The 57,671-nt window shown below is 59.0% G+C and carries 47 protein-coding genes and 1 pseudogene (1 of these 48 cut by a window edge); 13 read left to right on the plus strand and 35 right to left on the minus strand.

Annotation, left to right across the window (positions count from 1 at the left end; all coding sequences use genetic code 11):
- The first annotated feature begins 88 nt into the window (after positions 1–88).
- The 6 genes from HMPREF9166_RS04930 (at position 89) to HMPREF9166_RS04955 (ending at position 6,660) form a co-directional block, all read left to right on the plus strand.
- The gene (locus HMPREF9166_RS04930; RefSeq protein WP_009442957.1) at positions 89–1,360 is read left to right on the plus strand and encodes a hypothetical protein; all 1,272 of its coding nucleotides are present in this window, start codon (positions 89–91) and stop codon (positions 1,358–1,360) included.
- A 49-nt stretch (positions 1,361–1,409) separates the two neighbouring features.
- Positions 1,410–2,165, plus strand: a complete 756-nt coding sequence (locus tag HMPREF9166_RS04935; protein WP_009442958.1) for a glucosaminidase domain-containing protein — start codon at positions 1,410–1,412, stop codon at positions 2,163–2,165.
- A 17-nt stretch (positions 2,166–2,182) separates the two neighbouring features.
- Entirely contained in the window at positions 2,183–3,808 is a 1,626-nt protein-coding gene (locus HMPREF9166_RS04940) for an ABC-F family ATP-binding cassette domain-containing protein (protein WP_009442960.1), read from the plus strand.
- 69 nt (positions 3,809–3,877) lie between these two features.
- The gene (locus tag HMPREF9166_RS04945) at positions 3,878–5,473 is read left to right on the plus strand and encodes an AarF/ABC1/UbiB kinase family protein (RefSeq protein ID WP_039981046.1); all 1,596 of its coding nucleotides are present in this window, start codon (positions 3,878–3,880) and stop codon (positions 5,471–5,473) included.
- A 4-nt stretch (positions 5,474–5,477) separates the two neighbouring features.
- Entirely contained in the window at positions 5,478–5,837 is a 360-nt protein-coding gene (gene aroH, locus HMPREF9166_RS04950) for a chorismate mutase (RefSeq protein ID WP_009442963.1), read from the plus strand.
- 22 nt (positions 5,838–5,859) lie between these two features.
- Positions 5,860–6,660 (plus strand): PD-(D/E)XK nuclease family transposase, encoded by an 801-nt coding sequence (locus HMPREF9166_RS04955; protein WP_009442964.1) that lies wholly within the window; start codon positions 5,860–5,862, stop codon positions 6,658–6,660.
- A gap of 150 nt (positions 6,661–6,810) precedes the next feature.
- Here the strand turns inward: HMPREF9166_RS04955 and araA are convergent, their stop codons facing one another.
- The 9 genes from araA to HMPREF9166_RS05000 form a co-directional block, all read right to left on the minus strand.
- Positions 6,811–8,235 carry an L-arabinose isomerase gene (gene araA, locus HMPREF9166_RS04960; protein WP_009442965.1) on the minus strand — a complete coding sequence of 475 codons (1,425 nt, stop codon included), beginning with the start codon at positions 8,233–8,235 and terminating at the stop codon, positions 6,811–6,813.
- 33 nt (positions 8,236–8,268) lie between these two features.
- Entirely contained in the window at positions 8,269–8,967 is a 699-nt protein-coding gene (locus HMPREF9166_RS04965; protein WP_009442966.1) for an L-ribulose-5-phosphate 4-epimerase, read from the minus strand.
- Positions 8,968–8,982: 15 nt separating this feature from the next.
- Positions 8,983–10,584 (minus strand): xylulokinase, encoded by a 1,602-nt coding sequence (locus tag HMPREF9166_RS04970; RefSeq protein ID WP_009442967.1) that lies wholly within the window; start codon positions 10,582–10,584, stop codon positions 8,983–8,985.
- Between the two features lie 231 nt (positions 10,585–10,815).
- Positions 10,816–11,247, minus strand: coding sequence for a hypothetical protein (locus tag HMPREF9166_RS12905; RefSeq protein WP_009442968.1), 432 nt, complete (start codon positions 11,245–11,247; stop codon positions 10,816–10,818).
- Between the two features lie 296 nt (positions 11,248–11,543).
- On the minus strand, positions 11,544–11,867 hold the full coding sequence (locus tag HMPREF9166_RS04980; RefSeq protein ID WP_009442969.1) for a PTS lactose/cellobiose transporter subunit IIA: 324 nt from the start codon (positions 11,865–11,867) through the stop codon (positions 11,544–11,546).
- 10 nt (positions 11,868–11,877) lie between these two features.
- Positions 11,878–13,086, minus strand: a complete 1,209-nt coding sequence (gene mmsB, locus HMPREF9166_RS04985; RefSeq protein WP_009442970.1) for a multiple monosaccharide ABC transporter permease — start codon at positions 13,084–13,086, stop codon at positions 11,878–11,880.
- Position 13,087: 1 nt separating this feature from the next.
- The gene (locus HMPREF9166_RS04990; RefSeq protein WP_009442971.1) at positions 13,088–14,641 is read right to left on the minus strand and encodes an ATP-binding cassette domain-containing protein; all 1,554 of its coding nucleotides are present in this window, start codon (positions 14,639–14,641) and stop codon (positions 13,088–13,090) included.
- Positions 14,642–14,826: 185 nt separating this feature from the next.
- The gene (gene chvE / locus HMPREF9166_RS04995; protein ID WP_009442972.1) at positions 14,827–15,930 is read right to left on the minus strand and encodes a multiple monosaccharide ABC transporter substrate-binding protein; all 1,104 of its coding nucleotides are present in this window, start codon (positions 15,928–15,930) and stop codon (positions 14,827–14,829) included.
- A gap of 97 nt (positions 15,931–16,027) precedes the next feature.
- Positions 16,028–16,360, minus strand: a complete 333-nt coding sequence (locus HMPREF9166_RS05000; protein WP_009442973.1) for a hypothetical protein — start codon at positions 16,358–16,360, stop codon at positions 16,028–16,030.
- Between the two features lie 230 nt (positions 16,361–16,590).
- Here HMPREF9166_RS05000 and HMPREF9166_RS05005 point away from each other — a divergent pair, with 230 nt between their 5' ends.
- Positions 16,591–17,613: a LacI family DNA-binding transcriptional regulator gene (locus HMPREF9166_RS05005; RefSeq protein WP_009442974.1), complete on the plus strand. Its 1,023-nt coding sequence runs from the start codon at positions 16,591–16,593 to the stop codon at positions 17,611–17,613.
- Between the two features lie 182 nt (positions 17,614–17,795).
- On the opposite strand, the gene ftsZ is transcribed toward HMPREF9166_RS05005, so the two are convergent.
- The 17 genes from ftsZ to pckA all read right to left on the minus strand — a co-directional run bounded on the left by ftsZ (position 17,796) and on the right by pckA (position 37,429).
- Positions 17,796–19,049 (minus strand): cell division protein FtsZ, encoded by a 1,254-nt coding sequence (gene ftsZ / locus HMPREF9166_RS05010; protein WP_009442975.1) that lies wholly within the window; start codon positions 19,047–19,049, stop codon positions 17,796–17,798.
- A gap of 122 nt (positions 19,050–19,171) precedes the next feature.
- Positions 19,172–19,543 carry a small basic family protein gene (locus tag HMPREF9166_RS05015; RefSeq protein WP_009442976.1) on the minus strand — a complete coding sequence of 124 codons (372 nt, stop codon included), beginning with the start codon at positions 19,541–19,543 and terminating at the stop codon, positions 19,172–19,174.
- Positions 19,540–20,241 (minus strand): DUF881 domain-containing protein, encoded by a 702-nt coding sequence (locus HMPREF9166_RS05020; RefSeq protein WP_009442977.1) that lies wholly within the window; start codon positions 20,239–20,241, stop codon positions 19,540–19,542. The genes HMPREF9166_RS05015 and HMPREF9166_RS05020 overlap by 4 nt, the downstream gene beginning before the upstream one ends.
- Positions 20,242–20,970 (minus strand): cell division protein FtsQ/DivIB, encoded by a 729-nt coding sequence (locus tag HMPREF9166_RS05025; RefSeq protein ID WP_009442978.1) that lies wholly within the window; start codon positions 20,968–20,970, stop codon positions 20,242–20,244. It abuts the gene before it with no gap.
- The gene (gene murC, locus HMPREF9166_RS05030) at positions 20,967–23,315 is read right to left on the minus strand and encodes a UDP-N-acetylmuramate--L-alanine ligase (protein ID WP_039981052.1); all 2,349 of its coding nucleotides are present in this window, start codon (positions 23,313–23,315) and stop codon (positions 20,967–20,969) included. The genes HMPREF9166_RS05025 and murC overlap by 4 nt, the downstream gene beginning before the upstream one ends.
- A 5-nt stretch (positions 23,316–23,320) precedes the next feature.
- Complete coding sequence (gene murG, locus HMPREF9166_RS05035) at positions 23,321–24,436, minus strand: undecaprenyldiphospho-muramoylpentapeptide beta-N-acetylglucosaminyltransferase (RefSeq protein WP_009442980.1); 1,116 nt, start codon at positions 24,434–24,436, stop codon at positions 23,321–23,323.
- The gene (murD, locus tag HMPREF9166_RS05040) at positions 24,433–25,815 is read right to left on the minus strand and encodes a UDP-N-acetylmuramoyl-L-alanine--D-glutamate ligase (protein WP_039981054.1); all 1,383 of its coding nucleotides are present in this window, start codon (positions 25,813–25,815) and stop codon (positions 24,433–24,435) included. Before murD ends, murG begins: the two co-directional genes overlap by 4 nt.
- A 52-nt stretch (positions 25,816–25,867) precedes the next feature.
- Positions 25,868–26,854 (minus strand): phospho-N-acetylmuramoyl-pentapeptide-transferase, encoded by a 987-nt coding sequence (mraY, locus tag HMPREF9166_RS05045; protein ID WP_009442982.1) that lies wholly within the window; start codon positions 26,852–26,854, stop codon positions 25,868–25,870.
- A complete protein-coding gene (murF, locus tag HMPREF9166_RS05050; RefSeq protein ID WP_009442983.1) occupies positions 26,854–28,260 on the minus strand; it encodes a UDP-N-acetylmuramoyl-tripeptide--D-alanyl-D-alanine ligase in 1,407 nt (468 codons plus the stop codon). The genes mraY and murF overlap by 1 nt, the downstream gene beginning before the upstream one ends.
- Positions 28,257–29,747, minus strand: coding sequence for a UDP-N-acetylmuramoyl-L-alanyl-D-glutamate--2,6-diaminopimelate ligase (locus tag HMPREF9166_RS05055; RefSeq protein ID WP_009442984.1), 1,491 nt, complete (start codon positions 29,745–29,747; stop codon positions 28,257–28,259). Before HMPREF9166_RS05055 ends, murF begins: the two co-directional genes overlap by 4 nt.
- Positions 29,748–29,753: 6 nt before the next feature.
- Positions 29,754–30,122, minus strand: a complete 369-nt coding sequence (locus tag HMPREF9166_RS05060; protein ID WP_009442985.1) for a cell division protein FtsL — start codon at positions 30,120–30,122, stop codon at positions 29,754–29,756.
- Between the two features lie 12 nt (positions 30,123–30,134).
- Positions 30,135–31,076, minus strand: a complete 942-nt coding sequence (rsmH, locus tag HMPREF9166_RS05065) for a 16S rRNA (cytosine(1402)-N(4))-methyltransferase RsmH (RefSeq protein ID WP_009442986.1) — start codon at positions 31,074–31,076, stop codon at positions 30,135–30,137.
- The gene (mraZ, locus tag HMPREF9166_RS05070; protein WP_009442987.1) at positions 31,073–31,516 is read right to left on the minus strand and encodes a division/cell wall cluster transcriptional repressor MraZ; all 444 of its coding nucleotides are present in this window, start codon (positions 31,514–31,516) and stop codon (positions 31,073–31,075) included. Before mraZ ends, rsmH begins: the two co-directional genes overlap by 4 nt.
- A gap of 254 nt (positions 31,517–31,770) precedes the next feature.
- On the minus strand, positions 31,771–32,802 hold the full coding sequence (locus HMPREF9166_RS05075) for an aspartate-semialdehyde dehydrogenase (protein WP_009442988.1): 1,032 nt from the start codon (positions 32,800–32,802) through the stop codon (positions 31,771–31,773).
- Between the two features lie 10 nt (positions 32,803–32,812).
- The gene (dapB, locus tag HMPREF9166_RS05080; protein ID WP_009442989.1) at positions 32,813–33,601 is read right to left on the minus strand and encodes a 4-hydroxy-tetrahydrodipicolinate reductase; all 789 of its coding nucleotides are present in this window, start codon (positions 33,599–33,601) and stop codon (positions 32,813–32,815) included.
- A gap of 70 nt (positions 33,602–33,671) precedes the next feature.
- Entirely contained in the window at positions 33,672–35,792 is a 2,121-nt protein-coding gene (gene recG, locus HMPREF9166_RS05085; protein ID WP_009442990.1) for an ATP-dependent DNA helicase RecG, read from the minus strand.
- Positions 35,793–35,809: 17 nt separating this feature from the next.
- Positions 35,810–37,429: a phosphoenolpyruvate carboxykinase (ATP) gene (gene pckA / locus HMPREF9166_RS05090; RefSeq protein ID WP_039981059.1), complete on the minus strand. Its 1,620-nt coding sequence runs from the start codon at positions 37,427–37,429 to the stop codon at positions 35,810–35,812.
- A gap of 162 nt (positions 37,430–37,591) precedes the next feature.
- On the opposite strand from pckA, the pseudogene HMPREF9166_RS12910 reads away from it, so the two are divergent.
- Positions 37,592–37,723, plus strand: a pseudogene (locus HMPREF9166_RS12910) (secretion protein HlyD); the annotation flags it as partial.
- Here HMPREF9166_RS12910 and thrC read toward each other — a convergent pair.
- Both thrC and ybaK read right to left on the minus strand, forming a co-directional pair.
- Positions 37,723–39,216, minus strand: coding sequence for a threonine synthase (gene thrC / locus HMPREF9166_RS05095; protein ID WP_009442992.1), 1,494 nt, complete (start codon positions 39,214–39,216; stop codon positions 37,723–37,725). The pseudogene HMPREF9166_RS12910 and the gene thrC sit on opposite strands and share 1 nt — an antisense overlap.
- 234 nt (positions 39,217–39,450) lie before the next feature.
- A complete protein-coding gene (ybaK, locus tag HMPREF9166_RS05100) occupies positions 39,451–39,936 on the minus strand; it encodes a Cys-tRNA(Pro) deacylase (RefSeq protein ID WP_039981064.1) in 486 nt (161 codons plus the stop codon).
- Between the two features lie 65 nt (positions 39,937–40,001).
- Here ybaK and nadE point away from each other — a divergent pair, with 65 nt between their 5' ends.
- The 5 genes from nadE (at position 40,002) to HMPREF9166_RS05125 (ending at position 45,699) form a co-directional block, all read left to right on the plus strand.
- On the plus strand, positions 40,002–41,669 hold the full coding sequence (nadE, locus tag HMPREF9166_RS05105) for an NAD(+) synthase (RefSeq protein ID WP_009442995.1): 1,668 nt from the start codon (positions 40,002–40,004) through the stop codon (positions 41,667–41,669).
- Between the two features lie 137 nt (positions 41,670–41,806).
- Positions 41,807–42,757 carry a metal ABC transporter solute-binding protein, Zn/Mn family gene (locus HMPREF9166_RS05110; RefSeq protein ID WP_009442996.1) on the plus strand — a complete coding sequence of 317 codons (951 nt, stop codon included), beginning with the start codon at positions 41,807–41,809 and terminating at the stop codon, positions 42,755–42,757.
- A gap of 247 nt (positions 42,758–43,004) precedes the next feature.
- Positions 43,005–43,727: a metal ABC transporter ATP-binding protein gene (locus tag HMPREF9166_RS05115; RefSeq protein WP_009442997.1), complete on the plus strand. Its 723-nt coding sequence runs from the start codon at positions 43,005–43,007 to the stop codon at positions 43,725–43,727.
- Between the two features lie 3 nt (positions 43,728–43,730).
- Positions 43,731–44,606 (plus strand): metal ABC transporter permease, encoded by an 876-nt coding sequence (locus HMPREF9166_RS05120; protein WP_009442998.1) that lies wholly within the window; start codon positions 43,731–43,733, stop codon positions 44,604–44,606.
- Positions 44,599–45,699 (plus strand): metal ABC transporter permease, encoded by a 1,101-nt coding sequence (locus HMPREF9166_RS05125; RefSeq protein WP_009442999.1) that lies wholly within the window; start codon positions 44,599–44,601, stop codon positions 45,697–45,699. Before HMPREF9166_RS05120 ends, HMPREF9166_RS05125 begins: the two co-directional genes overlap by 8 nt.
- Positions 45,700–46,144: 445 nt before the next feature.
- Here the strand turns inward: HMPREF9166_RS05125 and HMPREF9166_RS05130 are convergent, their stop codons facing one another.
- The 7 genes from HMPREF9166_RS05130 to HMPREF9166_RS05160 form a co-directional block, all read right to left on the minus strand.
- On the minus strand, positions 46,145–49,933 hold the full coding sequence (locus HMPREF9166_RS05130) for a phosphoribosylformylglycinamidine synthase (protein WP_009443000.1): 3,789 nt from the start codon (positions 49,931–49,933) through the stop codon (positions 46,145–46,147).
- Between the two features lie 147 nt (positions 49,934–50,080).
- Positions 50,081–52,306 carry an alpha-galactosidase gene (locus HMPREF9166_RS05135; protein ID WP_009443001.1) on the minus strand — a complete coding sequence of 742 codons (2,226 nt, stop codon included), beginning with the start codon at positions 52,304–52,306 and terminating at the stop codon, positions 50,081–50,083.
- Between the two features lie 33 nt (positions 52,307–52,339).
- Entirely contained in the window at positions 52,340–53,389 is a 1,050-nt protein-coding gene (locus HMPREF9166_RS05140; protein ID WP_039981066.1) for a LacI family DNA-binding transcriptional regulator, read from the minus strand.
- 196 nt (positions 53,390–53,585) lie between these two features.
- Positions 53,586–55,094, minus strand: a complete 1,509-nt coding sequence (locus tag HMPREF9166_RS05145) for a UDP-glucose--hexose-1-phosphate uridylyltransferase (protein WP_009443004.1) — start codon at positions 55,092–55,094, stop codon at positions 53,586–53,588.
- 12 nt (positions 55,095–55,106) lie between these two features.
- The gene (gene galE, locus HMPREF9166_RS05150; RefSeq protein WP_009443006.1) at positions 55,107–56,096 is read right to left on the minus strand and encodes a UDP-glucose 4-epimerase GalE; all 990 of its coding nucleotides are present in this window, start codon (positions 56,094–56,096) and stop codon (positions 55,107–55,109) included.
- 18 nt (positions 56,097–56,114) lie between these two features.
- The gene (locus tag HMPREF9166_RS05155; RefSeq protein WP_039981067.1) at positions 56,115–57,284 is read right to left on the minus strand and encodes a galactokinase; all 1,170 of its coding nucleotides are present in this window, start codon (positions 57,282–57,284) and stop codon (positions 56,115–56,117) included.
- A 39-nt stretch (positions 57,285–57,323) separates the two neighbouring features.
- On the minus strand, positions 57,324–57,671 hold the 3' end of the coding sequence (locus HMPREF9166_RS05160; RefSeq protein ID WP_009443008.1) for a glycoside hydrolase family 2 TIM barrel-domain containing protein. 2,784 nt of this gene lie beyond the right edge of the window; only the last 348 of its 3,132 coding nucleotides appear in the window; its start codon lies beyond the right edge, outside the window; it ends in the stop codon at positions 57,324–57,326.

The following is a 57,671-nucleotide window of genomic DNA, read 5'->3' on the forward strand; positions in this document are numbered from 1 at the left end:
CCCAGGCGACCATATTCACAGCGGACTATGGCACGACGTTTATTTTTGTGTTAAAATAGAAGTGTTTTGAGTAATGTAGGAGAGTGACATGAACGAACGGTACGGGTGGATTGGTGCGGCACTTTGTCGTGCGTTCGTCCTCGTCTGTGCCGCCGTGCTCGTGCTCACTGCGACTGCAGCACTGCTCACGCGTGCGGGGATGCCCTTTGCGGGCGCATATACGGGCGGCGTGCTCGCAGCTGCGGTCGGGACGCTCATCGTCTCACGCAATAGTGCACCGCGCGTTCTCCTCCCCTCCCCTGCCATCACGGCATGGCTGGTCTACGAGGAGATCATCGCACGCGGCATTGCATGGCAGGATGTACTCATTGTCTCTGCCGTCACATCACTCATTGGTGTACTGCTGATGCGCGCCGCATCCATGGGGCGCATGATCGACGCACTCCCGCCCGTGATTCGCACGGGCCTCCTGCTGTCACTCGCGCTCGGGATGCTGACGCAGGCGGCGCAGGCGGCACGCATTCTCCTGCCGTCGCCGTGGGCACTCACGATGGGCGGTATGCTCTCCGACCCGCTGACGTACTTCACGCTCGTCGGCGTTCTCCTCATACTCCTGCTCTATGTGCGGCAAAAAGAGCTGGCTCTGCCCATCGGTATTGGCATCGTTCTGCTGCTCACATGGGCGGAGGGGTTCTGGGAAATCCCTGCTGCGCCGTTTTTGCAGCCAGAACTTGCTCTGCCGCTCATGGCAGGAGGACAGGACACACTCAATGTTCCCGCCGCCATCGGGCTCGGCATAACACTCCTCATCGCACTCACGGTGGAGAGTGCTGCTGTTCTCTCGGCAGAGGGAGAGCGCCCCCCCGCCAAACCCGACGTGCCGCTCGCACGGCTCTTTGCCATCAGCGGCATCGGCAGTCTCCTCGGCGCATTCCCGCTCAGTATCGCTCCGATCTCTGCGGCACTGCCCGCTGCGGAGGAGCGGCGCATCGGCGGCATCCCGGCCACAGCAATGGGGACGGCTCTGCTGCTTTTCCTGCTGCTCCCCTGTGCGCCGCTGCTCGCGGCACTGGCGGAGTTTCCCGCCGCACCGGCGCTTGCTCTTGCCATGCTGGGGCTCATCCTTCTGCAGCGTGCGCTCGTGCAGCTGCAGAGCGCAAAACGTCTCACGCTATGCGATGCCGCCGTCCTCGCCGTCTTCGTCCTCGCGTCCTACGACCTGCGGACGGGGCTGACGCTTGCCCTCTTGACATGGGTGCTGCTCATGGCAGCGGGCGGGGCACATCATGCCATACACCGCAGCACGATCGTGCTGACGGTCATTCTTATTCTGTCGCAGCTCTTTCCATGGCTGCCGTAAAGGCACGCAGAGGCTCTCCGCGTGCCCGCAATATGGGAGGTACATTTTCTTGCGTAAGGATATTCTTCTGCGCGGCTCACTCGCCGCAGCCCTTGGTCTTTTCATTCTGACAGCAAACAGCGCCGACGCACGCCGCGTCTATGACCCAAATACGGCGACAAAGGTGCACACGGAGCGCGGCACGGACACGTCGACGGACGATTTCCGCGCACGGATCAGCAATCTCATGCGACAAGCAGAGGAGGCAGAGGAAGCAGAACAACATCCGCCCCTCAGCGTCCCCAAGACGCTCTCAGAGTACGATACGGCGATCATCGGAACACCGCTCGCGAGCCAGCAGCAGTGCGTGGACTATCTCCTCAGCGTGAATCCCTATCCCGCCATCTCGGTCTCACCGAAGGAGCTCGTCTCCTACTACTATGAGGAGGGGGAGCGCGAGGGCATCCGCCCCGATGTCGCATTCGCACAGGCACTCAAGGAAACGGGCTTTTTCCGCTACGGCGGTACGGTCACGCCCGACCAGAACAATTACTGCGGACTGGGAACGACGAGCTCGGAGGTCAAGGGCGCGTATTTTGCCACCTCGCAGCTCGGTGTCCGCGCCCACATTCAGCATCTGCTCGCCTACGCCTCCACGCGTCAGCCGGCATTCCCCGTCGTTGACCCGCGCTACAGCCTCGTGCGCAGCGTCTACGGCACGAGTACGCTCGGCAACTGGCAGGATCTGAACGGCCGCTGGGCTGTCCCCGGCGACTCGTACGGTCAGAGCATTCTCTCGATGTTCCGCGCCATCCTTCGCAAATAGAAAAGGAGTACGGATAGATGATTACCGTCAACAATCTCAGCCTGCAGTTCGGCAAGCGTGTCCTCTACAAGGATGTCAATCTGAAGTTCACCCCCGGGAATTGCTACGGCATCATCGGCGCGAACGGCGCGGGGAAATCGACCTTCCTCAAGCTGCTCTCAGGCGACATCGAGCCGACGAGTGGCATCGTGGAGATCACGCCCGGGGAGCGTCTCGCCGTCCTGCAGCAGGATCACTATGCCTACGACGAGGTCGAGGTCTTGCGTACGGTCATCATGGGACACGCGCGTCTCGTGGAGATCATGGACGAAAAGGATGCACTTTACGAGAAGCCCGATTTCTCCGACGAGGACGGGATGCGCGCCTCGGAGCTCGAGGCAGAGTTCGCCGTGCTCGACGGCTGGAACGCAGAGACGGAGGCGGCACAGCTGCTGAACGGTCTCGGCGTCTCGGACGACAAGCATCATCTCAAGATGAACGAACTCACCCCATCGGAAAAGGTACGCGTCCTGCTCGCACAGGCACTCTTCGGCTCGCCCGACATTCTCCTGCTCGATGAGCCGACAAACCACCTCGACGTTGCCTCGATCAACTGGCTCGAGAACTTCCTCGCGGACTTCCCGAACACGGTCATCGTCGTCTCGCATGACCGCCACTTCCTCAATCAGGTCTGCACCTACATCTGCGACGTGGACTTTGGCAAGATCTCGCTCTACGCCGGTAACTATGACTTCTGGTATCAGTCCAGTCAGCTTGCGCTCCAGATGGCAAAGGATGCGAACAAGAAGAAGGAAGAGAAGATCAAGGAACTCCAGACCTTCATCCAACGCTTTGCCGCAAATGCCGCAAAGTCCCGTCAGGCGACCTCGCGCAAGAAGCTGCTTGAGCGCATCACACTCGACGACATCAAGCCGTCGGCACGCCGCTATCCGTACATTGCCTTTACCCCCGACCGCGAGGCGGGCGATCAGCTGCTCACCGTCGAGGGGCTTTCCAAAGAGCTGGACGGCCGTCAGCTGCTAAAAAATGTCAGCTTCACCCTCAAGAAGGGTGACAAGGTCGCCTTCGTCGGGCCAAACGGCGCGGCAAAGACAATGCTGTTTAAGATCCTCATGGGCGAGGAGGAAGCGGACGAGGGCACGTTCAAATGGGGCGTCACAACGACGCAGACCTACCTTCCCTCAGATAACTCTGACTACTTTGACGGCGTAAAGCTCAACCTCGTGGACTGGCTGCGCCAGTACTCCAAGGATCCGGACGAGACATTCGTGCGTGGCTTCCTCGGACGGATGCTCTTCTCGGGTGAGGAGAGCCAGAAGCGTGCCGAGGTGCTCTCGGGCGGCGAGCGCGTCCGCTGCATGCTCTCGCGCATGATGCTCTCGGGCGCGAATGTGCTCATCTTCGACGAGCCGACCGACCATCTCGACCTCGAGTCGATCACCGCCCTCAACAACGGTCTGATCTCCTTCTCGGGCACGATTCTCTTTGCCTCGCGCGACCATGAGTTCACGCAGACGGTCGCGAACCGCATCATCGAGATCACGCCCGTCGGCGTCGTGGACCGCATCTCGACCTACGACGAGTACTTGAGCAACGAGACGGTAAAGCAGCAGCTCGCGGAGAAGTACAAAGCGGCAAAGTAAGTGACGAGATGCTGGATCATGCGGGCATGATCGTCAGGTATATGAACCCATACGGGGGGAGGTGAGATGATGCTCGGCGCACTGCTGCAAGGCACCGAAAACAAAAACGCCGCACTGCGGCTGCGTGAAATGGTAACGGTACTGCGCCGTCACGACATCGTCCACGGCCTTACACCGGAGAAATTGCGCGCCATCTTCGAGGATCTCGGCCCCACATTTGTCAAGTTTGGCCAGATCATGAGCATGCGCCCTGACTTTCTGCCGACGGAGTACTGCGATGAGCTGATGAAGCTCCAGACGGCAGCACGTCCTCTTGCCTTCCCCATCATCCTCTCCATCGTCGAGCAGGAGTACAATCGCGACTGGAACAAGGTCTTTCGCACGATCGACAGCACGCCGCTCGGCTCTGCCAGCATCGCGCAGGCACACCGCGCCACACTCGCCTCGGGCGAGGAGGTCGTCATCAAGGTGCAGCGTCCCGGCATCCACGAGATCATGCGTACTGACCTCACGCTCATGAAGCGTGCCGCCACTCTCATCCGTCTCATCAGCAGCGACGATGTCGTAGACTTTCGCACGCTGATGGACGAGATGTGGAATATCGCCAAGCAGGAGATGGACTTTCTCATCGAGGCGAGCCATATCGAGGAATTTACGCATCTCAACCGCGATAATCCCTTCGTCTCATGCCCGCGCGTCCTGCGCGATCTCTCAACGCAGCACATCCTCGTCATGGAGTATATTGACGGCATCCCGCTCGACCAGACGGATGCTCTCCACGCCGCAGGAGTCAACGTCACTCAGGTCGGGCGGCGGCTCGGCGAGAACTACGCCAAACAGATCATCGAGGATGGATTTTTCCACGGAGATCCGCATCCCGGCAACATCCGCATCCGCAACGGCAACATCGTCTGGCTCGACCTCGGCATGATGGGGCGTCTCAGCAACCGTGACCGCACGGCTCTGCGGCGCGCGATCATGGCACTCGCCACGCACGATACCTTCGAGATGAAGGCAGCCATCCTCGCCCTCGGGATCGTCAAGGGACGCATCGACCACGCGCAGCTTTATCAGGACATCGATGTCATGATGGAGCAGTACGGCTCGCTCGACTTTACCGACGTACACATGGGCGTTCTGACGAATCAGATTCTCGGCATCCTGCGGATGCATCACATCGGCTGTCCGAGCGGACTTGCTATGTTTGCACGCGGTGTCATGACCGTTGAGATTGTCATGCGCCGCTGCGCGCCTGAGGTCAGCTTCCTTGAGATCTTTGCGCGCAGCCTTTCCCTTGGGATCGTGCAGGGCATGACGTGGCGCGAGGGGCTCTCAAAGGCACGGCAGGAGGGCATCATGCTCCTGCGCAAATCCGTGCAGATCCCGGAGCAGCTCGCCGACCTCCTCAAGATGACCATGGGTGGGCAGACGAAGCTCAACATCGACCTCACGGGGTCAGAGGAGCCTGTACAGCGTCTCGATAAGATGATCAACAAACTCATCATCTCGCTCCTCTGTGCGGCACTCCTCATCGCATCGAGCACGATCTGCACCACGAATATGCAGCCGCAGATCGGCGGCATCCCCCTCCTCGGCATTCTCGGCTATCTCATCGCATTCATCCTGAGCCTGCGGCTCATCTGGGACATTCACAAGGGAGTGTAGAGCTATGCGCGGCATACGCGGCGCCATTACCGTTGGGCGCAACGAAAAGGAAGAAATCTGGCAGGCGGCGCAGGAACTCGTCACGGAGATTCTGCGCACGAACAATATCACCCCCGCTGACATCGGTGCTGCCATCTTCAGCGTCACCGAGGATCTCACGGCGGCATTCCCCACGGCGGGCGTGCGCCGCATCCGAGGATTCGACCTCGTTCCCCTCTTTGACGCGCGCCAGTGCGCCATCGAGGGCAGCCTCCCACGCTGCATCCGCGTCCTTCTCCTCGTCAACACGGATCTGCCGCAGAGCGACATCCATCATATCTATCTGCGTGCAGCGGCAGAGCTGCGGCCGGATTTGGAGAGTTAGGCAGATCATTTGATCCGAGGTAATGCGCATGGATATGGAACAAAAGAAACGTCGATACCTTGAGAAAATCAAACAGCTTCGGTTGAGGGATGACACGTTCTTTAACACCTGCTTTGATGGAAATATCCCCTGCATGGAGGTCGTACTCCGTGCTATCATGGGAAATGATCGTCTACGCGTGACAGAAGTTATTACCCAGCAGAGTGTGCCAAATCTCTATGGACGTGCCGTACGATTCGACGCACTTGCGACCGATGGCGAGACCATTTACGATGTGGAGATACAACGCAGCGACGAGGGGGCAATTCCACGTCGAGCGAGGTTCAACAGCAGCATGATTGATTCGCGTGAGGTCAGCAAGGGAACACTCTTCCCCGATCTGCCGGAAACCTACGTCATCTTTATCACCGAACATGACGTATGGAAACGTAGCAAACCGCTCTACAAGGTGCGTCGAACCTTCGAAGATACTGAGGAGATATTCGACGACGGTGCTCATATTCTCTATGTCAATGGAGAATGCCGGAGTGAAAGCTTGCTGGGGCGTCTCATGCATGACTTCTTTTGCAGTGATCCAAATGATATGTACAGCGATGTACTCGCCGAGCGCGTACGCTTTTTCAAAGAAGACGAAAAGGGGGTTGCAGCTATGTGTAAGATAATGGAAGAAATACGAAAAGACGGAGAAGTTCAGGGGGCAGAAACGGAGCGCCTAAAGAACATCAAAAGTCTCATTCAGCGAATGGGGGTTACTGCCGAGGTCGCAATGGATGCACTAAATATTGCAAAGGACGATCAACCAAAGTATCTGGCCCTCCTCTAATGAGGAAGTCTGCGTCATTTGTTGCATACACATATTTTATGCCAGGAGCCGGTGTTTGAAGACACTGGCTTCTGTACTTTTTGCACAAAATTGAGGCTGCTGCACGTTTGTTTCGTGCAACAGCCTCTTTTTATAAACCACACAACAACATCAGCATATCTCGACGAGATCGATGCCGAACATGACGGCAAGGTCGTGGATCTGCTCCTCCGTAATGCGGAAGGAAAGTACGGTGTGATGTCCGCCGCCCGCCTTGATCCACGCAATCGAGCCCTTTTTCAGCCCGACCTTCGGTGTCCAGAGCTGCTTCGCCACGGGCAGATGCGGGGTTTCCGCCTCTGCCTTGCGGCAGTCCACGGGGTAGCTGATAAGACGGAAGCCGTCACGGAAATCCGCAATCGTCACGTTGATGCCCTCGCCATCCGATCCGGTGAATACGAGCCGTGCGGGATCGTCCTTGCCGCCGATGTCGAGTGGGTGTACCTCGACACGCGGCTTGTCACTCGCAATCGTCGGATCGACCTCGAGCATATGCGCGCCGAGGATTGCCTCATGCCCCCTGCGCAGGTCGAGCGTATAGTCCTCCATAAATACCGTACGGTCGTTGTGCGCCATAATCTTGAGAAGGCGCGAAAGTGCCGCGTGCTTCCAGTCTCCCTCCGCACCGAACCCATACCCATCCTTCATAAGCAGCTGAACAGCGAGTCCCGGCAGCTGCTTCAGTCCCTTCAGATCTTGGAAATTCGTACAGAATGCGTTGTAACCCTTGTCCTCGAGGAATGCCTTCAGACCGAGGTAACAGCGCAGCTGATAGCGGACGGATTCCTCAAACTTCTCAGCTGTATTGTTTTGAGGCGCGAGCGTATAGTCTTCCTTCAGTTTTGCATACGCTGCATCAATCGCCGTTTCATCGATCGCATCGATGACCTCGACCAGCTCGCCGATCGGCCAATAGTCCACCGTCCAGCCAAGACGGATCTGCGCCTCCACCTTGTCCCCCTCCGTAACGGCGACATCGCGCATTGTGTCACCGAAGCGGCAGACGCGAATGTGGAAGCTCTCGTTGTAGGCAACCGCAACATCCTGCCAGTCCGCAATCTCCTTCTGCACGTCGACATCGCCCCACCAACCATAGACGATCTTGTTGTCGATGCCGAGGCGCGCATTCAGATACCCATACTCACGGTCGCCATGCGCACTCTGGTTCAGATTCATGTAGTCGAAGTCAATCGTCGCATACGGAATCTCGTTGAGATACTGCGTCGCGAGATGGAGGAGCGGCTTCTGCAGCAGAACCGTGCCGCGAATCCAGTTCTTTGCCGGCGAGAACGTGTGCATCCACGTAATGACACCCGCAACCTCATCGTGATAGTTCACGTCCTTCATAAACTGCGTGATGCCGTCCGGCGTCGTCATAACCCCCTTGCAGACAACCTTGTACGGCAGCTTTCCGCTCGCGTTGAGCTTGTCGACGACATCCTGCGCATTGCGTGCCACGTTTGCAAGCTGCTCCTCACCATAGAGGAACTGACTGCCCGCAACAAACCAAAACTCATAATTCTTTACCTGCAGCATGATATTCTCTCCTTTTCCTGTATCCGCCTGCGATCAGGCTTTCTGCCCATAGTATGCGTTTGCGCCGTGCTTCCTGAGATAGTGCTTATCCAAGAGATACTGCGGGACGCGCGTATCCGCGTGCGTGAGCATCATCGCATGATAGTTCATCTCGGCAACGAGATCGAGCACCTTTGCATTCTCGACCGCCTTCTTCGTTGTCGCCCCCCATGTAAAAGGGCCGTGCTGCTTGACGAGCACTGCGGGCACCGCCACGGGATCGATTCCACGTTCACGGAAGGTACGAACAATAATCCACCCCGTGTTCTCCTCATACCCGCTCTCGATCTCCTCACGCGTCAGCGCCTCTGTCACGGGTATCGTGCCGTAGAAATTATCCGCGTGGGTCGTCCCCATCGCATCGATCTCCACCCCCGCCTGCGCAAAGGAGACCGCCCACGATGAATGCGTATGAACAACGGCATTGATTCCCGAAAACTCCCGATAGAGCACCATATGTGTAAGTGTGTCGCTCGATGGGTTCATCGCGCCCTCGACGACCTTGCCGTCCAGATCAACGACGACCATATCCTCGGGACGGAGCCTCTCATATTCCACGCCCGAAGGCTTGATAACGAAAAGCCCCTTGTCACGATCCAGTCCCGAAACATTCCCCCATGTAAATGTGACGATGCTGAGCTTCGGCAGCATCATATTCGCCTCGTAGACCTCCTGCTTGAGTTCTTCCAGCATGAAATGTCCCCCCCCTTATTCGTCCGTCAAAACGCCTGCCGCCTGCTCGACAGAGAGTGCCATCTTGTAGCGTGCGATAAATTTCTCACAGCCCTCTGCCCCCGACGGTTCAGGCATCAGCGTTGTGCTCTCAGACCGCCGGAACACCTGCTCATCAAGAAAATCCGCGAGTGACAGCTTCTCCTCACGAAGAGCGAAGGACGCAAGAACAGCCATACCCCACGCACCGCCCTCGCTCGCCGTATTCATCAGCGTGATCGGCATATTGAGTGCATTCGCCAAAACCTGCTGGGCGATGATCGGCGTCTTGAAGAGTCCGCCGTGCGCGATCATGACCTCTGTACGGATGCCCTCCTCACGCACGAGGATGTCCATTCCAATCTTCAGCGGGGCAAATGCCGAATAGAGCTGAGCAAGCATGAAATTCGGCAGATTCATGCGGCTGTGCGGCGTCCGCAGAAAGAGCGGGCGTCCACGCTCCACCGCCGTAATGTTCTCACCGGAAAGGCAGTTGTAAGTCACGAGTCCCCCCGCATCCGGCTCTGCCTTCGCCGTGTGGACAAAAAGCAGATGGTAGAGCTGATCCGGTGTCACCTGCTGTCCGAGATACTGAGCGAAATCGCGGAATAGTCCAATCCATGCGTTGATGTCTGACGAACAGTTATTCGTGTGTACCATCGCAACGGGAGCCCCTTCGGGCGTTGTCACAATGTCAATGTCGCGATGTACATTCTGCAAGGGTTCTTCCAGCACGTTCATCGAGAATGCAGACGTCCCAACCGAGATATTGCCCGTCCGCTTGCGCACGGCATTCGTGCTCACCATTCCCGTTTCGGCATCCCCCTCCGGTGGTGCCATCAGCGCTCCTGCCGAGAGCCTGCCGCTCGGATCGAGAAGGTTGGCGCCTTCGTTTGTGAGATGTCCTGCCGCTTCTCCTGCACGCAGGACACGCGGCAGGATTCCCTCAATGTTCCACGGACACGCCTTGACCTCGGGAAGGTCAGAGAATATGGCGAGCATATCCGCATCATACGTCCCCGTTTCCTCATCGACGGGAAACATCCCCGAGGCGTCGCCGATGCCGAGCACCTGCTCGCCCGAGAGCCGCCAGTGCACATAGCCTGCGAGCGTCGTGATAAAGTTGATCTTCTCTGTATGTTCCTCCCCGTTCAGGAGTGCCTGATAGAGGTGGGCAAGGCTCCAACGCTGCGGGATGTTGAACTGCAGCTTTTCCGTGAGGATGTCCGCCGCCGCGCCCGTCATATTGTTCCGCCATGTACGGAACTCTGCAAGCTGCTTCCCATCCCCATCAAACGGAAGATAGCCGTGCATCATCGCGCTGATCCCGATCGCGCCAATCTTCGTGAGCGGCACATGATAGCGCGTCTGCACATCGGCAGCAAGCTGCGCGTAACAGGTCTGCACGCCCGTCCAGACCGTGGCAAGCGCGTACGTCCAGATCCCGTCCTTCAGCTCGTTTTCCCACGTATAGCTGCCGGAGGCAATCGTCTCAAAGTCCGTGTTGATGAGGACTGCCTTGATTCGCGTTGAGCCAAGCTCGATGCCCAAGATACTCGCACCGCTCTCGATCGCAGCAGCATTCTGTTTGAAATCCATATCCGAAACCTCCTCATCGGCATGGTTTCCGACGGCATAATGCAGCCGAACCCCTCTTTACTCCAATTATGTGCTCGAGCACATCTTATGTATAAGCTATCATATTTCATATTTTTTGTCAATCATAAACACATATCTTTTACAAATTATGTGCTCGTGCCATTTATGATATACTCCCTATAAAAAGACAGTCCATGTCTGCCCCCCAACAGACAAGGACTGCCAACAGTTTTACTTGCGATACAGCCAAACGAGCATCTCGTTCTCGCCGCGATTGCCCCAGCAGTAGTAAGGAATGAGGCGCAGCGACAGAGCCTTCATCATCTCCGGCTGATACCTGCGATAGAGCGTGCTCATCTCATCCATCACGCGTTCGCCCGCCGTCTCAAGTACACCGACGCCGCCGAGGGCATCCTTGACGAAGCGATAGGAGATAGGTGCCTCAGGGTTGACACGCAGACGCTGCAGCTCCGCCCCGTTATCGACGCTCTCCGCGCGGTAGACCAGAGACCCGCGCATGACGGCGGCAAGACTCTTGTCCTCGAGGAAATACTGGCAGTAGAGGATGGTGGTCTGACGGATCGTCAGGCCGATCCAGACTGGCTCACGCGAGAGGTTCGGCAGGATCGAGGTAATGGCAGTCTGTATACCTGTGTAGAACACACCTGCGAGGATGTACGTGCCAGCGGCGTAGGCGATCTTTGCCGTGCCGCTCAGATCGGGTGTCGAGTAGAGCAGATAAGATCCGATAATACAGTAGAGAAGATTCCCGCACCCGTCTGTCAGCGAGTAGCTGAGACGGCTGCGCAGCGAACTCTGCTACACTTCCTTTTGTTCTTCCCGAACGTCCTCCTTTGTTGTTCTTCTAAATGTGCTCGAACAAATATATAGCCTTTCTCTTTTGCAACAAAAGACCTCCCGACTCCGGTGGATACCGGTAACGGGAGGCTCTAGAAAAGTCATTTGTCTGCGAGTATTTGATAGATATGCCCCGCTTCGACCGCCAGCGCTTTGTACGTTTCGGCGCTGATGAGCTGATCTTCCGCGTGCAGGATGAGCAGGCTGACATGATCCAGCGTGCCGCCCGCCTCCATCTGCAGAAGCTGGACGTGCATGGCATGGGCGACAGCGTATTGCTCATCGCCGCGTGCGAGGAGATCGGCAGCGGCACCCATTTCCTGAGCCCGCGCCGCCTGCATGGATTTTAGATAGCAGATACGTGCTTCATTTGTGGAAGATACCATACGCACGCACAGCTCCTCCAGTGCTTTTTGATTTGCCATAACGCTCTCCTCAGCTGTTTTTCTTGTTCTTGAAATAGAGATCAATGGCGACCGCCGCAAGCAGGACCAAGCCCTTGACGACGCGCTGGATATCGACCGACCATCCGAGCAGCGACATACCGTTGTTCAAAACGCCCATGATGAGCGCACCAACGACTGCACCAGTGACAGTTCCAGCACCGCCCGCGACTGCCGTTCCACCGATGTAGCAGGCAGCAATGGCATCCAGCTCGAACATATCGCCCGCCTTCGGTGTAGCGGACGCATTGCGCGCCGTGAGAATGAGACCCGCAAGACCTGCAAGCAGCCCCATGTTCACATAGATCCAGAACATGACACGGTCAACCTTGATGCCGGAGAGGGCGGCAGCCTTCTTGTTGCCGCCGACGGCGTAAATCTGCCGTCCGGGCACGGTGCGCTGCGTGATGAAGGTGTAGAGAATGACAAGCAGGAGAACGACCAGAAGAACCATCGGAAGCCCCATATACATGGAGAGCTTTACCGTGAAGAAATTGACGATAGCGACGGAAAGAATAACCTTGAATGCACTGGTGGCGATTGACGGAACGATGAAGCCGTTCTTCGCCTTGTTGCGGCGGGAGCGGATCTCCATAAGGACGAGAAAGACAGAGAGCGCAATGCCCGCAACGAGCGCAAGAAGTTCGATCTTCGTGCCGCCGATTGTCGTAAAGATTTGCGGCAGGTAGCCTGCGCCAATCTGTGTGAACTCAGGCGGCATCGGTCCCTTGGTTTGACCGTTCAGAACAACGAGGGCAAGCCCGCGAAATACGAGCATGTTCGCAAGTGATACAATGAATGGTGAAACCCCTAGAAGTGATATAAATATGCCTTGCCAGACGCCGACAAGCAGACCGATCGCGAGTGCGGCAAGAAACGCCAGAGGAATTGCCACTTGGTAATCCACGACTAAGATTGCTGCGATTGCCCCCGCAAAGGCGACGACAGAACCTACTGAAAGATCGACATTGCCCGTAAGGCAGCAAAGCAACATGCCGAGTGCCAGAACAATGACGTAGGAGTTCTGCATGATGAGGTTGTTGACGTTCATCGGCGAGATGTTCTTGAAGTCCGTCAGGAAGGCAAATATCGCATAGATGACGACAAGCGCGATAATCATGCCGTACTGTTTCAGGTTTTTGATGTGTTCCTTCATCTCCCGCTCATCGGAGATTTTTGCTTTTGCAGCGTCTGTCCCCATGTCAGGCACGCCCCCTTTTTGCTGTATGATCCATAACGATTTTCATGATGGCCTCCTGTGACATTTCCTCTTTCTGCAGCTCGCCTGCAACCTCTCCTTCGTTCAGGACGTAAGTGCGGTCACAAAGACCGAGCAGCTCCGGCATTTCAGAGGAAATGACAATGATCGCCTTTCCGTTTTCCGCCAGCTGATTGATGATGGTGTAGATCTCGTACTTTGCACCGACGTCAATACCGCGCGTCGGCTCATCGAGAATGAGCACATCGGGGTCGGAAAGCATCCATTTTGCCAAGACGACCTTTTGCTGATTGCCGCCGGAGAGGGATTCCACCGGCTGCGTGATGGAGTTTGTCTTGATGTTGATCCGACTGCGGTAGTCCTCTGCCGCGCGGATCTCATCATCCTGCTTGAGCACGCTACGCTCCGAGAATCTGCTGCCGAGACTCGCGAGAGTCATGTTCCATTTGATGTCATTGATGAGAACAAGCCCATACGTCTTTCGGTCTTCCGGCACGTATGCGATCTTTTGGTCAATCGCACTCTGTACCGTCGGAATGGTGATCTCTTTTCCCTGCTTAAAGATTTTCCCCGAAGAATTGACTCCGTAAGAGTGCCCGAACAGGCTCATTGCCAACTCGGTGCGACCTGCGCCCATGAGTCCCGAGAATCCGACAACCTCACCTGCCCTGACGTTGAACGAGATATTTTTGAGGCGCTTGCGCGTCGGTTCGTTCTCGTCGTATACCGTCCAGTCCTTTACCTCCAGTACAGTATCACCGATCGTTGCATGCCGCTCGGGGTAAAGATTCGTCAGCTCGCGCCCGACCATGCCCTTGATGATGCGATTCTCGTCGATGGGGGCGTCCTGCTCACGCTGAATCGTCTCAATGGTCTTGCCGTCGCGAATAACGGTGATGTTGTCCGCAACGCGCGAGACTTCGTTGAGCTTGTGTGAAATCATAATGCACGTAATGCCCTTGCTCTTGAGCTTCAGCATGAGTTCGAGGAGTGTGTTGCTCTCCTCCTCATTGAGTGCGGAGGTCGGCTCATCGAGAATGAGCAGCTCCACATTCTTCGCGAGTGCCTTGGCAATCTCGATCATCTGCTGCTGTCCCATTCCGAGATCGCCGACAAGGCTGTTGACGTTGAGGTTCATGCCAATGCTCTTCAGGACTTCCATCGACTTTCGCTGTGTTTCATTCCAATCAATGACGCTACCGAAGCGTATGTTTTCGTTTCCGATAAAGATATTTTCTGCGATGGTGAGGAGAGGGATGAGCGCCAGCTCCTGATGGATGATGACAATGCCCTTCTTCTCACTCTCGCGAATATCTTTGAACTTGCACACCTCGCCTTTGTAGACAATGTCGCCGGAATAAGATCCGTAAGGATAGACGCCGGACAGGACATTCATCAGCGTGGACTTTCCCGCACCATTTTCGCCACAAAGCGCGTGAATCTCGCCCTTTTTCACAACGAGATTGACATCGCTGAGCGCCTTGACGCCGGAGAACTCCTTGACGATATGGCGCATTTCCAAAATGTTCTCTGCCATACAATGCTCCTGTTCTCACCCGATCACTTTGTGCTCGAGCACATATCGTAGGAAAGAAAGAACCGCTGCACCGCCGCTTTTTACAGCACGCCGTCATTCGTGAGGCACTCCCGCAAAGAGCGTGGAGGATGCAACGGTTCCAACCTTTTCGCTATATGTGTGATTTCAGAACCAGATGCCCGGAATCAAAGCCCGACATCCGATGCCTTGTAGTAGTCCGTGTCGATGAGTGCGCTCTTCACATTCGCCTTGTCGACAGCAACCGGCGTGCAGAGATACGAGGGCACAATCAGCTTGTGGTTGTCATAGGACTTGGTGTCGTTGATTTCCGGCTGCTTTCCTTCGAGAACTGCCTGAACCATCGTGACACACTTGTCGGCGAGGATGCGCGTATCCTTGAACACGGTCATGGTCTGCTTGCCCGAAAGGATGTTCTTCGTCGCCATGAGCTCTGCATCCTGTCCAGTGATGAGCGGCCAGTTCGTACCGACCTTGTAGCCTGCACCCTCGAGTGCAGCCGCAATGCCATAGCTGATGCCATCAAAGGGGGAGATGACAGCATCGAGTTTCTTTCCGTCCGTGTAGTATCCCGAAATGATATCTTCCATGCGCTTCTGCGCGGTTTCCTGCGACCAACGGAGCGTGCAGATCGTATCGAAGTCCGTCTGCCCCGACGGAACAACAAGCTGTCCCTTATCAATGTAGGGCTTCAGGACTTCAAACACGCCATCGTTGAGGAAGTGTGCGTTGTTGTCGTCCGGCGATCCCGCAAAGAACTCAACGTTGTAGGGCCCCTTCCCCTCCTTGAGCCCGAGTTTCTCCTCGACATACTTGCCGATGAGCGTGCCGACCGCCTTGTTGTCGAACGTCGCATAGTAGGAAACGCTGTCCGTATCCATAAGGAGGCGGTCGTAGGCAATGACAGGGACATTGTGTGCCTTCGCCTGTGCCAGCGCATTGACGAGTGCACTCGAGTCAATGGACGCAACGACGAGGCAGTTGGCGCCGTTGGTAATCATATTCTCGATCTGGGAAACCTGTGCCTGGACATCGTCCTCCGCATACTGCAGATCAACCTCGTAGCCGAGCGCCTCCAGTTTCTGCTTCATGTTGGCGCCATCCTGAATCCAGCGTTGGGATGACTGGGTCGGCATCGCAACGCCGACGCGCTTTCCGTTGGACGGTGCTTTCGTCCCGGAGTCTGCGGCATTGTCTCCGCCGCACCCTGCTGCCGCAATCATCATGAGACAGGCGGTCAGCAGCGCCAAGATTCTTTTGATGTTCTTCATGGAATAGTCCCTCCTAAATTGATATTGAACATGCTTGCAGGTTGCCCTGCGATATAAAGCGACACCAGCATCTTCTCTCCTATGGGCTGCTGTCGCCTCAATCTATGTAATTCTTTGCCATCTTTTTGGCTTGTTGTGTGGCCATAATGTGAAAAAGCAGACATATGGCAAGCCCCGCGTTGAAGTACATACTCTCCGGCCAGTAAAACGAGAGAAGCGCACAGGCGACGGTGAATGTCTGCACAATCTTCATCTGCTTCTCGTAGCCTTCTCTATCCTCATTTTCTGAAAGATCACGTACGAGGAAATACGCTCTCGACGAAAAGGCGAACAAGACAAGAATTAAGAGTCCCTGCTCAAGCCCTGCCTGTGTAAGCGCCGCAATCGAAACAGCAAGCATAGCCACAAGCACCACTTGCATTCCCTTCATCGTAGGCGTTCCTCCCTTGTTTCACTTTCGTCTTCCATATCTCCCGTTATGTGCTCGAGCACATCTTTGTTTATAAAATATCACCTAAATCCTGGTTTGTCAATAGTAAAATAATCTTTTTTTATCCATGAATAAATGTGCTCGAACAACCTTTTTGAGGTCTTTCTCGATAAATTGTTTGTAAAAAGTTAGAAAATCGGTATAATAGGTATGTAGAGAGGGGCAATATCATGATTACCATCAAACAGATTGCAGAGATTTGCGGTGTATCACGCGGTACCGTCGATCGTGTCATCAATGGGCGCGGCAAAGTCAAGGAGGAGAAGCGAGCTCTCATCCTCCAAACGATGGAGAAATTTGGCTATCAGCCGAATCCGGCGGCCCGCGCCCTCGTTTCCCAGAGACAGAGCCCCATCGTCGGTGTCATCATCTCTGCCAGTGAGATTCAGTTCTTTGCGCCCGTCATTCGCGCTCTACGCAAAGCGGCTTCCTACTACGAACGCTTTGGTCTCCGGGCGGAATGGCATCTTCTCACGGGGTACAATGCGGCTGAACAGTGCGCAGCCATTTCCGCCCTACAAGCAGAGGGCGCTGCGGCAATCATCATTAACCCCATGAGCGAGCCGGAGATCATACAGACACTTGAAGAGTGCATTCAGAGCGATATCTTTGTCATCGCACTCAACAACGACTTTGAAACCACGGCTCCCCACGTCTACGTCGGCAGTGACTATACGGCAGGCGGTGCAACGGCGGCGGCGCTCCTGCGCAAGCTCCGCACGGGTTCCATTCACGCGGGCGTAATCTACAGCGGTGTGCGAATGCTCGGTCACATGAACCGCATTGAGGGTTTCCGTGAGCGCCTTACGGCAGAGGAGGGCTGCACACTCTCCGCCATGGCGACGAGTTTTGATGACGACATAAAGGCGTATGAGAGCACCCTCGGGATGCTTGAGGAACATCCCGAGATCAATGCCTTCTTCATTGCCACCTCCGGCGGTGCGCACGGTGTCTGTCAGGCACTTGTCAAAAAGGGACGTGCCGAGGACATCACTGTCGTCACATTCGACACCATCCCCGCCATTCGCACGGCGATGCAGAGCGGCATCATTGACGCTTCTATCTATCAGCACCCACGCCGTCAGGGACAAGTCGCCATGCAGATCGCTTATGACCGTCTTATCAGCTGCATCGAGCCGACGCACAGCAAATATATGATGGCTAACGAGATTCGTATTCTCGAGAATCTATAGCGACGCTCTCTATTGCTGGCTTCTTGTCGAGTCATGAGTCATAAAAAGGGGACTGTTGCATGCCCGTTATTTTCTCTTCTCCCCCTTCCTCGTTACAACGAGGAAGAAAAAAAAAGACTGCTGTACGAAGTTTATCGCTTCGTACAACAGTCTTTTTCGCTATATCTCACTCAATCAATCCATCACCGCTTGCGCATCCACGCGGGAATGTCGATGATGTCCGTGCCGCCTGCACCGCTGTTCGGTTCAACGACGTTCATGCGGCTCTGCTGTCCGCCGGAGGGCGGAACGATCGCAGCGGCGGGACGCGCCTGTGCCTGCGGCTGTGCGGGACGCGCGGGCTCCTTTGGCGTACTCGATGCACTGCCGAGCCCCGGCATGCGGATCCAGTCCTCGGAGATGCCTGTCGTCGTCTCTTCCTGTGCCGCAGCGGTACCGGGTGCGCTCCCCGCGCTCGCGCCGAAGCCCGTCGCGACAACGGTGACGCGGACGCTGTCCTCCAAGCTGTCATCGACACCGATACCCCAGATGATGTTCGCCTGACGGCCGTTTGCCGCATTCGTAATCATGCTGTTGAGCCACTCAGATGCCTCGTTGACCTCGAACATGCTGAGGTTCTTCGATCCCGTAAAGTTGAGGATGACAGAGGTCGCGCCTTCGATGCTGGTCTCAAGGAGCGGCGACTCGATCGCCGCCTTTGCTGCCGCAACGGATGCACCCTCGCCGCGCGCCTCGCCGATGCCCATGATCGCAGCACCGCCGTTTGCCATGGTCGTATGCACGTCGGCAAAGTCGAGGTTGACGACGCCCTGATTCGTAATGAGGTCGGTGATGCCCTTGACGCCCTGCCAGAGGACGTTATCCACCTTGCTGAATGCCTCGGTGACGGGCGTGCTCTTGTCGATGATCTTCATCAGGCGGTCGTTCGGGATGGTGATGATGGTATCAACGTGCTGCTGCAGGTTCTCGATGCCCGAGTCTGCGTTGCGCGCACGCGTCATTCCCTCATAAGAGAAGGGACGCGTCACAACGGCGACGGTCAGTGCGCCGAGTTCACGCGCGCACTCCGCCACGACGGGAGCTGCGCCCGTTCCCGTGCCGCCGCCCATACCAGCCGTGATAAAGACCATATCCGCACCGCGCAGTGCCTCTAGTATCTGCTCGCGGCTTTCTGTCGCCGCCGCCTCGCCGATCTCCGGGCGCGCACCTGCACCGAGTCCGCGCGTACGCTTCTCGCCGATCTGGATACGGACAGCCGCCTTGGATTGGAGCAGTGCCTGCGAATCCGTATTGATCGCCACAAACTCAACGCCCTGCAGACCGGAGTCGATCATGTTGTTGACGGCGTTTCCGCCGCCGCCGCCGACGCCGATGACGATGATCTTTGCGAGCTCTTCAAAGTTATCATCCATTTCGAACACAGTCTCAGCCTCCATGTAGGATTTATCACAGAATCTATCAATAGACAGTATTTTTCCTCGTATATTTTACCATGAAATCCGCTACATTTCTATAGTGTAGAAAAAATTTTACAAACCGATGTGAATGCGCTCTGCGTTCAGGGATTGCGCAGCATGGACTTGTGTCCACCGCCGCGATAGTCGCGCAGGAGATAGCGGCGCAGCATGGCGAGGTTCTTGAACATACGGAAACCGAACGCAAGCAAGGCGACGTAGTACAGGTCGATGCCGAGGCGGTCGCCGATAAAGACGAGCGCCGCCGCGAGCAGGGTGTTCGAGAAGAATCCCGTCACAAAGACGCGCTTGTCGAACCGCTCGGAGACAACGGCGCGCAGCCCGCCGAAGGCGGCGTCGAGGGCGGCGACGAGGGCGACGGAGAAGATCTTCGAATACGCAACGGGAATGACGAGCGGGCTGCTGTAACCGATCACGAGCCCGAGGAGAACGCTGACGATGACGATGTAGATCATTTGCTTTCCTCCTCACGCTCTGTCGTCTCACGGGCATAGGACTGCCGTATACTGCCGCGATACGGCGGAATATAGACATCGTTGCTCGCCTTAATGTCGAGCTGGATGCCCCAGACACCGAGCGTCTCCGCCACGCCGCCGCGCATGCGCAGAGCATTTTCGAGAGACTTCTTATCGCCGATGGCGCGAATCTCAAACGGTGCGGACGAGCGCACGTTGTTCACGGAGAGGGTCGGCCCCGCACAGCGAATTTCGGATGTCCCCGTCAGGCGCTGTCCATTGATGGCGATGGCCTCTGCGCCTGCAGCGCGCAGCTCGTTGACGACACGCAGGAGGTCGTCGTCATGGATGACATAGAGATTCGGGTTCTCCCCCGCCTTGACGGGCTTCGTGCTGTCGTCCATGCGCACGACCACGCCCTCGCCCTCAAGTGGCACAAGTGCCGCGCGATAGCGCAGGAGATCCTTATCCTGCTGATTGTCCGTACTCACCGCCGCCGTCTGCATTTTGTGCAGTTCCTCACTCAGCTCGTCGCGCTCGTGCTCGGTCTGGAGCAGGCGGTCGGAGATCTCCTCGATGCGCTGCTGAGAGAGGCTCCCCTTCGCGTCCTGTGCCGTACGAAACTGTACGGCGACCATAAATCCAATCAATACACAGACGAGGGCGATGAGCCACCCGCCGCGCCGGAATTGTTCCATTTATTTTCCCTCTGCTGTTTTGTCTGCCAGCTTGATGAACGGCGCATCATAGCTGAAATCCACATACTCAACGGTATGCCGTGTGGTTTTCTGGTCGCGCAGAAAGTCCTGTGTCAGTGCCGCCTTGTCCGGGATCCCCGTCAGCTGCCCGAGGCGGATGGGGAGCGCCGTCTTGGTATAGGCGACGACGGCGTCCGGATTTCTGAGGCTGACCTCCGAGATCTCGCCGATGTCTGCGGGGTCGATGCGCGCGAGGAAGCTGATCGCCTGTGCGACCTGCGGGTCGTTGTTGTCGTCGCCGATGTAGAGGTCGCGCAGCTTGACACCTGTGATGATTGGGATGTCCGCGCCCTTGAGCGAGCGATAGCTCGCAATCACCTTGCCCTGTCGGTCAAAGTCGAGATAGCCGTAGTCACAGGCGACCGTCGCGACGGGAATGCGCTCGACGATGTCCATCTCGATCTTGTGCGGCAGCTGGCGGCGGACGACGGCGGACTCGATGCGCAGGTCGCGCAGGAGGTTTGTCGTCATCTCGTCGGTCTTTAGCTCAAAGAGCCGCTGCCCGTAGTGGATCCGTGCGATCTCACAGAGTTCATTCTCATCGAGATGCACGTTTCCATGGACGACGAGCTGCTGAAAGGTGAAGAGCGGCGAGTACACGAGGACGGCAATGATGCCGCTCGCACACAGGAGGTAGAACGCCCCGCGCAGGATGCGACGAGAGCTCATCGCCGATACCCCGCCAACGCGAGGATCCTTTCGCACAGCTCGGGGAACTCGATGCCGAGCGCACGCGCCGCATCCGGGACAAGCGAGGTCTCTGTCATGCCCGGTACGGCGTTCAGCTCAATGACGTAGGGACGATTCTCTGCGCTCAGCAGGAGATCAACGCGCGCGAGACCGCTGCAGCCACAGGCGGCGTACGCACGGCGTGCCAGTTGCTCGACTTCGCTGCGGCACGCATCGGAGAGCGGTGCCGGGACGATATGTGTCGATGCCCCCGGGGTATACTTACTGTCGTAGTCATAGCGTCCCGAAACAGACCGGATCTCGATGACGGGCATGACCTCTGCCGCGGCTGGAGTACCCCAGACAGCGACGGTCAGCTCTCGCCCCTCGATGAACTCCTCGATGAGCACCTCATCCCCGTAGGAGAACGCCGCATCGAGCGCTGGCGAGAGCTCCTCGTCCCGCGTGACGATGTAGACGCCGATGCTCGACCCCTGCTCCGGTGCCTTGACGACGAGCGGCAGGGAGAATGCAGTCCGTATCTCACGCGGCGTATCCGCCGTGCGCTCGCTCGCATAGAAGCTCATGCAGCGCGGCGTCGGGATGTCCTCGGCGGCCAGTACGCGCTTTGCCATGATTTTATCCATGGTCAGCGCAGCGGCGCGCACACCAGAGCCCGTATACGGAATGCCGAGCATGTCGAGCGTGCCCTGCAGGATGCCGTCCTCGCCATATTTCCCATGGAGGGCGTTGAACACAATCGCAGGATGGAGTGCCTGAATCTCCTCGGCAAAGGTTGCGGGGTTCAGCTCCATGCCGACGGCGGGATAGCCCTTGGCGCAGAGTGCCCGCAGGATGGCAGCACCCGAGCGGCGCGAGACCTCTGCCTCGGAGGAGGGACCGCCCATGACGACGACGATCGGATACGCATCCGACTCCGCGATACCTGCCGTCCCCGCTGTTCCTGCGCGCAGCTGCGCGACGAGTGTCTCACCGACCTCGAGGATGTTGCCCGCCCCCATCGTGATGACGAGGTCGCCCGCACGCACCTGCTGGGCGAGATAGCGTTCGAGATCCGCACGGTCCGGCAGGTAGACAACGTCCTGTCCCGTCTGACGCACGACTTCCTCCATCACGGTCTCACCGCTGATGCCCGGAATCGGTGTCTCTCCCGCCGCATAGACATCCGTGATCAGAAGCAGGTCGGCATCCGCAAAGCATTTTCCAAACTCCGCGCGCAGGAGCTGTGTCCGCGAGTAGCGATGCGGCTGAAAGACGCAGATGAGCCGCTCGGGGTTCGTCTGCCGTGCTGCCGCAAGGGTGACGGCGATCTCCGTCGGATGATGCGCATAGTCGTCCACGACCCAGACGCCGCGCTCCTTTCCCTTCGTCTGGAAGCGACGCTTCGCACCGTGGAACTGGGCGAGTGCGTCACAAATCGCAGGGAACTCCACACCCGCGAGGCGCGCAACGGCGATACAGGCGAGCGCGTTGAGGACGTTGTGGCGCCCCGGAATATTGAGCAGCACGCGCCCCATCTCCGTCCCGCGCTCATGAACGCTAAACGAGATCACAGAGCCGCGCGTCTCGATGTTCGATGCGCGGTAATCCGCCTCATGGTCGATGGCGTAGGAAACGACCTTATGCGCTGTCTCGCGTGCGATATTGCGCAGGATTTCGTTTTCAAAGCAGAGCACTGCCGTCCCGTCCGTATCCACCTGCTCGATGAACTGACGGAATGCCGCGATGATCTTCTCCATCGTTCCGTAGTGATCCATGTGGTCGTCCTCGACGTTGGTCACCACAGCGATATGCGGGCGCAGCTTGAGGAAGGAGCCGTCGCTCTCGTCCGCCTCCGAGACGAGGTAGCGGCTCGTGCCGAGCTTCGCATTCGTCCCGAGGTCGGGCACCTCACCGCCGACGATGATGGTCGGCGATACGCCGACGCGGTCAAGAGTCACGCCGATCATCGAGGTCGTCGTCGTCTTGCCGTGCGAGCCCGCGACAGCGATGCCGTCGTACTCGTTGACGAGTGCCGCGTTGATGTCCGAACGATGGAGCTTTGGGATGCGCAGATCCCACGCCGCAATCACCTCGGGGTTATCGTACGGGATCGCCGTGGAGACGACGATGGCATCTGCGCCGCGCACGTGCTCCGCATGCTGACCATCCGTCCACACATGCGCACCAAGACGGGCAAGCTCGCCGATGAGCGGAGAGTTGCCCGTGTCCGAGCCGGATACCGTGTAGCCGAGCTGGAGGAGGATCTTGGCCAAGGGGCTCATCCCCGCCCCGCCGATTCCGACAAAATGAATCTTCTGAATCCCCTTCAATTCCTTGAGCAACGTATTCACCCTTCTCTTTTTCCGATACGCAGCGCGAGTGCTGCAATTTCCTCTGCTGCCTCGGGTTTTCCGAGGCGTTTCATCGCCGCCGCCATCGCATCCCTGCGCGCGTCGTCTGCCAGCAGGCGGTCAAGTGCCGCTGCAAGCACCGTGCCGTCGAGGCTGCGGTTGAGGATCACCTCAGCTGCGCCCGCCGCCTCCATGGCGCGTGCATTCTTCTCCTGATGATTCTCCGCCGCATACGGATACGGGATGAGGATCGCGGGCACCCCCCGTGCCGCAAGTTCCGCCAGCCCTGTCGCCCCCGCGCGAAAGACGGCAACATCCGCCATCGCCATCGCCTGCGGCATATTGTAGAGATACGGCACAACGCGCAGATGCGGATACTGCGATACATCGACACCCGCATCGCGGATGCGCGTGCACGTGTCCTCGTACTCCTCCGCGCCCGTGACGTGGAGGTACTGCACCTCTGTCTGCTGCGCCGCGAGGCAGATTACCTCGACCATGGCACGGTTGATCGTACGTGCCCCACGGCTGCCGCCCGAGACGAGCACCGTCTTTTTCGACGGATCAAAGTCAAACGCCGCCGCACCCTCCGCCCGCGTTGCTGTGAGCACCTCGGGACGGATGGGGTTGCCCGTGACGTAGGTCTTTTCCGCGGGAAAGACGCGCCGCGCATCCTCCATCCCGACGGCGATCGCCGTCGCAAAACGGGAGAGGATACGGTTCGTCACCCCCGCCACGGCGTTCTGCTCCTGCACGAGCGTCGGGACGCCCGCGAGACTCGCCGCGAGGAGAATCGGCCCCGCAACGTAGCCGCCCGTCCCGATGGCGATATCGGGATGAAAGCCATGCACGATGCCGCGCGCCCGCGCAACGGCACGCACAGCACGCCATGCCCGCAGTACATTCTCGAACGAGAGATGCCGCTCGAAGCCCGCGAGATCGACGGCGATGAAGTTCAGCCCCTCGCGCGGCACGATGTCCGCCTCCAATCCGTGCGGCGTACCGACGTAGAGGATGCGTGCCGCCGGCTCACGCCGCTGGATCGCGCGGATAATCGTGAGTGCAGGGTAGATGTGACCGCCCGTGCCGCCGCCCGATACGATGATGTTCATAGTTCGTTCACAAGCCTCTTGAAATCGCGCCCGCGCTCCTCGTAGCCGCCATACATATCAAAGCTCGCACAGGCAGGCGAGAGGAGGACGATCTGCCCCTCCACTGCGAGCTCGCGCGCCAAATGCACGGCCTTTTCCATGTGGTAGCCGACGCGGTGGATCTGTTCCTCCGGAATGCCCGCATCCCGTGCCGCCGCCGCAAACCGCTCTGCCGCATCACCGACGAGGATCAGCTCATCGACGCGCGCGTGCACAAGCTCCATAAACTCCCCCAGATCGGTCAGCTTGTCGTCGCCGCCCGCGATGAGGATGATGTGTCCGTCGAACGCCTCAAGTGCCTTGATCGCGGAGTCCGTATTCGTCGCCTTCGAGTCGTTGTAGTAGCTGACCCCCGCGAGTGCGCGCACAAACTCGATGCGGTGCTCAACGCCCTTGAAGGCGCGCAGAACGGGGCGCATTTCCGCGGGCGTCACTCCGGCAAAGAGCGCCATCGCCGACGCCGCGAGTACGTTTTCCACGTTATGCGCACCGGGGATGCCCAGTTCATCGGCGGGAATCAGGACGTGCTCCGCACCGTCCCAGCGAATGACGATCATGCCGTCCGCACGGACGCACGCCCCCTCCGCCAGTTCCTCCCTGCGGCTGAACAGGCAGACGCGCCCCGCCGCGCGCTCTGCCATGCCGCGCGTGTGCGGATCATCGGCGTTCAGTACGAGATAGTCCTCCGCCGTCTGCGCGGCGAAGAGCTTTTCCTTCATCGCCTGATAGACCTCCATCGAGCCATGGCGCACGATGTGATCCGGCGTGATGTTCAGCTCCGCGACAATGTGTGCATGAAAATGCGTGGTCGCTTCCATCTGATAGCTTGAGATCTCAGCGGCAATCGCTCCCTCGGCTGGCGTCTCCCGTGCCACGTCGATGAGTGGAACGCCGATGTTGCCGCCCACGCCGACCACAGGAAAATGCGCGTGCAGAAGCTCGCCGAGCAGGGTCGTCGTCGTCGTCTTGCCGTTCGTCCCCGTGATGGCGCAGATCGGCGCACGGGCGATCTCGCCCGCCAGCTCCACCTCGGTCGTGACGCGGATGCCGCGCGCGCGTGCCGCCTGTACGAGGGGGATGCGCTCGGGCACGGCAGGGGAAAGGACGAGGAGATCCACCCCGCCGAGCAGTTCTTCCCTTTGTGCACCAAAGACGCAGGTGATGCCCTGCGCCCTTAAATCCTCAATATGCTGCTGGGTGAGCGGATCGCGTTCGGCGTCCGTCTCGTCCTTTGCGTCCGAGAGCACCACCCGTGCGCCCTGAGCCGCCAGATACTTTGCCGCCGCAAATCCACTGATACCCGCGCCGATGACGAGTGCCGACTGATTATGATAGGACAATTCCCGATATCTCCCTTGGTAAATCATTCAAAAGTTTGCGTAGCGCAGAGCGCTACGACACGAGCACAAGTACCCACGCGAGCAATGCGCCGAGGGCACCAACGCCCCAGAACGTATAGACCACGCGTGTTTCGCGCCAGCCGCCGAGCTCGAAGTGATGATGAATCGGACTCATGCGGAAGATCCGCTTGCCGCGCGTCTTGAACGATGCGACCTGCAGGATGACGGAGAGTGCCTCACAGACGAAGATGATGCCCACGATGGGCAGGAGTGCCTCCGTCCGCGAGAGAATCGCTATGCCTGCAAGCGCACCGCCGAGGGCGAGCGAGCCCGTGTCGCCCATAAAGATGCGTGCCGGATGATGATTATACCATAAAAAGCCGACGCATGCACCTATTATCGCGGCGGAAAACGCCATCAGGCTGCTGTCCGTCCCATAGAGGAGCATTGCATAAAAGAGTGCGGCGACCGCCACGGTTCCCGCCGCCAGACCATCGAGACCATCCGTCAGGTTGACTGCGTTCGACGTGCCCACGAGGACGAAGACGACGAGGACGTAGTACCATGCGCCGATATCGAGCGACGTTCCGAGGACGGGCACCCAGACGCTCGTATCATGCCCGAGGAGATGTCGCCCAATGAGGATGGTGACAAGGGCGATACCGAGCTGTCCGAGCAGCTTCTGATAGGCGCGCAGCCCGAGGTTGCGCTTCTTGACCACCTTGATGTAGTCGTCCGCAAAGCCGAGCAGGAAATGCCCGAGAAAGATGAAGAGCGCGAGCAGCGTCGTCACCGTGAGCGGTGCGAAGAGCAGCGTTGCCGCGGTCACGGCGAGCACGATCATCACGCCGCCCATCGTCGGCGTGCCGCTCTTCTGCTGATGGCTCGCGGGTCCCTCCTCGCGGATGCTCTGCCCGTATTTCAGGCGGTGCAGGAGCGGCAGAAAATACACACCGCTGAAGAGCACGATGGCGAGTGCCGTCACAGCGGACAGCAGGAGACGCAGCTGTGGGCTCAGGGATTCGAGGAGGGCTTCCATCAGTGCGCTCCCTCCCCCGTCAACGCAGCGATGATCTGCTCCATGCGCATCCCGCGCGAGCCCTTAAAGAGGACGGTGTCGCCGTCCATGAGATGGCTGCGCAGATAGGCCGCCGCATCGGCATGGGAGGCGGCATGATAACAGGCCGGGCAGCCTGCCGCCTCTGCTGCCTCATGCGTCCACTGCGCCTGTTTGCCATAGGTCACGACCATGGCAAACCCCAGCTCCGCCGCCCGTCTGCCCACGTCACGATGTGCCTTCTCCGCCGCTGCGCCGAGCTCGAGCATATCCCCGAGCACGGCAATGCGCCGCCCGGGGTAGAGTGCCGCTGTCGTCTCAAGTGACGCGCGCATCGAGGAGGGGCTGGCGTTGTAGGCGTCGTTGATCAGTGTCCACGCGCCGATCTGATGCACCTCATAGCGCATCTTCTCCGCCGTGAGGTGGGTCAGTCCCACCTGCATCTCCTGTGGCGTCATGCCGAGGACAAAGCCCGCCGCGAGCGCCGCCAGCGCGTTGCTGACATTATGCCGTCCCGGCAGAGGAATGGCGTATTCATGACGCTCGCCGTCCCATGTCACCATGAAGCGCGAGCCGTCTGCCATGCACTGCAGTGCCTCGGCACGCACATCCGCAGCAGCGGAAATGCCATACGTCATGACGCGCACCCCATCCGCCGCACTGCTGCGCATTGCCGCGACACGTGGGTCGTCAGCGTTGAGGATCACTGTGCCGCCGGCGGGAATCGCCGTCACCAGCTCCGCCTTTGCCTTGGCAATGTTCTCGATCGAGCCGAGGAGCTCCATGTGCACCTCGCATACATTCGTTACAATGCCGATCGAGGGTGCGGTGATCGGCGCGAGCGCTGCGATCTGCCCCATCCCACGCATCCCGATCTCAACGACCGCCGCCGTGTCCTCCGGCGTGATGCCGAGCAGGGTCAGCGGCAGGCCGACCTCATTGTTGTAGTTTGCCGCCGTACGGCAGACCTTGCCGCGCCCCGAGAGCACCGCCGCCGTGAGATCCTTCGTCGTAGTCTTGCCGTTCGAGCCCGTAATCGCAACGACGGGGATGTCGAACTTCATGCGCCATGCGTGCGCGATGTCCTGATAGGCGCGGAGCGTATCCTCTGCCACGAGGACGCCGCCGCGCGCCGTATCGAGCGCCGTCAGTGCGGTCGCAGGTGTCTTCTGATCGACGAGAACCGCCGCTGCACCGCGTTCAAGTGCCTCTGCCGCAAACGCCGTGCCGTCAAAGTGCTCCCCGCGCAGCGCGACAAAGAGATCGCCCGCCACGACCTTGCGTGTGTCCGTCGTAATGGGCAGAACCGTATCCCCTGCGACGCCCCCACGACGAACAGACGCACCCGTTGCCGTGCAAATCTCGTCCCATGTCAGTCCGTTTCTCATGCCCTGCTCCTTATCGCCTCACGCGCCTGCTCTCGGTCGTCGAAGTGAATCGTTCCGTCCTTTAGAATCTGATAGGTCTCATGTCCCTTGCCGAGGATGACAACCGTATCCCCCGCCTGTGCGCGCCCTATGGCATGGAAGATCGCCGTACGGCGGTCCACGATCTTTTCGTACGGTTTATCCCCAATCACAGGGAGCACGCCGCGCTCCACCTCATCCACAATCGCGGTGGGATCTTCCGTGCGCGGATTGTCCGAGGTCAGAATGGCGATATCCGCCATCTCCGCACCGATACGTCCCATGATGGGGCGTTTCGTCCGATCACGGTCGCCGCCGCAGCCAAAGACGGCGATGATGTGCCCCTTCGTCACCGCGCGTGCCGTGCGCAGGACGTTCTCCATCCCGTCCGGTGTATGCGCATAGTCCACGATCACAGCGAAATCCTGCCCCTCGCGCACGAGCTCAAACCGTCCCGGCACACCCGTAAACGCCGTGAGTGCGGCGGCAATATCCGTCGCTGCCACTTGCTCGGCGAGGCTCGCACCGACGGCAGCGAGCACATTGTGCACGTTGAACAGCCCCGTGATACCCGTATGCAGGTGAAAGAGGCGTTTCCCGCCATGCATCAGCGTCAGCTCCATGCCGTCGCACGCGAGCTGCACATCCTGTGCCGTCAGATCGGCCGGATGGTCAACGCCATAGGTGATGATCGGGCAGCGCGTATAGGCGCGCATCGTCTCGGATGCCGCATCGTCAGCGTTCAACACTGCCGTCTTGCCCTCCTTCGCACCGGGGGCGGACACGAGCTCAAAGAGATGCGCCTTGGCGCGCGCATAGTTCTCCATGGTTTTATGGAAGTCAAGATGATCTTGCGTCAGATTCGTAAAGACCGCCGTATCGAACTCAATTCCTGCCACGCGCCCGAGTGCAAGCGCATGAGAGGATACCTCCATGACGACCGTATCCATGCCGCGCGTGCGCATTTCGGCAAGCATCTGCTGAAGCACGATGATGTCAGGCGTCGTATTCGACGTCGGCAGTACCTCGTCCTCGATCATCGCCTGGATCGTCCCGATCAGCCCGACACGATGCCCCGCATGGCGCAGGATGGCGCGCACGAGATAGCTCGTCGTCGTCTTACCGTTCGTCCCCGTGATGCCGACGACACGCATGACACGCGCCGGGTAATCATAGAAGAACGGGACGATCGTGTCCAACGCCTTCTCCAAATTCAGCACGTAGAGGACGGCGACCCCTGCGGGAACATCCACCGAGGCCCGCTCTGTCAAAACAGCGCGGGCTCCTGCCCGCGCCACATCCGGTATGAAGCTGTGTGCGTCGATGTGCGCGCCGACGATGCAGGCAAAGAGTGTGCCCTCCCTCGCCCTGCGCGAATCACGCTCAATGGACGTAATCTCCGTCTGCGCATCCCCCACGATGCGCGCTCCCGGCAGGAGTGCGGCGAGTTCCTCCAAACGCTTCGTCATAGAACCTCATTCCCCTTCATGCGAAAAATACGTATTGCGCGGCACACGCATTCCGAGCCGGTCGACAGCAATCGACTCGATGCGCGACGGCGATTTCAGCTGAGCGATCTCGATCTTGAGCCGCTCGTTCTCCTGCTCCAGTTGGTCTGCTTTCTGGCGCGTCTCGAGGAGGGTGTAGCCGCTCTGTGCACCGATGCCGCCGAGCAGCGTCACCACCATGGCGCCGAATGCGATGAGGAAGAAAATGGCGCGCAGGCAGTTCCGCAGATTCGTATTCAGTTCATGACGAATCAGCGGTTCCTTCGGGGGCTCCATCATCTCCGTCGGAGCCGACGCGGGCTCATGACTGAGATACTCTTCTTTCTGCGCCAACATGTGCGCTCCCTCCTATCGCTTGATCTTTTCTGCCACACGCAGCTTTGCACTGCGCGCGCGCGTATTCACACGGCACTCGGCGGCACTCGCCGCACGCGCCTTACCGATGAGCCGCACCTCGGGCGTATGCCCGCAGACACAGATCGGCGTATGCGGCGGACAGATGCAGCCCTGTGCCAGCCGCCGCAGTGTATTCTTTACGATGCGATCCTCGAGGGAGTGAAAGGTGATGACCGCGAGCCGTCCCCCTATCCTCAGGGCATCTACGGCAGCTGTCAGCGCCCCCTCCAAAATCCCGAGTTCATCGTTGACCTCAATGCGGAGTGCCTGAAACACTCGCTTGGCGGGATGTCCGCCGCGCGCGCGCACCTCCTTCGGTACAGCGCGGTCAATCACGGCAACGAGGTCTCCTGTCGTCGTGATGGGATGCGTCTGGCGCTCCTTTTCAATAAAGGAAGCAATGCGCTTTGCCCAGCGTTCCTCTCCATAGGTGTAGAAAATCTCCGTGAGCCGCTCCGCCGTATAGGTATTGACCACATCGTACGCACTGCGCCGCGCTCTCTGATCCATGCGCATATCGAGCGGTGCGTCCTGCATATAGGAGAAGCCGCGCTCCGGCGTATCGATCTGCGGCGACGACACGCCGAGGTCAAAGAGCGCGCCGTCCACGGAGGAAACGCCCTCTGCCGCGAGGATCGCGGTGAGATGGCGAAAGTTATCCCGCACGAGGGAGACCTGACAGCGGACATCCGCCAGCCGCTCACGCGCGGCGGCAATCGCCGTCTCGTCCTGATCGATGCCGATCAGGCGGCCCTGCTCCGACAGCTGCGCGGCAATACGCTGTGCATGCCCCGCGCCGCCGAGCGTCGCATCCACATAGATGCCGCCGGGGACGACGTTCAGCGCGGCCACTACCTCCTCCGGCAGGACGCTCACATGGTGAAATTCTGTCATATCGTAATCCCGTAGCCCGCCAGCTGCGTCGAGATCTCCGTGATGTTCGGATCGACCTCACCTGCATAGCGTGCCCACTTCTCCTTCGCCCAGACCTCGATGCGCGTATCCGCGCCCGTGAGGATCACATCCTGCTTCAGCCCGATGTCCGCATAGTCACGCAGATTGGCAGGCACGAGGAAGCGCCCCTGTTTATCACATTCGAGCGTCCGCGCCCCCGCGATAAAAAAGCGCACAAAAGCGCGTGCATTCGGATCGGCAATCGAGAGCGTCCGCAGCTTCGCCGTGAACTCATCCCACGCCGCCTGAGGAAAGAGAAACAGACTGCCGTCAAGGCCCTTGGTGATGATGAACGAGACTCCGAGTTCCTGTCGAAAATCGGCAGGCAGGATGACGCGGCCCTTGGCATCAATGCTGTGGGTATACTCCCCCATGAACATCCGGCCGCACCACCTTTCAGGATCCTATCGCCACTATATGACACAATTCACCACAATTCACCACTTTTATCTACAGTTATAGCAAAAACGAGCTTTTTTTTCAAGAAAACACACATTCGGTTTTCTTGGTATACAATGGATGAAATCTTCTGTAAGCCCTAATATACAAGACTTTCTTTCCATTTCTCGGAGATGAGACAAACATAAAAAAGGACTTACCTCCTACTGGAAGCAAGTCCTTTTTATGCTGTCGTTCAAACGAGATCGTGTGCGATCATGTACTCTGCGATCTGGAGTGCATTGAGTGCCGCGCCCTTGCGGATCTGGTCGCCGCAGATCCAGAAATTCAGCGTATTCTCCTGCGACTCATCGTAACGCAGACGGCCGATCTCCACATCATACTTGTTCGAGGTGAAGAGCGGCATCGGATACTCCTGCTCTGCGGGGTTGTCGCGCAGGATGATGCCCGGAAACGCCGCAATCGCCGCACGCGCCGCCTCAAGCGTCACCTTGTCCTCAAACTCGACGTTGACGGACTCGGCGTGGCTGCGGTAGACGGGTACGCGCACCGTCGTCGCCGTGATGCGCATACGGTCGTCGCTCATGATCTTCTTTGTCTCGTCGATCATCTTCATTTCCTCTTTGGTGTAGAGGTTGTCCTTGAAGACGTCGATCTGCGGGATGAGGTTGAACGCGATCTGATAATGCTTCGGCAGTTTGCCGACGGGCAGAACCTTTGCCACGGGCTCTTTGCCGGAGGCGAGGGCTGCCACCTGCTCCTCGAGCTCCGCCATGCCCTCCTTGCCCGCACCGGAGACCGCCTGATAGGTCGACACGACGATGCGGCGGATCTTCGCGATATCGTAGAGCGGCTTCAGCCCCATGACCATGATGATGGTCGAGCAGTTCGGGTTCGCGATGATGCCTTTATGCGCCTCGATGGCCTCGGGGTTGACCTCGGGAACGACGAGCGGCACCTCCGGGTCCATGCGGAAGGCACTCGAGTTGTCGATGACGATCGCCCCTGCCTTGACGGCGTGGGGAGCAAACTCCTTGCTTGCCGCACCGCCCGCAAAGAGCGCGATGTCAATTCCCTCAAAGGAGTCCGGCGTCGTCTCCTGCACCGTGTACTCCTTGCCCATAAACGCGATTTTCTTCCCTGCGGAGCGGCTGGACGCGAGCAGCCGCAGCTCCGAGAACGGGAACTTTCGCTCCTCGATGAGTGTCAGGAATTCCTGTCCGACCGCGCCCGTTGCGCCGAGTATTGCGACACGATATTTCTTCATATTCTTCCCCTTACAGCAGCTTATCCAATCCGACCGTGAGCGACGTGAGTGAGCGCACCTTCTTCGCGGCGAGCACGACGCCCGGCATGAACGACTCACGGTTGATCGAGTCGTGGCGGATCGTGAGGGTCTGCCCGAGCCCGCCGAAGATGACCTCCTGATGTGCGACATAGCCCGGCAGGCGTACGCTGTGGATGTGCATGCCCTCAAAGTCCGCGCCGCGCGCACCGTCGAGCGTCTCCTTCTCGCAAGGATGCCCCTGCTCATGCGCCTCGCGCACCTCGGCGATCATCTCCGCCGTCCGCACGGCTGTGCCTGAGGGTGCATCGAGCTTGTTGTCGTGGTGCAGTTCGATGATCTCCACCTCGGGCATGTATTTCGCCGCCATGCGGCTCATCAGCATCATCAGCACCGCGCCGATGGCAAAGTTCGGTGCGATAAACGCCGGCGTATCATTCTTCTCTGCCGCTGCCTTGATCTCCCGCTGCTGCTCCTCCGAGATGCCCGTCGTCCCAACCACGGGTGACACTTTATGCGTGAGTGCCAGCAGCACATTCTGATAGACGACATCGGGGCGTGTGAAGTCGATCATCACGTCCGGATGCAGGCGGTCGAGTGCTGCCGCGAGGTCGGTCTCCACGAGCACGCCGTTCTTCGTCAGCCCTGCAAGTTCCCCACTGTCTGCTCCCTCAGAGACATCCACCGCACCGACAAGCGTCAGCTCCGGATCCTCGATCACGGCTTTCAGCACTGCGCGTCCCATGCGTCCGCAGGCACCATTGACCAAAACATTTGTCAAGGCAATCCCCTCCTATGTTATCATCTGTCCTATTCTATCGCAGAGAATCCACCGCTGTCAAGGAATACACTCATACCTCCCGTATATGCTCAAACTGCTCTCGATACTGCTGCAGGAGTGCCGGCCGGACAAAATCGAGTGCCGCAGGATCATCGACAGTTGCAAGTGCCGCACGCCGCGCGAGGAGAAGCAAATCCATGTCAGCGAGCACGTCGGCGATCTTCAAATCGCCCAGCCCATGCTGCATCGCCCCGAAGAACTGCCCCGGGCCACGCAGCCGCAGATCCTCCTCCGCCAGACGAAAGCCGTCGCTCGTCTCCTCAATCACGCGCAGCCGCTCCGCCCCTGCTACCTGCCGCCCCGCAATGAGGATGCAGTAGGACGCATCACTGCCGCGCCCCACACGGCCACGCAGCTGATGCAGCTGTGCCAGCCCGAACCGCTCCGCGTGCTCGACCACGAGAACCGTCGCGTTCGGCACATTAACGCCCACCTCGATCACGGTCGTCGCCACGAGCAGCTTGATCTCCCCTGCGTAAAAGCCGCGCATCACCGCCTCCTTATCTGCTGCCTTCAGGCGTCCATGGACAAGCCCGCAGCGGATGCCGCAAAAAGAGCCGCGTGAGAGTTCCGCGTAAACCTCCTCTGCCGACGGCAGATCGCTCTCCTCGTTTGCCTCGATGAGGGGACAGACGACATACGCCTGCCGCCCACGCTCGATCTCGCGGCGGACGAAGGCGTAGATCTTCGCCCGCGCCGTCTCATCGCGCAGGAATGTACGGATGGGCTGTCGTCCCGGCGGCAGATGCTCGATGCGCGAGACATCCAGATCGCCGTAGACCGTCAGCGTCATCGTACGCGGGATTGGCGTCGCCGTCATGACGAGGACATCGGGCACGACGCCGCTCTTTTTTTCGAGCGCGGAGCGCTGTGCCACGCCGAAACGATGCTGCTCATCCGTCACCACGAGTCCGAGGCTGTCAAACGCCACCCCTTCCTGAATCAGCGCGTGCGTTCCGATGATGATGTCGATCTCATGTGCGGCGAGAGCGGACAGCACCTCCGTATGCTCCTTCTTTGTGAGCCGCCCCGAGAGGAAGCCCACGCGGATGCCGAGCGGCGTCAGGAGCTCCCGCAGGCCGTCATAGTGCTGGCGCGCAAGAATCTCCGTTGGTGCCATCAGCGCGCCCTGACAGCCGCTCTCCACTGTCTTGACGAGGGCAAGGAGCGCAATCGCCGTCTTGCCCGAGCCAACGTCCCCCTGTACGAGGCGGCGCATGGGCAGCGGAGCCTCCATATCGCGCGAGATCTCCGCCCAGACCTTCTCCTGATCCTCGGTCAGGGCAAAGGGAAGCGCATCGCGTACACGCGCAATGAGCGCACCGTTCGCCCGGTGGGCAATCCCCTCCTCGTGCTCCGCCGTCTGCTTTTTGAGCGCGAGCAGCCCGCACTGGATGAGGTAGAGCTCCTCAAAGGCGAGCCGCCGCCGTGCCGCTGCGAGCTCCTCCGTATCCTTTGGAAAGTGAATCTGACGAAATGCCGCTGCGCGCCCAATCAGATGATACTCCGCCCGAATCTGCTCCGGCAGAGTCTCCATCAGCGCCTCGCCCGCATGTGCGAGCACATCCGCCGTCATCTGCCGCAGCTGTTTCTGGGTCAGACCCTCCGTCGCCGCATAGACCGGCAGAATACCGAGATGCGCCGTGGCGTCCTCCTGCGATCCGAGCAAAGCAAAGGATGTGACGGGCGAGAATGCCATCTGCCCGCCTCCGCCATAGGCATAATCCACCTTCCCCGTGAGGAGAATGCGCTGTCCTGCGCGCAGCTTACCTTTCAAAAAGCGCTGATTGAACCAGACCGCCTGCGCATACCCTGTCCCATCACCAACGAGGGCCGTAAGGACGGTAAAGCCGCGTCGCCGCGTCTGCCGCTCCACCACCTGCTGAATCACGCCGTGCACGGTCGCGCGCGTCCCTGCCGCGAGATCCATGATGCGCGTGATGCGGCTCTGATCCTCATAGGCACGCGGATAGAACGTCAGGAGGTCGTACACCGTCCGTACGCCGAGCCGCGCCAAGAGAGCCGCCTTCTTGACGCCGACGCCGCGCACGGCATTCACACTGTCCGTCAGATTCACGCGCTTCCTCCATTCTTTCAAAAAAGGCTGCCGCATTTCTGCGGCAGCCTCCATTTATATCTAAGAAATCATCAGAGCTGAGGGCCTGCGGCGACAAGCGCATCTGCGTCCTCGTTGCCTGCATACTTACCAAAGTTCTTGATGAAGCGTGCGGCCAGATCCTTTGCCTTCTCATCCCACTCCACGCGGCTTGCATAGGTGTCGCGCGGGTCGAGAATCTTCGGATCGACGCCCGGCAGCTCCGTCGGGATCTCGAAGTCGAAGTACGGGAGCTTCTTCGTCGGCGCACTGTCAATCGCACCGTTCTGGATTGCGTGGATGATGCCGCGCGTATCCTGAATGGAGATGCGCTTGCCCGTACCGTTCCACCCCGTATTGACGAGGTAAGCACACGAGCCGTGCTCCTGCATCTTGCGGACGAGCTCATGTGCATACTTTGCCGGATGGAGTTCGAGGAACGCCTGTCCAAAGCACGCGGAGAACGTCGGGGTCGGCTCGGTGATGCCGCGCTCCGTGCCCGCGAGTTTCGACGTGAAGCCCGAGAGGAAGTAGTACTTCGTCTGCTCCGGCGTCAGGATCGAGACGGGCGGCAGCACGCCGAATGCGTCGGCAGAGAGGAAGATGACGTGCTTTGCATGAGGACCCGCTGACTTCTTCGCGACCTTGCCCAGCACGATGTGCTCGATGTGATCAATCGGATAGGAGACGCGCGTATTCTCGGTCACGGTCTTATCCGCAAAGTCCACATGTCCAGCGAGATCAACCGTCACATTCTCAAGAAGAGCGTTGCGGCGGATGGCGTTGTAGATGTCCGGCTCTGCCTTGGGATCAAGGTTGATGACCTTTGCATAGCAGCCGCCCTCATAGTTGAAGATTCCCTCATCATCCCAGCCATGCTCATCATCGCCAATCAGCAGGCACTCGGGATCCGTCGAGAGCGTCGTCTTGCCTGTACCGGAGAGGCCGAAGAACAGCGTCGTATTCTCGCCATTCATATCCGTATTTGCCGAGCAGTGCATGGAGGCGATGCCCTTCAGCGGGAGATAGTAGTTCATCATCGAGAACATACCCTTTTTCATCTCGCCGCCATACCACGTATTGACGATGATCTGCTCACGGCTCGTGAGGTTGAACATGACCGCCGTCTCGGAGTTCAGGCCAAGATCGCCGAAGTGCATGACGCGCGCCTTTGCCGCATTGTAGACCACGAAATCGGGCTTGAAGTTCTCGAGCTCCTCTGCCGTCGGACGAATGAACATATTCGTCACGAAATGCGCCTGCCAAGGCACTTCGACGATGAAGCGGACGGCCATGCGGGTATTTTCGTTGGCACCACAGAACGCATCAACAACGAAAAGGCGCTTGTTGCAGAGTTCGCGGATGGCAATTTCACGAACAGAGTTCCACGCTTTCTGTGAGGCGCGATGGTTGTCGTTCTTGTAGGCGTCGGATGTCCACCACACTGTATCGTGCGATGTCTCGTCATCCACGATGTATTTGTCCTTCGGCGAACGTCCCGTATAGATGCCCGTCATGACGTTGACGGCATCCTTCATATTCGTGACCTGTCCGCGCTCATAGCCCTCGAGATCAGGGCGCAGTTCCTCGCGGAACAGTTGATCGTAGTCTGGATTGTGGACAATCTCCGTCGTCCCCGTGATACCATATTGTGTCAGATCAATTGTTGCCATAGTTACCTCTTCCTTCCAAAAGATTGGCGTCATGGATGCGGGATGAGTGATTTTTTCTCTCATCTCACACTCTGTCACAATTCTACATAAATACGAAAAACCCTCTTTTATTGTGAAAAAATTCCGCGATTCAAGGAATCGCTGATAAAACAGTCCCTTGGATTGGTGCAGATTTTTTGTCCTGTCAAGAAGACAAACCGGACGCATAGCCAAAGCTATGTGGAGGATTCTAGGGCACAGACAGGGCGAAAAAGATATACTAAGACGGCGGTGCTGAGTTTATCAGTGCTTCCTCAAACTCTACGTGCAAAGTCCAGCACGGTGTCGCGCATCCCGTCCTTTTCGCAGACCTCCTCATGACGGACAGGTGCCGTACGCAGTGCGGCAAGGCGCGGCGGAATCGGCATACCGCTGCGCTCATGCAGGCACTCCATCTGAGCGAAGTCATCCCGTGTCTCTACATCCACACCGATCGCATGCAGGACACTCGTGCCGAATTTATATGGGCTTGCGGTGGAGAGCACGATCATCGGGCGCAGATCGCCCGTCTCACGGCGATAGCTCTCTGCCGTACGATAGGCAACCGCTGTGTGCGGGTCAAGTGTATACCGCGTATGCTCGTAGACCTGACGTATCTCCTCTGTCGTCTCTCCATCGTCTGCAAATCCCGCCCAGAAATTCTCGTGAAGCGCAGGAAGAATCATGCTCGCGTCGTACACGCTCTCCTCCGCGAGCGACCTTATCCACGCGGCGACCTGCGCCGTGTCCTCTGTCAGATGATAGAGCAGGCGCTCGAGATTGCTCGATATGAGGATGTCCATAGACGGCGACATCGTCTGATGGAAGGGGCGGCGGCGATCATAGATGCCGCGACGCAGGAAATCCGTGAGCACATTGTTCTCGTTTGATGCACAGACGAGTTTGCCCACGGGCAGTCCCATGCGCTTTGCATAGTAACCTGCGAGGATGTTGCCGAAGTTCCCCGTCGGCACGGTGAAGTTCACAGCGTCGCCTGCCTGAATCTTCTGCGCCGCGAGGAGATCGGCGTAGGCGCTAAAGTAGTAGACGATCTGCGGCACGAGCCGCCCCCAGTTGATAGAATTCGCTGAGGAGAGCTTGGTATGGGCGGCGGCGAGCTCCGCTGCCATCGCCGCATCGCCGAAGATCTCCTTCACGCCGCGCTGGGCATCGTCAAAGTTGCCGCGCACGGCCATGACGCGGACATTGTCTCCCGCCTGCGTCACCATCTGAAGTCGCTGGATGGGGCTGACGCCGCCGTCGGGGTAGAACACCATGATGCGGATTCCCTCGGCATCAGCAAAACCTTCGAGTGCCGCCTTGCCCGTATCGCCCGAGGTGGCGACAAGGATGAGAATCGTGTCCTTCTCTCCCTGTTTCACGCGCGCCATGCTCATCAGCTGCGGGAGAAGCTGGAGTGCCATGTCCTTGAAGGCGCTCGTCGGGCCATGCCAGAGTTCGAGCACCTCGAGATCACCGACCGACGTCACAGGGGCACGGCGCACATCGTCAAACGTCTGCCCATAGGCGCGGCGCACGCAGCCCTCGATTTCCTCCTCCGTATAGTCTGTCAAAAAAAGGCGCAGGATGTGTACGGCACGCTCCTCGTATGAGAGGCTCGCCAGTTCCTCGATGGCGGAAAGCGGCATCTGCGGGAATGACGCAGGCACAAACAGCCCGCCGTCCGAGGCAAGCCCCTTGAGAATCGCCGCAGCAGAGGAAACACGCTCCGCGCCTCCGCGCGTGCTGAAGTAATCCATTGTATACATCCTTTCATTTGGGCATTGCCCTGCATCTGTGCTATACTATGATTCGTGTTTTGGGCGATGTTGTCGTGCTTAGGGAAGCACTGATAAATTCGGTACAACCATCTTGACGCATCTTTTTTGCCCGCACTTCGGCGGAAAATCCTCCACAGAGCACCACTCTGCGTCCGGTTTTCCACCTCGTTCGGACGAAAAAATCTACGCCAATCTGGCAGACCTCATTTTATCAGTGATTCCTTAGCGTGCGAGATGTGCCGTCTGTGCCTCGGCCGCACGAATGAGATCGGCGGGCAGGAGCGAGAGCTGCTCGCCACGCCGCCCCGCGCTCACACAAATGCGCTCCTGCTGCATCATGCTGTCATCGCAGTAGACGGGATAGCTTTTCTTCGCGCCGAGCGGAGAACATCCGCCGCGCACGTAGCCCGTGAGGTCAAAGACTTCCTTCAGATGCACCATCTCCGCGCGCTTGTTGCCGCTTGCGGCGGCGGCAGCCTTCAGGTCAAGCTCCCCCGCGCCCGGGATGACCGCCATGAACACGCCCATGCGGTCACCGCGCACCACGAGCGTCTTATAGATGCGCTCGGGCGGGATGCCTGTCACCTCCGCGACGTGATTCGCCGAGAGATCGTTCTCATCGACGGGATAGGTCAGCAGGTCATAGTCGATGCCGAGCCTGTCCAGAATCCGTGCCGCATTCGTCTTTTGTACTTTCTTTTTTGCCATTTCACTCACCGTGTCTGATTATACCATTGTGGGGGAAGAAAAATCAATTTGAAAGGAAGAATCCAATGAAAATTGCACTGATCTCAATGGAGATTATCCCCGGTCGCCCGGATCTCAACGCCGTGGCCATGGCGGAACGCATCCGTGAGGCGAAGGACGCACACGCTGAGCTCGCCCTCTTCCCTGCGCTCAGCCTCTCAGGCCTCTTTCTCGGCAGTGTATGGAAGCAGCCGTCCTTCGTGCGTGACTGCACGGCCTACGCCGAGGAGATCGCCGCTGCAGCGGACGGCATCACCGTCATTTTCGGCAATGTCGCTGCTGGCGGAGAGGGCTGCTGCGGGCTCTCGCGCACCCTCCTGCACGCACGCGACGGCGTCCTGCGCGAGGTTGCACGCCGTCCGCTCCACGGTGCGGGCACGCGTTTCTCCCCGCTCCTCTATGAGCTGCCGGGAGAGCATGTGATCCTCGCCGCCGACGCCAGTCCCTTCCCGCTCTGCTTTGAGGCACGCACCCTCGCCAAGACGGCACAGGAACAGCGTGCTGTGCTCCTCTACGTCAACACGCTCGGCCTTCAGGACAAGGGCAAGACCGTCTACACCTTTGCGGGCAGTGCACAGGCATTCCGCGCGGACGGTGCGCGTGCCCTCATCACGCCCGCCTACAAGGACGGCGTGACCATCGTCGACACGGCAGTACTCCCCGCCCCTGCCGACAGACCCGCAGAGCCTGCCATCGCGCCCATCTACCGCACGCTCCGCTACGCCGTACGGAAATTCCTCGCGCGCATCTACATGAAGCGCGTCGTCATTGGTATCTCAGGCGGCATCGACTCCGCTGTTTCCGCCGCACTCTACGTCGATGCCATCGGCGCGGAGAACGTCCTGCTTGTCAACATGCCGAGCAAGTTCAACTCCGCGACGACGAAAGGGCTTGCCGCCCAGCTCGCAAAGAATCTTGGCTGTCGCCACATGATCGTTCCCATCGAGGAGAGCATCTCATACACGGCAAAACAGCTCAGCGAGATCCCCATCGAGGGGGCAGCTGCGGCTCCCGGTGAACATCTGACGATCTCCTCCTTCGTCCGTGAGAATATGCAGGCACGCAACCGCAGCGGTCGTGTCCTCGGGACGATCGCCGCCGCATGGGGCGCCGGCTTTACCTGCAACGGGAACAAGGCGGAGACCACCGTCGGCTATGCGACCCTCTACGGTGACCTCGCGGGCTTCCTCTGTGCGCTCGCCGATCTCTGGAAATATCAGGTCTATGACCTCGCACGCTACCTGAACGAACACGTCTACGGACGCGAGACCATCCCACAGAGCATCATCGACATCGTGCCGAGTGCGGAGCTCTCCGACGCGCAAAACGTGGACGAAGGCAAGGGCGACCCCATCCACTATCCGTATCACGACTACCTCTTCCGTGCCTTCGTCGAGGCGGATCGGAATCCCGAGGACATCCTCACACACTATGCGGACGACGACCTCGAGGCCTATATTGGCTGCGAAAAGGGACTCGTCAAGACCTACTTCCCCACGGCAGAGGACTTCATCGCCGACCTCGAACGCTGGTGGAGGCTCTATACGGGCATGGCAGTCGCAAAGCGCATCCAGTCACCGCCGCTGCTGTCCGTCAGCGGGCGTGCCTACGGCAGTGACCATCCCGAGTCCCAGATTGGCGCGTACGAGACGATTCGCTACCGCGCACTCAAAGAGAAACTGCTCCAGAAATAAAACAAAACGGATCTTATCGCCCCTGTGAATTTTCACGGGGCGTTTTTTCATAAAACAATTTTGAATTGAGAAATTTTCTCATTTACAAGATTCAATTTTTGTGCTATTCTCAATACAAATGAAAGGATGGTGCAAATATGCACGCAAAAAAATTATTCCCACGATTCCTGCTCACCCTCGCACTCGCCATGATGGCACTGGTCGCCGTCGGCTGCGGCGGAGGAGGCACAGGCGGCGACAAGGCAGCCGACACGAAGAAAACCGTGACGGTCACAACCTCATTTTTACAGGATATGACAAAGCAGCTCGCGGGCGACTATGTGAACATCGAGCTGATTATCCCCGCAGGTGAGGATCCGCATCTCTACGTCGCGCAGCCCACCGACCTTGAGAAGATCAAGAAGGCGGATCTCCTCCTCTACCACGGCCTGCACTTCGAGGGCAAGATGGCAGAGGTGCTTGAGAAGAAAGGCGTCGCGGTCACGAAGAACTTTGCGGACGCGAACATCAACTACATGGAGGAGGACGGCAAGAAGATCGTCGATCCGCATTTCTGGTTCGATGTCGCGCTCTACAAGCAGGCAACGGAAGCGGCGGCAGCCGAACTCATTAAGCTCGTTCCGGCACACGAGAAGGAAATTCAGGAGAATTTGAAGAAGTATCTTGCAGACCTCGACGCGCTTGATGCCGAGATCACACAGAAGATCGCACAGATTCCCGAGGGGCAGCGCAACCTCGTCACGCCGCACGATGCGTTCAACTACTTCTCCCACCGCTACCACGTGAATGTCATCGCGCCGCAGGGGGTCAGCACGGACTCCGAGGTCGCGAATGCCGACATCGAGAAGACGGCAAATTACATTGTCGAGCACAAGGTCAAGGCGGTATTCGCCGAGAGTACGACGAACCCCGAGCGCATGAAGAAGCTGCAGGAGGTCTGCAGGACGAAGGGCTTCGACGTGGAGATCGTCGGCGGCGAGGGCAATGAACTCTTCTCCGACTCGCTTGCACCCGAGGGACAGAAGGGCGACACCTATATCACGATGTACCGCAGCAACATCGATCTGATTGTTTCACATTTGAAGTAGCAGAAAAATGTTCGCTGTCAGATGTTATGAACAAACGGAAACGTAACCATACGACACTCCTAAGCAAACCCTAGTGGAGCAAGCGGAAGCGAGTGTGCGACCCGCCCCCTGCGGATTTCTTTCGTTCAAGCGCAGCGCGTTTAAGAAGTCCGCAGGTATTTAGGCGGACGAGCACACGACCGCTTGCGTAACGAGGCGTTTGCGTGGAGTTCGTACGTATAAAGAAACCATACAGAAGAGGCGCAGAATGGAAGGAACGAACAGCGTGATCCACGTCGAAGACCTTACAATGGCATACCGTGAGACGCCCGTGCTCTGGGACATCGACCTCGATGTGCCGGAGTGCGTACGCTGTGCGATCGTAGGGCCGAACGGCGCGGGCAAATCCACCCTGCTGAAGGGGATCCTCGGGCTCCTTAAGCCCGTCTCGGGTGCGGTGCTGCTCTGGGGAAAGCCGCTCTCTGCCGTGCACAAACAGATCGCCTATGTGCCGCAGCGCGGCTCGGTACACTGGGACTTCCCGACGACGGTCTTCGATGTCGTGCTCATGGGGCGATATGCGCATCTGGGACTTGTGCGCCGCCCCGGCAAGGAGGATCGCGCTCTGGCGATGGACGCGCTCGATAAAATGAAGATGGCAGACTTCGCCGACCGTCAGATCTCGGAGCTGTCGGGCGGGCAGAAGCAGCGCGTCTTCATCGCACGCGCACTCGCACAGGACGCACAGCTCTACATCATGGACGAGCCGCTTGCAGGCGTTGACGAGACGACGGAACGCATCATCATGGACAAGTTCATGGATTTACAAAAAGAAAAGCGCACCGTCATCGCCGTCCACCACGATCTCAGCACGCTCGATGCCTATTTCGACTATCTCGTCGTGCTGAACCGCACGGTAAAGGCATCGGGCTATCTCGCAGGCATCGATAAGGAGGCGGCACTCGCGCGCGCCTACCGCGTGAAGGAGTGAGCGATGGACATTCTGACGAACTACACCTTTCAGATCGTCGCGCTCGGCAGCGTTCTCCTCGCCGTCGCCGCCGCCCCTGTCGGCGCATTCAGCGTCTACAAGGGGCAGAGCCTCATCGGCGATGCAATCGGGCACTCGACCTTCCCCGGCATCATCCTTGCCTACATGGCATTCGCGACGCGCAGCCCCGTCATCCTCCTCGCGGGAGCAATTCTGGCAGGTGCGGCAAGCTACGCGCTCATCCAGCTCGCGCACAGGGACAAGCGTCTGGGGCTCGATGCAAACCTCGCAATCTTCCTCTCGGGCTTCTTCGGCCTTGGTATGGCACTCAAGAGTTTTATCCAAGGAAATCCAGACTACGTGGGTGCGTCACAGGCGGGGCTCGGGACGTACATCTTCGGACAGGCGGCGTACATGCTTGAGGCGGATGTCCTGCTGATCGCCGCCGTTTCCGCCCTCGTGCTGACGCTCCTGCTGCTCTTTTACAAGGAGCTGAAACTCTTCGTCTTTGACGCGGAGTATGCCGAGGTCGTCGGACTGCCCTGCCGACTGCTGAACCTCCTCCTGCTCGTCATGACGATTGCCGTCATCGGCATCGGGATCAAGGCGGTCGGCGCAATCCTCATCAGTTCCTTTCTCATTATCCCCTGCGTTGCCGCAAATCAGTGGTCGAACAACTTTGCACGCGTGCTCCTGTTGAGCAGCCTCATCGGTGCGGTCTCCGCACTCGTCGGAACGTACATCAGCACGCTCGAACAGGGCATGTCGACAGGGCCGTCCATCATCCTCGTCGCCTCGCTGATCGCCTTTTTTTCCATTGTTTTCGGAACAAAGGGCATCCTCGGCAGAGTCTTGAAACGGAGGCGCACACATGGATGATGCACTGCTCGTACTTCTGCTGACGGCGGCAGCGTGCGCACCGCTCGGCGTATTCCTCATCCTGCGCCGTCTCTCCATGATGGCAGACGCAATCAGTCACACCGTCCTGCTCGGCATCGTGCTCGCTTTCTTCGTAACGCATGACCTCGGTTCGCCGTGGCTGCTCTTCGGTGCGGCACTCATGGGCGTTGTCACAGTGTCCCTCGTCGAGCTGCTCGGCAAGACACGCCTTGTCAAATACGACGATGCAATCGGTGTCATCTTTCCCCTGCTCTTTGCGCTCGCCGTCATTCTCATCAGCAAATATGCGGGGAATGCCCACCTCGATACCGATATGGTGCTCATGGGCGAAGTTATCTATGCGGGGCTGAACACGGTCGGGATCGGCGGCGTGGAGATTCCCGCTGCCGCGCTCAAGATGGGCGGGCTCGCCCTCCTGATTGCAGCGTTTATTATTGTGTTCTACAAGGAGCTCAAGGTCTCCGCGTTTGACGGCGAATACGCACGGCTCATCGGCGTGCCGACGGGCATCCTCTTCTACGCCTTTATGTCGCTCACCTCGCTCACAACGGTCGCGGCATTCGACGCGGTCGGTGCGATTCTCGTCATCTCGTTTTTCATCGCCCCCGGTGCGGCGGCTCTGCTCTTTACAAAGCATCTGTCGCACACGCTTCTCCTCGCCCTCCTCGTCAGCATGGCAAACTCCGCGCTCGGCTACGCACTTGCCGTGCATATGAACGCCTCGATTGCAGGACTCTGCGCGGTCATAAATATGCTTGTCTACCTGCTTGCCCTGCTCATGGGGCCGAAAGGGGCAGTCACGACTTACATCCGCCGCAAAAGAAGTATGCAGCAGATGCAGCGCGACCTCTTCCTGCTCCACATCGGCAGACACACGGCAGAACGCGTTGAGAGTGCAGAAAACCACGCGAACGAGATCGGCGATCATCTGAAATGGGATGCGTCGAAGGTGCGCCGCGTCAGCCGCGAGCTGATCGATCAGCACCTCCTCCATCGCGCGGGCAGCTACTATCTGCTGACCGATGCGGGGGCGGCGGCGTACAAGGCGCTCTGCGAACGATATTTCATCTAAGGAATCACTGATAAATTCAGCACCATCATCTTGACGCATCTTTTTTGCCCGTACTTCGGCGGAAAATCCTCCACAGAGCACCACTCTGCGTCCGGTTTTCCACCTTGTTCGGACGAAAAATCTACGCCAATCTGACGGGCTTCATTTTATCAGTGATTCCCTAAGACAATGCCGCCGATATGACGAACCGCCGGAGACCATCCATACGCAAAAAGCGCAGGAAATCGCTTTCCTGCGCTTTCTAGTCCAACGGATAAAAGGAAACACGGATATCCACTCAGCACCGGCATCTTAGTACATCTCTTTGCCCGCACTTCGGCGGAAATCTAGTGCAGAGCATCACTCCGCATTTGGTTTTCCTCCCTGTCGGACAAAACATTTACACCAATCTGAAGGACTGTTTTATCTGTACTCCCTAAAATGAGAGAGGAATGTTTTTCGTCTTTTACCGTATAAAATATCCTGCGCCCGACTCGAAGATCATCTGATTCATCTCGCCGGGGACATTCATGCCAATATTGGGTCCAATGCGCTCGGCATGCGCCATGCGCCCGTAGATGCGGCCGTCGGGACTCGTAATGCCCTCGATGGCGTTGACAGAGCCATTCGGATTGTACGGCTGATCGAGCGTTGGATCGCCCTTCTCGTTCACGTACTGTGTGGCGATCTGACCACGCACACGCAGTGCTGCCACCGTATGTCCATCCGCATAGAAGCGCCCCTCTCCATGGGACACCGCCAGTGTATGCGTATCACCGACATTGACCCCCGAGAGCCACGGCGAGAGATTCGACGCGACGCGCACGCGCACGGTCTGCGAAACATGCCGCCCGATGTTGTTGTACGTCAGAGTCGGCGTATTCTCGTCGAGATCCGTGATCTCGCCGTAGGGCAAAAGGCCGAGCTTCAGGAGTGCCTGAAAGCCGTTGCATATCCCGAGGATCAAACCATCGTGATCGTGCAGGAGTCGATGCACCGCCTCGGCAATCTGCGGAGCGCGGAACATCGCCGCGATGAACTTGCCCGTCCCGTCAGGTTCATCGCCGCCGCTGAAGCCGCCCGGCAGCATGAGGATCTGCGCGCGCTTGATCGTCTCCGCCATCACCGTCACGGTCTCCTCGACCGCCTGTGGCGTAAGGTTGCGCACGACCATGATCTCAGGTTTTGCGCCGACGCGCTCCCATGCGCGCGCCGAATCGTACTCGCAGTTCGTCCCCGGAAACACGGGGATGCAGACACGCGGTTTTGCAATCTTGAGCGAGCTGCCCTTATGCTTCCCCTTCGTATAGGGAGCAAAGGTCGGGCGATCGATCTGGCGATGCGTGTGCGACACCGTCGTCGGGAAGATCTTTTCGAGAGGCTCGGTGTACGCTGCCTTGACATCGGCGAGCACAACGGTATCGAGATCCGTGATGATGCTCGGCACGTCGCGTGTGACACCGATCTCGACTGCCCCCATGCCCGCAAGGTTCGCATTGAGGTCGAACGAAGATGCCACCTCGAGCAGGATCGTTCCATAGAGCGGCTTAAAGAGATCATCCTGCGGAATATAGGTCGTAAACTTAAAGCCGAGGTTGTTGCCGAGACACATCTTCGAGAGTGCCGCCGCAACGCCGCCGCGGCCGATGCTCTGCGCGGAGAACACCTTCTGCCCGTGGATCAGCTCATGCACCTTCGCAAAGTTCTTGCGCAGACGCTCAAAGATAGGAAGATCCTGCATATCACGCGGAACAGGAATCATGATAACACGGTTGCCGGGGTATTTGAACTCCGGCGAGAGCACCTCATCTGCAGGCACTGTCGCCACCGCAAAGGCGACGAGCGTCGGCGGAACATTCAGCTGCTCGAACGTGCCGGACATCGAGTCCTTGCCGCCGATGGCAGGAATCCCGAGCTCATGCTGGGCACGCAGCGCGCCGAGGAGCGCCGCAAAGGGCTTGCCCCACTTATTTGGGTCCGTGCCGAGCCGCTCAAAGTACTCCTGCAGCGTCAGCCGCACCCGATCCGCTCTGCCGCCGACAGCGACAATCTTCGCCACGGCCTCGACGACGGCATACGCCGCGCCATGGAATGGGCTCCACGTTGAGAGATCAGGATCAAAGCCAAACGCCATCGCCGATGCCGTATTCGTTGTGCCATGGCGCACGGGAATCTTCGCAACCATCGCCTCCGACGGCGTGAGCTGGTACTTTCCACCGAACGGCATGAGCACGGAGGCTGCGCCCACCGTCCCGTCGAACCGCTCACCGAGCCCCTTCTGACTGCACACATTGAGGTCACGCAGATTCGCAAGCCACATGGCCTCAAGCGAGCGTCCTGCCTTGCGCACGAGCGGCGGAACCTGCTGCAGATACGGCGCCTGCTCGTTCGGGGCTGCCACAGCAACGCGGACGTGCTGGCGCACGCCGTTCGTCGCGAGGAAGCTGCGCGCGATGCGCACGATGTCCTTGCCGCGCCACTGCATCACGAGACGCGGTTCCTTCGTCACTACGGCGACGCGCGTCGCCTCGAGGTTCTCTGCATCTGCGTGCCGCAGGAAGGCGGGCACATCCTGCGGAGCGAGCACGACCGCCATGCGCTCCTGCGACTCGGAGATCGCGAGCTCCGTACCGTCCAGCCCCTCATATTTCTTCGGAACGGCATCGAGATCAATCGTCAGCCCATCCGCGAGCTCACCGATGGCCACGGCGACCCCGCCTGCACCGAAGTCGTTGCATCGCTTGATCAGGCAGCTGACCTCAGGATTGCGGAACAGTCGCTGCAGCTTTCGCTCCGTCGGCGGGTTGCCCTTCTGCACCTCGGCGCCCGAGGTCGTCAGCGACTGCTCCGTATGCTGCTTCGATGAGCCGGTCGCACCGCCGATGCCGTCACGTCCCGTGCGTCCGCCGAGCAGGATAATGACATCGCCGGGCACGGGGCGCTCACGCACGACCTGTGCAGCAGGCGCAGCCCCGATGACCGCGCCGATCTCCATACGCTTGGCGAGATAGCCCTTGTGGTAGATTTCGCGCACCTGTCCCGTCGCAAGGCCGATCTGGTTGCCGTAGGAGCTATAGCCCTCGGCAGCACCAAGCGTAATCTTCTTCTGCGGGAGCTTTCCGGGCAGCGTCTCCTCTATCGGCGTGCGCGGGTCGGCTGCTCCGGTCACGCGCATGGCCTGATAGACATAGGAACGCCCCGAGAGCGGATCGCGGATCGCACCGCCAAGACAGGTCGCCGCACCGCCGAACGGCTCGATCTCCGTCGGGTGATTGTGCGTCTCGTTCTTGAACATGAGGAGCCAGTCCTCATTCTTCCCGTTGACATCCACGGTAATATGGATGCTGCACGCGTTGATCTCCTCCGACACATCGAGATCGTCCAGCTTGCCCTCCGCGCGCAGTGCCTTCATCCCGATCACGGCAAGATCCATCAGCGTCATATCGCGCTTTTTATTCGTGTAGAGCGCCTTGCGGTCGTCGGTGTACTTCTGATACGTCTCCATGATCGGCAGGGAGAAAAAGCCATTCTCGATGGTTACTGCATCGATCGCCGTGGTAAACGTCGTATGACGGCAGTGATCCGACCAGTACGTATCGATGACGCGCAGCTCCGTGATCGTCGGTGCGCGGCGTTCCGTCGTGCGGAAGTACTCCTGCACAAAAGCGAGATCCTCCTCGCTCATGGCAAAGCCGTGGGCAGCGTGAAAACGTGCCAGCTCCTCGCGCGAAAGTGCGTTGAACTGCGTCAGCACCTCCACATCCCCCGGCATCGCAGGCTGCACCTCGAGCGTCGCCGGCGTGGCGAGCGACGCCTCACGGCTCTCCACGCGGTTGATGAGATATGCCTTGATCTTTTCAACGATGAGATCGCTGATCCTGCCGATGAGCACAATAACGCGTGCCGTGCGCACCGTGGGACGCTCCCCCTGCGTCACGAGCTGCACGCACTCCGCAGCCGCCGCAGCCGTCGGGTCGAACTGCCCCGGCAGCGGCTCGATGGCAAAGATCTTCGCATCGGCGAAAAAGGGCAGTGCATCCTCATAGACGGTGTCAACCGGTGGATCGGCAAAGACGATGTCGCGAACCTGCTCGAACTCCTCGTCGCTCAGGCCCTCCACATCGTAGCGCGTAATCATGCGTACCGCGCGCAGGTCGGTCAGACGGAACGTCTCCACAAGATCACTGCAAAGGCGTTGTGCCGGAACGTCAAAAAAGCCCTGACGCTTTTCGACGAAGATTCGCTTGACGGCCATAAGAATCTCCCTTCTTCCATGTGGTCTACACTTCTATTCTAACGAAATTCTGCACATTTTGCAATGACGGATTCATGCGGCAACAAGAAAATGGGCACCGCACGAAGTTTTTTGCTTCATGCAGTGCCCCACTATCGTCAATCTGTCTTATTCCACAGCATTCAGCACATAGAGACGTGAGTCAAAGTCCGTCGTCAGGCCGTCCTCGGGATGCGGCTCGCCCGTCGTCCCGTCCGTCGTAATCAGCCCGTAGTGCATCAGCTCGTCACCGTAGCAGCGCGCGCCGCTGCGGCTGTCCTCATAGAGGGTGTCCGGCAACAGTCCCGCAAGGCGCACGCGCGCAAAGCGGTCATTCACGCGGTTCAGCGTGCGGTACCAGCCGACAATCGCCGTCTTTTGATCGCCGCTCACGCACATCCACGCCATAACATTGTGCTCGAATGGGCTCTGCAGGCGGTAGAACGTGCCAAACTGGAAGATCTCACGATACTTCTTCATAAAGGCGATCTCGTCCTTGACCTCGGCGAGCTCCTCCGCGCTGAGCTTGCCTAGGTCAAGCTCGTAGCCGAATGTACCAAAGTACGCCGTGTTCGCACGCGTGTGGAGCGGCGTCACGCGGTTCACCTGATGGTTCGGCACGACCGAGACGTGGCTGCCCATGCTGCTCAGCGGATAGCACATCGACGTGCCGTACTGGATCTTCTGCCGCTCGACGGCATCCGAGTTGTCGCTCGTCCATGCCTGCGGCGCGTAGTAGAGCATCCCGGGGTCGAAGCGGTTGCCGCCCGACGCACAGGACTCGAAGAGCACGTGCGGGAACGCCGTCGTCAGCCGCTCATAGAGATCGTACAGTCCGAGAATATAGCGGTGGAACACCTCGCCCTGCCGTGCGGCAGGCAGCGCGTGCGACCAGCACTCCGTAATGCTGCGGTTCATATCCCATTTTACGTAGGAGACCTTGCCGCTCGCGAGAATCGCCGCCATCTGCGCATAGATATTATCGACGACATCCTGCCGGGAGAAATCAAGCACGCACTGCGAGCGTCCGAGTGATTTTCTCCGCCCCGGGACGGAGAGCACCCAGTCGGGATGTGCACGGTAGAGATCGGAGTCCTCATTGACCATCTCGAGCTCGACCCAAATGCCGAACTTCATGCCGCGCGCCTCAATCTTCTCCGCGAGCCCGTCAATCCCGTTCGGCAGACGGTCGGGGTTTACCGTCCAGTCACCGAGCCCCGCATGATCCGACGTGCGCGCACCGAACCAGCCGTCATCGAGCACGAAGAGCTCAACGCCGCACTTCGCCGCCACATCCGCAATCGCGAGCAGCTTCTCCTCCGTAAAGTCGAAGTAGGTCGCCTCCCAGTTGTTGATGAGGATGGGGCGTACCTTGTCACGCCATGTGCCGCGTGCCAACCGCCGCTGGTAGAGGCGGTGATACGTGCGGCTCATGCCGTTCAGCCCCTCGTCCGACCAGACGAGCACCGCCTCCGGCGTCTGGAATGTCTCGCCCGTGGCGAGTATCCAGTCAAAATCCGTGCTGTGAATGCCCGCCTGCAGACGCGTCACGCCGTGGTTGTCCACCTCGGCAAGCATCTCGAAGTTGCCGCTGTAGACGAGGCTCACGGCGAGCACCTCGCCCTGCATCTCCGTCGTCTCGGGGCGCACGAGAGCGACGAAGGGATTGTACTGCCCCGAGGAGTGTCCGCGGCGGCTGCCAATCGCCGTAATGCCCGTGGCGAGCGCGCGCCGCTCCACGTGGCGCTCACGCGCCCACGCCCCTGTCAGCTCCAGCCACTCATAGTCCGTATCGGGCAGGTCAATCGAGAGACTCATCACCTTCTGCAGGTGCAGCATCTCCATCCCCGCATTGTGGCAGCGCATACTGCGCGCAATCGCGTTCCCCTCGGCAAAGATCGTGTAGAGGAGCTCCACGCACAGCCCCGTCGGCACATCCTCCAGCGTGATGATGAGTGTCTTCGCCTCGCTTGGCGACTCCACATAGGTGGCGGGCAGCCCCGCAAGCTTCGGCTTGCCGTCCTCCACGCGCCAGTCCTTGAACTGCAGATCGAGAATGCGGCTGCCGTTCTCCTGCAGCACATTCAGCGCAGGACGGCGAAAATCCGACGAGCCGTAGGTCGGCAGCTCCTGTCGGATCGCATCGAGCGAGTAGTCGCGGCTGTCCGCAAAGACACACGCCGACATCCCGCGATGCGCACGCTCAAAGAGATGCTCAAAGCCCTCGCGGTCGCGGAGTGCCGCACCGAAGTAAAGGCTCCCGAGCCCGCCGTGCGGCAGTACCATGAAGATATAGCTGATCGAATCATTGAAGAGATGAAAGACTCTGCCCTGCTCATGATAGATGATATTCATGTATATCCCCCCTTCGATTGTGTGATGAAATTGCTATGCAAGGCGGCCGAACCTCTGCAGCCCCATATCTTCCTCTACGTGAACCCCCGTCGTCTCACGCTCCACCACGGTGTTTGCGCGTACAATATTCTCCGCCGTTCCTTCCTCGATCCGCTTCCGCATGAGGCGTGCCGCCTCCCGCCCAAGATCGCCCATGTGCTGATCGATGGTCGTGAGCTGCGGTGCCGTGTACCTGCTGAGCGCCGTGTTGTCATAGCCGATCACCGAGATGTCCTGCGGAACGCGCCGTCCCATACGCTGACAGGCGTTGACCGCCCCCATCGCCATGAGGTCGTTGCAGCAGAAAATCGCTGTTGGTGCAAAATCAAGCATCTGATCCATGAGGATGAACATGGTGTTCTCGACCGTCTCAATGCGATTGCCGTCGCCGATGCTGACGATATCCTCCGCATGGAACATCCCCCGCTCCTGCATAACGGCACGGTAGACGTCCTCCTTCACACGATAGGAATCGCTGTTCTCGCCTCGGACAAAGAGAATGCGCTCGTGCCCGTAGCGAAATAGATGTTCGAGTGCCGCACGGGCGCCGCCGCGCTGATCGCTCGTCACATGCGATATGCCCGGAATTTCCCGCGCGCTGTTGATAAAGACCATGGGAAGCCGCGCCGCCGTCGTCTCGTAGAACTCCGTCGCTGCCGTCTCCGTGTTCGGGCTGACGACGATCACCCCTGAGACATTGCGCGTGATGAAGTCCCGCACGCACGCCTCCTCGCGCCGGGGATCGTTCTGTGCGCAGGCGAGCAGCAGCGAGTAGGAACTCTGCCGCAGATGCTCCTCCACCCCGTCCAGCACCTCGGCAAAGAACATATTGTCAAAGCCCGGTACGACGACGCCGATGCTCGAGGAACGCTGCGTGTTCAGCTCGCGTGCTTGCAGATTCGGTACATACTCCAGTTTCTTGATGGCGTTCTCCACCTTGAACCGCGTCTTTTCACGCACGGGATAGTTCCCGTTCACGACGCGCGAAACCGTCGCGACAGACACGCCCGACTCCTTCGCCACATCAACGATCGTCGCCTTCATTCTCTCTTCCCCCTGTATCATTGTCATGCGATACTCCTAAGCAAACCCTAGTGAAGCAAACGGGGGAAGTACACGTTCTGCCCCCTGCGGATTTCTTTCGTTCAAGCGAAGCGCGTTTAAGAAGTCCGCAGGTATTTAGGCAGATAAGTGTACGACCGTTTGCGTAACGAGGTGTTTGCGAGGAGTACGCAGACATCTACACGCCCGCTATGCTTTCAATCCAGCGGTCGAACGCCGCCATTCCTGCCGCGTCACGCTTGAACACACCTGCGTGCGTGAGCACCTCCAGGAACACCTTTCCAATCTCGTCGCGCAGAATCCCATCGACATTTCCCTCCGTGACCGTCGTATGCGCCGCACGTACCGAGCGATACCAGTCCGCATGCTTTTCGATGTCCGCGATTCCCGCGATGTCCGCCGCTCCCCGCAGCAGCTCCGCACGGATCTGCTCCATCTCCGATTTGAGACGCGCGGGCAGGATCGCCAGCCCCAGCACTTCGATCAGGCCGATGTTCTCCTTCTTGATGTGATGCACCTCGGCGTGCGGGTGAAAGAGCCCGAGCGGATGCTCTGCCGTCGTCCGATTGTTGCGGAACACGAGATCAAACTCAAAGTCCTCGCCGCGCCGCCGCGCAATCGGGGTAATCGTATTGTGCGGCGTGCCGTCCGTCTCCGCGAGAATCTCCACCGACGCATCGCTGTAGACGCGCCATGCCGCGAGGATCTTCTCTGCGAGGTCGATGAGCGCATCTGCATCCGGCGAGGTGAGCCGCAGGGTCGACATCGGCCACTTGACGCGCCCCGCACGCACCGTCGGATAGTTCTTGAACGCATACTCCTTCTCCGTCGCCGCACACTCCATCGCAAACGTATAGCGTCCACCCTGATAGTGGTCATGCGAGAGGATCGAGCCGCCGACAATCGGAAGGTCTGCATTTGACCCCGCGAAATAGTGCGGGAAGATCTCAAGAAACGCCGCCAGATTCTCGAACGTCTCGCGCGAAATCACCATTGGCACATGGTCGCCGTTCAGGATGATGCAATGCTCGTTGTAGTAGGTATAGGGCGAGTACTGGAGAAACCACGACGCTCCGCACAGATCGAGCGGAATGAGGCGGTGCGTCTCGCGCGCAGGATGGTTCGCCCGTCCTGCATAGCCCTCGTTCTCACGACAGAGCAGGCATTTCGGATAGGAGGAAGCCTTCGCAAGTTTCGCCTTTGCGATGTCGCGTGGATCCTTCTCGGGCTTCGAGAGGTTGATCGTCACATCGAGATCACCGTACTCCGTCGCCGTCTTCCACGCGATGTTCCGATCAATGCGCGTCTTGCGGATGTAGTTCGATGCAATGCTCAGACGGTAGTACCAGTCCGTTGCCTCCTGCGGCGATGCCGCATAATGCGCGCGGAACTCCCGCACGACCTCCGAGGGACGCGGCATCACACAGTCCATGATGCGCGTATCGAACAGGTCGCGCTCGTTCACCGTATTTTCGATCAAGCCGCGTGCTGCCGCATCGTCAAGCATCTCCTCGAGCACGGGCGTCGCCGTCTCGAGCGTCTCATCGACGGCGTGCGGCACATACTCCTCCACGCCGAGCACGTCGATCAGGCGGTTCGCGGCGTACACCTCATCGTCAGGGGCGATCAGCCCCTTTTGCCGCGCAAAATGCAGGAGACGGCTGATGCTGCGCTGTATGTCACTCATGGCAGTCCTCCCTCAGTCCCCATAGCCGTTCGGATGCTTCTCATGCCACGTCCACGCCGTGCCGATGACCTGCTCCACGTCTGTAAACTGCGGATTCCAGCCGAGCACCGTGCGTGCCTTCTCGCTCGATGCGATCAGCTGTGCCGGATCGCCCGCGCGGCGTGCACCGATCTCCACCTTGATCGAGCGTCCCGTCGCCTTCTGCGCGGCGGCGATCATCTCCTTGACCGAGAATCCCTGCCCGTTGCCGAGGTTGAAGATATTGCTCTCGCCGCCCTGCCGCAGATAGTCCAGCGCACGCACATGTGCATCCGCAAGATCGATCACGTGGATGTAGTCACGCAGGCACGTTCCGTCGGGCGTCGGATAGTCCTCGCCAAAGACCGTGATATGGTCGCGCTTTCCGAGCGGCACCTGCAGGATGAGCGGGATGAGATGCGTCTCCGTCGCGTGATCCTCACCGATCGAGCCGTCGGGGAGCGCCCCCGCCGCATTGAAGTAGCGCAGGGAGACATAGCGCACACCGTTCGCACGGCTGACCCACTTCATCATCTTCTCCATCGTGAGCTTTGTCTCTCCGTACGGATTCGTCGGGTGCGTCTCGTCGTCCTCGTGAATGGGAACGCGCTTCGGCTCGCCGTAGACGGCCGCCGTCGAGGAAAAGACAATCTTGTCGATGCCATGGCGCACCATCGCCTCGAGGAGCACCTGCATCCCGTAGACATTGTTGTTGAAATAGAGCAGGGGCTTTTCGACACTCTCCCCCACGAGGGAGTTCGCCGCAAAATGGATGACTGCCTCGATCTTGTTCTCCGTGAAAATCTTATCAAGCACCGCCGCATCGCGAATATCGCCCTCATAGAACGTGGCCGCAGGGTTCAGCGCCCCACGGTGCCCCGTCTGGAGATTGTCCACGATCACGACCTGCTCGCCCTTTTCCACCAGTGCATGAACGGCATGAGAGCCGATGTATCCTGCGCCGCCGCAGACCAAAATAGCCATGTATATCCTTCCCCTTTCTTATGAGAGACGGCGTGCGCCGTCCGCGATATTTGCCACATAGAAACTCGGTGCATAGCCGATCTTTGCCGTATAGGCATCGCCCACATTCTTCTCAAATGCGGGAATGGCCGCGTCGCGCACGATGCTGACCGTGCATCCTGCAAATCCGCCGCCCGTCATGCGCGAGCCGAGGACGCCGTCCTGCTGCCATGCGAGCTCCGCGAGTGTATCGAGCTCAGGGCCCGTCACCTCGTAGTCGTCACGCAGGGAGACGTGGGACGCATTCATCAGTTCACCGAAACGCTTCACATCGTTCGCCTCGAGTGCCTTCACCGCCTCCAGCGTGCGGTTGTTCTCGTAGACAGCATGGCGTGCGCGCCGACGCTCGACGGGATCGGGGATTGCCGATGCAATGGCATCGAACTCCGCATTCGTCAGCTCGCCGAGTGACTTGATCGCCTTCACCTTCTGCAGCGCCTTGAGTGCCGCCTCGCTCTGCATCCGACGCTCGTTGTACGCCGAGGTGACAAGGCTGTGCGCCTTGTTTGTATTCGTGATGACAATGCTGCAGCCCTTGAGATCGAGCTTGCTGTAACGATATTCAAGGGTATTGCAGTCGAGAAGGATTGCACAATCCTTCTTCCCCATTCCAACCGCGAACTGATCCATGATGCCGCAGTTCATGCCGACGAATTCATTCTCTGCCTTCTGCGAGAACTTCACCAGTTCCACCATATCAATGCCGAGGTTCAGCTCATCGTTCAGGATGACCGCCATCAGCACCTCGATGGATGCCGAGGAGGAGAGTCCCGCACCGTTCGGCAGATTGCCGTAGAACAGAATGTCAAAACCGTGCGCCGCTGCGTGTCCCGCATCCTCCATCATGCGCACAACACCGATGGGGTAGTTCGCCCAGCCATAGGCATCCGTCTTCACCGCACCGTGCATGGGGAACTCCACCACGCCCTGCTCCGGCAGATTCATCGAGTAGAGCCGCGACACACCGTCCGTGCGCGGTGCAACGAGCGCATACGTCCCGAGGGAGATCGCACAGGGGAAGACGTGCCCTCCATTGTAGTCCGTGTGCTCACCGATGAGATTCACGCGTCCCGGCGAGAAATACGCATGCGTCTGTGCCGCACCGAATTTCTCCCGAAAGACTTCCTGCATTTCATCCAATATCTTCATATCAGCGTCCTCCATTTATTATCATTTCGCCAAAGGTCGTTAGATTCCCTGCATCGTAAAGCGCAGATGCCGCGCTGCATTCGGACGTGTATACTCCGTGAGGACAGGAGCGCCCCAGCTGTCGTCGCCGCCGACGCCGCACATCCCCGCCGATGCACGCAGATAGGTGTGCGCGCTGCGCGGCAGATCGTATGCGTGACGCGCATTCTCAAGCTCGTGCGGGCTATAGGGCAGCGCCGACGCCTCCATGGGCTCTGCCCCCGTGAGGCGCAGCCCGTGTCCGCTGCGGTCGCGCAGTTCGATCCAGCGCACACCGCAATGATTGCCCGTTTCCTGTGGGCGCAGATACGGCTCGACCTCCTCTGCCGCCGTGCTCTCGTAGATGCC

Origin of the sequence: Selenomonas sp. oral taxon 149 str. 67H29BP (genome assembly GCF_000146365.1) — a bacterium.
Classification (GTDB): Bacteria; Bacillota; Negativicutes; order Selenomonadales; family Selenomonadaceae; genus Centipeda; species Centipeda felix.

Excerpts from the sequence above, each read along its gene's own strand:
- HMPREF9166_RS05155 (WP_039981067.1), bottom strand. The coding sequence starts at position 57,284 with ATGAAGATATTGGATGAAATGCAGGAAGTCTTTCGGGAGAAATTCGGT.
- HMPREF9166_RS05125 (WP_009442999.1), top strand. The coding sequence starts at position 44,599 with ATGGATGATGCACTGCTCGTACTTCTGCTGACGGCGGCAGCGTGCGCA.
- thrC (WP_009442992.1), bottom strand. The coding sequence starts at position 39,216 with ATGTATACAATGGATTACTTCAGCACGCGCGGAGGCGCGGAGCGTGTT.
- galE (WP_009443006.1), bottom strand. The coding sequence starts at position 56,096 with ATGGCTATTTTGGTCTGCGGCGGCGCAGGATACATCGGCTCTCATGCC.
- HMPREF9166_RS05145 (WP_009443004.1), bottom strand. The coding sequence starts at position 55,094 with ATGAGTGACATACAGCGCAGCATCAGCCGTCTCCTGCATTTTGCGCGG.
- murF (WP_009442983.1), bottom strand. The coding sequence starts at position 28,260 with ATGAGAAACGGACTGACATGGGACGAGATTTGCACGGCAACGGGTGCG.
- murG (WP_009442980.1), bottom strand. The coding sequence starts at position 24,436 with ATGAACATCATCGTATCGGGCGGCGGCACGGGCGGTCACATCTACCCT.
- HMPREF9166_RS04990 (WP_009442971.1), bottom strand. The coding sequence starts at position 14,641 with ATGGCAGAGAACATTTTGGAAATGCGCCATATCGTCAAGGAGTTCTCC.
- HMPREF9166_RS05020 (WP_009442977.1), bottom strand. The coding sequence starts at position 20,241 with ATGGAACAATTCCGGCGCGGCGGGTGGCTCATCGCCCTCGTCTGTGTA.
- HMPREF9166_RS05075 (WP_009442988.1), bottom strand. The coding sequence starts at position 32,802 with ATGAAGAAATATCGTGTCGCAATACTCGGCGCAACGGGCGCGGTCGGA.
- ybaK (WP_039981064.1), bottom strand. The coding sequence starts at position 39,936 with ATGGCAAAAAAGAAAGTACAAAAGACGAATGCGGCACGGATTCTGGAC.
- HMPREF9166_RS05135 (WP_009443001.1), bottom strand. The coding sequence starts at position 52,306 with ATGAATATCATCTATCATGAGCAGGGCAGAGTCTTTCATCTCTTCAAT.
- HMPREF9166_RS05055 (WP_009442984.1), bottom strand. The coding sequence starts at position 29,747 with ATGACGAAGCGTTTGGAGGAACTCGCCGCACTCCTGCCGGGAGCGCGC.
- araA (WP_009442965.1), bottom strand. The coding sequence starts at position 8,235 with ATGCTGCAGGTAAAGAATTATGAGTTTTGGTTTGTTGCGGGCAGTCAG.
- HMPREF9166_RS05005 (WP_009442974.1), top strand. The coding sequence starts at position 16,591 with ATGATTACCATCAAACAGATTGCAGAGATTTGCGGTGTATCACGCGGT.
- HMPREF9166_RS04930 (WP_009442957.1), top strand. The coding sequence starts at position 89 with ATGAACGAACGGTACGGGTGGATTGGTGCGGCACTTTGTCGTGCGTTC.
- HMPREF9166_RS05060 (WP_009442985.1), bottom strand. The coding sequence starts at position 30,122 with ATGTTGGCGCAGAAAGAAGAGTATCTCAGTCATGAGCCCGCGTCGGCT.
- mmsB (WP_009442970.1), bottom strand. The coding sequence starts at position 13,086 with ATGGGGACAGACGCTGCAAAAGCAAAAATCTCCGATGAGCGGGAGATG.
- pckA (WP_039981059.1), bottom strand. The coding sequence starts at position 37,429 with ATGGCAACAATTGATCTGACACAATATGGTATCACGGGGACGACGGAG.
- chvE (WP_009442972.1), bottom strand. The coding sequence starts at position 15,930 with ATGAAGAACATCAAAAGAATCTTGGCGCTGCTGACCGCCTGTCTCATG.
- rsmH (WP_009442986.1), bottom strand. The coding sequence starts at position 31,076 with ATGACAGAATTTCACCATGTGAGCGTCCTGCCGGAGGAGGTAGTGGCC.
- HMPREF9166_RS05000 (WP_009442973.1), bottom strand. The coding sequence starts at position 16,360 with ATGAAGGGAATGCAAGTGGTGCTTGTGGCTATGCTTGCTGTTTCGATT.
- aroH (WP_009442963.1), top strand. The coding sequence starts at position 5,478 with ATGCGCGGCATACGCGGCGCCATTACCGTTGGGCGCAACGAAAAGGAA.
- mraY (WP_009442982.1), bottom strand. The coding sequence starts at position 26,854 with ATGGAAGCCCTCCTCGAATCCCTGAGCCCACAGCTGCGTCTCCTGCTG.
- HMPREF9166_RS05140 (WP_039981066.1), bottom strand. The coding sequence starts at position 53,389 with ATGAAGGCGACGATCGTTGATGTGGCGAAGGAGTCGGGCGTGTCTGTC.
- HMPREF9166_RS05115 (WP_009442997.1), top strand. The coding sequence starts at position 43,005 with ATGGAAGGAACGAACAGCGTGATCCACGTCGAAGACCTTACAATGGCA.
- HMPREF9166_RS04965 (WP_009442966.1), bottom strand. The coding sequence starts at position 8,967 with ATGCTGGAAGAACTCAAGCAGGAGGTCTACGAGGCGAATATGATGCTG.
- HMPREF9166_RS04980 (WP_009442969.1), bottom strand. The coding sequence starts at position 11,867 with ATGGCAAATCAAAAAGCACTGGAGGAGCTGTGCGTGCGTATGGTATCT.
- HMPREF9166_RS04945 (WP_039981046.1), top strand. The coding sequence starts at position 3,878 with ATGCTCGGCGCACTGCTGCAAGGCACCGAAAACAAAAACGCCGCACTG.
- recG (WP_009442990.1), bottom strand. The coding sequence starts at position 35,792 with ATGGAGGCTGCCGCAGAAATGCGGCAGCCTTTTTTGAAAGAATGGAGG.
- ftsZ (WP_009442975.1), bottom strand. The coding sequence starts at position 19,049 with ATGGAGGCTGAGACTGTGTTCGAAATGGATGATAACTTTGAAGAGCTC.
- HMPREF9166_RS05025 (WP_009442978.1), bottom strand. The coding sequence starts at position 20,970 with ATGAGCTCTCGTCGCATCCTGCGCGGGGCGTTCTACCTCCTGTGTGCG.
- HMPREF9166_RS05015 (WP_009442976.1), bottom strand. The coding sequence starts at position 19,543 with ATGATCTACATCGTCATCGTCAGCGTTCTCCTCGGGCTCGTGATCGGT.
- nadE (WP_009442995.1), top strand. The coding sequence starts at position 40,002 with ATGAAAATTGCACTGATCTCAATGGAGATTATCCCCGGTCGCCCGGAT.
- HMPREF9166_RS04970 (WP_009442967.1), bottom strand. The coding sequence starts at position 10,584 with ATGGATTTCAAACAGAATGCTGCTGCGATCGAGAGCGGTGCGAGTATC.
- HMPREF9166_RS05130 (WP_009443000.1), bottom strand. The coding sequence starts at position 49,933 with ATGGCCGTCAAGCGAATCTTCGTCGAAAAGCGTCAGGGCTTTTTTGAC.
- HMPREF9166_RS04955 (WP_009442964.1), top strand. The coding sequence starts at position 5,860 with ATGCGCATGGATATGGAACAAAAGAAACGTCGATACCTTGAGAAAATC.
- mraZ (WP_009442987.1), bottom strand. The coding sequence starts at position 31,516 with ATGTTCATGGGGGAGTATACCCACAGCATTGATGCCAAGGGCCGCGTC.
- HMPREF9166_RS05120 (WP_009442998.1), top strand. The coding sequence starts at position 43,731 with ATGGACATTCTGACGAACTACACCTTTCAGATCGTCGCGCTCGGCAGC.
- HMPREF9166_RS05110 (WP_009442996.1), top strand. The coding sequence starts at position 41,807 with ATGCACGCAAAAAAATTATTCCCACGATTCCTGCTCACCCTCGCACTC.
- HMPREF9166_RS04940 (WP_009442960.1), top strand. The coding sequence starts at position 2,183 with ATGATTACCGTCAACAATCTCAGCCTGCAGTTCGGCAAGCGTGTCCTC.